A 57671-nucleotide genomic window follows, 5' to 3' on the forward strand; every position below is an offset into this window, starting at 1 on the left:
CTGCATCTTCTCCAGCGTCTCGGTTTCCCCCCTCAGACCGCTGATCTGAGCCAGCCCGGTGATCCCCGGTTTGATCCGGTGTCGGGCCATGTAGGCCATGATCTTGTCCCCGTAATAGTGATTATGGGCGACTGCGTGGGGACGTGGTCCGACCATCGCCATTTCCCCGCGCAACACGTTGATCAATTGCGGCAACTCATCGATAGACGTACGGCGGATGAACGCTCCGACGCGGGTGATGCGTGAGTCATGCTGTGTTGCCTGCCTGACCTCGGTATCGTCATGAAGGCGCATGGAGCGAAACTTCCACACCATGATCACCAGCCCATTACAGCCATGGCGTGGCTGGCGGAAGAACACCGGCCCCGGCGACGACAGCTTCACTGCAAGCGCCACCGCAAGCATCACCGGGAACAGGATGATCAACGCCACCAGCGCCAGGCCCCGATCAAACAACTCCTTGCCCAAGGCTGCCGCCGGATGGGAACTGAGCGGGGTCTCGTTCAGGTAGATCGCGGGGAATTGTTCGATCTGGGAAATGGACTGATTGAGCAGCATCATGCTGCTGAAATCGGGAATCCACACCACGTCGACATTGAGGTCGAGCAGGGCCAGGTAAATGGCCTCGATTTGCGCCGCCTTGCTCAGCGGCATGGCGATGTACACGCGCCTGATGCTGTCGCGTGTCACCAGATCATTCAGGCCGGGCAGGGTGCCGAGCACAGGTAAATCACTGTCGTGTGCAATGTGCTCAATCGCCTCATCGCCGGTCGATACCATCCCGAGTATGGGCACCCGTTCGCGCAACCGTTGCGCCAGGCTATACGCCAACGGGCAGGTACCGACAATCACGGCAGTGCGTTCGTAACGCAGCCAGCGGGCGTGGAGGTTGGTCAGATAGCGCAGGGGCAAATAGCTGCACGCCTGCGCCAGGAAGCCGAAAATGGCCATTCTCACCAACAGATCCTGATCGAGGTCGACGTACTCCAGACAGACCAGAACCACCGCCGACAGCGCCCCCATCAGCAACGACCACGCCGCCAGCAAACGCAGCAGGCCCAGACCATAGCCGTAGCGTTTGTGGTACACATGCAGCGCCGTGTAGATGGGCACCGAGGCGAGGACAGCGAGCAGCAGGAGCACTCTGTATTCGGTAGCGATGTAGCCAAACTGGTCAAATACCAGCAGGCAGATGACAAGAGTCGACAGGACCGTGGCACTTGACCACTGGGCCCAGAACGTCAAGCCCCTTCGATTGACCGAAGGATGTAAGCGTCGAGCAAGCATGGTGATACTCCCAAGCGTTCGTCGCATGGCCTGTAAGACGTTGCCCAGGCTGAGCTGATGATTTCCTTTTAGCGACCTTCGCCGTTCCCGTTACACCTTTGCCTGATAGGCCTCGCCCGGCAGATAGCCGTAATAGCCCTGATGGTCGTAGCGCGCGTTGATCGCCGAGACCTGGTTGAGGATGACGCCGATCACAGGCGCGCCGTTGCGCAGCAGTTGCCCGACCCCACGCTGTACCACCGGTGTGGACGTACTGTCAGATTTGACGACGTAGAGCACCGCATCGGCCAGAGCGCAGAGCAACGCCGCATCGCTGACCGAATGGCTGGCAGGGGAGTCGATGATGATCCTGTCGTAACGCGGCCTGGCCCAATCCAGGAAGCTGGTGAAGCGTGGCGACGCCAGCAACTCCAAGGGGTTGGAGGGCACCGCCCCGGCGGGCAGAACATCCATATCGCCCACCTGTTGAATGCACTCGCCGCTGCGCGCGCTGCCGTCGACCAGATTCGCCAATCCTATCTGGCCATTGCTCAGACCCAGATTCTTGGCCAGTGTCGGTCGCCGAAGATCTGCCTCGATCAGCAACACCCGCTCCAGCCTTCCCAGTGCGCAGGCCAGGTTGACCGCGATAGCGCTTTTGCCTTCTCCAGGAACGGAGGAGGTGATCACCAGGACATGACGGCGGCTTTCGATATCGCTGAGCATGACCCCGGTGCGTGTCGTTCTAATGGCCTCACTAAACGCCGTATCGTCGTTGCGCTCGAATTGCCGTGCGATGCGTGCCCGGTTTTTCTTCTGCACCAACGGCACCACACCAAGAACAGGCAGGTGCATTTTCTTCTCGACGTCTTCCGTGGATTTAACGGTGTTCTTCATCGCATCGCGCAACAGCGACAGCGCGCAAGCGAAGCCAAAAGCCAATGCTGCGGCGATTGAGAAGATCAGCGACTTGCGTGGCGTGTTGGGTTGCAGAGGCGTGATTGCCTCATCGACGATGCGCGCATTACTCGAACCCAGGTCTGCGGTAGCGGTCGTCTCTCTCAGCCGATTGACGAATGTCTCGTACAGAGAGCGGTTGCTGTCGACGTCGCGCTGCAGTTCGCGCAGCTTGAACTCCTTGCGCGAGATGTCCTGAATCTGCGCGCGGCTGGTGTTCACCGACGCCCGCAGCGCATTCTCGTTCGCTTGCGCCAGCTGGTAATTGTTCTGCAGGCCAGCCACCACCTGATTGACCTGAGTCGCCATGCTCGCCTTGGCCGCAGCCAGATCGGAACGCGCGGCGATCATCTTCGGATGACGGTCGCCGTAACGTCGCGACAACTCGTCGACCTTGGCCTGCGCCTTCGCCACATCGGCCTGGAACTGCTGAATCACCGGGTTATTGATAACGGCGGGAATCGTCGAAAGCTGACCGGCACTCTTGCCGCCGATGGACTGAACCTGCTGGTATTGGCTCTGCGCTTCGGCGCGCTCACGGCGCGCATCGATCATACGATCACTGGTCTTGGCCAACTCGTTGGCAGTGATCGTGGTCACGCCACCAACATCCACCAGACCCTGCGCATCGCGATACACCTGAAGCTTGTTCTCCGACTCCTGCAGCTGCGTGCGCAGTTCGATCACTCGCGTATCCATCCAGCGGCTGGCGGTGAGCGAATCATTGACCTGTGCATCGAGTCGGCTGTCCAGATAACCACGAGCCAAGGCGTTGGCGGCAGCGGCGGCGGTCTGCTTGTCCTTGAGTGTCACGCCAATGGTCACCAACTGGCTCTTACCGACCGAGCCCACCGAAGTGTGTTCCATCAATTCCATCACCGCTGCATCGAATATCTGCGTCGGCGTCAACGCTTCACCTTCGCTCCAGCTGGCGGGAAACAATCCCGGGCTCAGGGACGAGACCAGTGATTTCAGACGGGTCATCAGGTATGGCCGCTGGCGCGGATCGAACTCGGGATGCTCAGTCAGGTTCAGCTCTTTCACCGCACGCTCGGCCACTCCACGGCTCTGGATCAGGCTGATCTGGGTCTGCAGATAGTCACTGGTGGGATTGTTCGGATCGGCAAGTGGCTGGAATGAAATGAGCGACGCACCCTTTGGCTCGATTACCAGCGATGCCACGGCGCGATACACCGGGGTGATCGTCTGCATCAGTACGGCCGCCAGAAGGACCGCGACGAGGGTGATGGTCAGAATGCTCCATTTGCTGGCCCATAGCGTCTGTCCGATTTTGCGCGAGTCGATGAAATCCCTGTCCTCATCCGGCATGCCTACGGAGTGACGTGAGATCTCGTTCCGCCTGCTGCTTATGCTGATCTGGCCCATGGTCAAAAGAACCCCTGATCGATGTTGATGGTGTCGCCTGGTTCAACCAGCGTGTTCAGCGATGCCTTGGCAATGCTTCGACTCGGGTCGGCCCCTCGAATGATGCTGATGCGCTTGTCCGACGCCCGCTCGGTGAGGCCGCCGGCGACAGCTATCGCTCGGTCAAGCGTCAGCCCCGGCTGAAACGGGTAGCCACCAGGCAGCTTCACTTCGCCACTGATGTAGAACTGGCGATAGGTGAGCACGCTGACCGACACTCTCGGGTCCACCAGATAACCGTCCTTGAGCTTGCTGGTGATCAGCTTTTCAACCGCTGTCGGTGTCAGCCCTTTGGCATTGATTTCGCCAATGAACGGGTAAGAGAAAGTGCCCGCGTCAGTCAGTCGGATCTCCTTGAAACTCAAGTCCGATTCGCCGAAGACGTTGATGTTGATGACATCGCCTGAACTGAGCTGGTACTGCGCTGCAGCGAACAGAGGCGCGCTGCAGAGCCACAGCATCGTGGCGATCAGGATTTGACGGACAGTCATTGGGACAACCTCCTTTACAGAAATGGAACGGGTCGTGACGGACCCACTGCGGTGCAGCTGAATCTCAAAGGGTCAGGGCGAACGTCAGCATGTACACGTTGCGCGTGTAGGTCTGGTCGTCCAGATCCGAATCGTTTTTCCAGCGCTGGTAACCCAGCGAGATATCCGCCCAGCGCGTGGGCGAGTAGATGACTGAGGCGCCGTAGGTGTTGAGCTTGTCGTCTCGGCCACCAACGCCCAGGTATTCAAGATCGGCGTAGCGGTAGTGAACGTCAGTGGCGATCCAGGGTGACCAGGTGTGCCGCCATCCCAAGCGTGTGCTGGTGTCATGCACGGTGTTCGCGCCATCGTCGCCTTCTTCGAAGGACTTGCGCGCGTTGACGTAGAACGTGGAGTAGGTACGCGGTTTGTACTCAACGTTGGCTTCCCACGTCGGGCTGCTGTAATCGTTGACGTCGCTGTTGTCGAAATTCTTGCGCTCATAGCCGACACGCACGCTGCCGCTGAGCTTGGCGGTGATATCTCGGGTGACTCCCACCAGTGCGGCATCCCCGGTGCTGTTGCGCGGGCTGTTGCTGATCACATAATCGAAATCACTGTGGCGCAGTTCGACAAGACCACGCGTGCTGCCACCGAGCCGGTGATACCAAGTGCCTATGTAAGTGGTGGTGTCATGTTCCTTGTCGTCGTTGAGCGTGCCGCTGTTGCGATAGCGCAGCTCCTGATACTCGGCTGAAACTTCGATCTGGTTCAGGGCGGTCCGGGCGCCGTAGGTGTAACCGACCTTGCCGTTCTTCAGGGTGTACTTGTCGTTCTCGCGAGGCTCGGCGGTCTGCACGGTGTCCTCAGCGCGGCGATAACCAAGTTCGAGATTCAGGCGGTTTCGTGAATCGAACTCCATGACGCTTTTGCCCTTGAGCGCCTGATCGACATGGTCGGCGTCGGCATGATCCTGATAAGTGCGGCTGTCGACCGCGTATTCCAGTTGATAACCACTGGTACGAGTCTGGGTTTGCAGCAGGAACGTCGGGCGCACGGAAGTTATCCAGGAGGATTCCTCGTGGTCCGGCAGCGTTCGAAAGTTGTCGTCGTACTGCTCGCTGACCTTCAGGCTCGGAGTGAAGTCAAAACCACCCAGTTCAACACTCTGCGGCTTGCCTTCCATAGCGGCCAGCGGAAAAGGGACGACCACGAGCAACGTCAGGAGATTTTTCCGGTTGATCATTCACGCATCCTTTTCCGCGCCAGGGCCAAAAAATGGATAGAAAAAATGGCAAAACAAAGCCGCAGACCGTCCGGATGTTCACCGGTGTAGGCCATAGAGATGTCGGGGATTTTTGCCGGGCACTGACCCCAAAGCGTGAAGAGGGCAGGTGGCACCTGCGAGCCAGTGTCTGGCGACAGGGGTACAACAGGCAGGAACAAAAATTTTGGTATAGCTACCGCACCGAGTTGCCTCGGAAGTGGCAAACCAAAAGGGGGGTTCACATCAACCATGCGCAATGCGGGGGCGCGTGGATAAAACGATGACTGCTGATGCCGTCACGACTTCAGTCGCGTCCGGGGGTACTGCGTCGACGACCATTGGTTGCGTCGGGACAGATAACTGTCGCCGTCGGCATCGCTCGACGGTCTGAGTATGCGCAAGGTTTGTGACTTGTGTGAGTCTATCGACCAACGGTCTCCAATTGCGTATCACCCGCGAAACACCCGAACGTACGATTGTGAGTTCCATGAAACAGCATCTCTTGGAAACCGCGTCTGAATCGGCTGTCTATGGAATGGAGCAATTCCTCTGTTAGAGATTTGAAGCTGCCAGGCGTCCATTCAAGATACAGAAGCTTGAAAATAAAAAACCCCGGCCGATGATGAATCGGCCGGGGTTTTGTTTTTCAGCGGTTTTAAACCTTAGAAATCCAGGTTTGAAACTGCCAGCGCGTTAGCTTCAATGAAGTCGCGACGTGGCTCTACAGCGTCACCCATCAACGTGTTGAAGATCTGATCGGCAGCGATCGCGTCTTCGATGGTGACTTTCAGCATGCGACGAACGCTCGGGTCCATAGTGGTTTCCCACAACTGGTCAGGGTTCATTTCGCCCAGACCTTTGTATCGCTGAATGGTATGGCGTTTGGTACTTTCAGCCATCAGCCAGGCGAGGGCTTCCTTGAACTCAGTGACTGGCTTCTTGCGCTCACCACGTTGAACGTACGCGCCTTCTTCAAGCAGGGTGCTGATCTGTGCGCCCAGTGCGGTAACGGTCTTGTAGTCGTTACTGCCGAAGAAATCGCGGTTGAACGTGACGTAGTTGGACAGACCGTGCGAAATCAATTCGACCTCTGGCAGCCAGACATTACGCTCGCGGTCTTCACGCAGGCTGGCTTTGTAAACCAGCCCTGACTTCTCGCCCACGCGCAGACGCTCGTCGAATTTGGCCAGCCAATCCTGCATGGCGGCGTGATCCGAAAGCTGATCCATCGACACTGGCGGCAGGTACACGAAGTGCTCGGTCAGCTCCTGCGGGTACAGGCGCGAAAGACGCTTGAGGGTTTTCATGACCATGCGGAAATCATTGACCAGTTTTTCCAGCGCAGGACCGGAAATACCAGGTGCCGACTCGTTCAGATGCAGGCTGGCGTCTTCCAGAGCCGACTGCGTCATGTACTCTTCCATGGCGTCGTCGTCTTTGATGTACTGCTCTTGCTTGCCTTTCTTCACTTTGTACAACGGCGGCTGAGCGATATAGATGTAGCCACGCTCGACCAACTCAGGCAACTGACGGAAGAAGAAGGTCAGCAGCAGCGTGCGGATGTGCGAACCGTCCACGTCAGCATCGGTCATGATGATGATGTTGTGATAACGCAGCTTGTCGATGTTGTACTCATCGCGGCCAATCCCGCAGCCCAGCGCGGTGATCAAGGTCCCGACTTCCTGAGACGAAATCATCTTGTCGAAGCGGGCTTTTTCAACGTTCAGGATCTTGCCCTTGAGCGGCAGGATGGCCTGGGTCTTGCGGTTACGTCCCTGCTTGGCGGAACCGCCAGCAGAGTCACCTTCCACCAGATACAGTTCGGAAAGGGCAGGGTCTTTCTCCTGGCAGTCAGCCAGTTTGCCCGGAAGGCCGGCAATATCCAGAGCGCCCTTACGACGAGTCATCTCACGCGCTTTACGTGCAGCTTCACGAGCACGCGCGGCGTCGATCATCTTGCCCACAACCGCTTTGGCTTCGTTCGGGTTTTCCAGCAGGAAGTCAGAGAAGTATTTACCCATCTCCTGTTCAACTGCGGTCTTCACTTCGGACGACACCAGCTTGTCTTTGGTCTGCGAGCTGAATTTAGGATCAGGTACTTTAACCGAGATGATCGCGGTCAGGCCTTCGCGCGCATCGTCACCGGTGGTGGCGACTTTGTGCTTCTTCGCCAGACCTTCCTGCTCGATGTAGTTGTTCAGGTTACGCGTCAGTGCGGAACGGAAACCCACCAAGTGAGTACCGCCATCGCGCTGAGGAATGTTGTTGGTGAAGCACAGCAAGTTTTCGTTAAAGCTGTCATTCCACTGCAAAGCAATCTCGACACCCACGCCATCGTCGCGCTGGATGTTGAAGTGGAAGACCTGATTTACCGGCGTCTTGTTAGTGTTCAGGTACTCAACGAATGCGCGCAGACCGCCTTCATATTTGAACAGTTCTTCCTTGCCGCTGCGCTCATCCTTCAGGACGATGCCGACACCGGAGTTCAGGAACGACAGCTCACGAATCCGCTTGGCCAGGATGTCCCAGCTGAAGTGGATATTTTTGAATGTCTCGGCGGAGGGTTTGAAATGGATTTCAGTACCGGTGGAATCGCTGTCACCAACGATTTTCATCGGTTCCTGCGGAACACCGTGGACGTAAGTCTGCTCCCAGATCTTGCCACTGCGGCGAACGGTCAGATTCAGCTCTTCGGAAAGGGCGTTCACCACCGACACACCTACACCGTGCAATCCGCCGGATACCTTATAGGAGTTGTCGTCGAACTTACCGCCGGCGTGCAACACAGTCATGATGACTTCTGCCGCGGAAACGCCTTCTTCTTTATGCACATCCACCGGAATGCCGCGACCGTTATCGCGCACGGTGATGGATTCGTCAGGATGGATGATGATGCTGATGTCGTCGCAATGGCCAGCCAAAGCTTCGTCGATGGAGTTATCCACCACCTCAAACACCATGTGGTGAAGACCACTGCCATCGTCCGTATCGCCGATGTACATACCGGGACGCTTGCGTACGGCATCAAGCCCTTTCAGCACCTTGATGCTGGACGAGTCGTACGTTTGATTTTCGCTCATGCATTCACTCCCGATGGTCGTGGGTCTGGGTGATACTGCCGTGTTCCACGTGGAACAAAGCAACTGGCGTTTCCGTCTGCCAGCCTTCCCTCAACAATTCATGATCTACACAGGTGATAAATACCTGGCAGCGTAATTCTTCCAGCAGGCGACAAAGCGCGCTGCGGTGATGCTCGTCGAGCTCCGATGGCAGATCATCGACGAGATAAATACATTGCCCGCGGCGGGCCTGGCTGACCAAATGTCCTTGAGCAATACGCAGCGCACAGACGACAAGTTTCTGCTGACCGCGCGACAGGATGTCCGCTGCGTTATGACCTCCTAGCCGAAGCCTCAAGTCAGCACGCTGTGGTCCTGCCTGCGTGTGCCCCATTTGCTGATCGCGATGGAGAGAAGAGGCGAGCACGGTGCTCAAGTCTTTTTCTTTGTCCCAACCGCGGTAGTAACTGAGCGTCAAACCTTCAAGCTGTACCAGTTCGCTCAAGGTTTGCTCAAAGACAGGTTTCAAAGCCTTGATATAGGCCCGGCGAAATTCATCGATTTCATCACTGGCCAGGCACAGTTCCCGGTCCCAGGCCGCCTGCGAAGCGCCGTCAAGTGTACCATGCCGAAGCCACGAGTTTCGCTGCCTCAGCGCCTTCTGGAGACGCTGCCAAGTGGCCATGAACCGAGGTTCCACGTGGAACACTCCCCAATCCAGAAACTGCCGACGGATCTTCGGCGCGCCTTCAAGTAAACGAAAGCTGTCTGGATTGATCAGCTGCAATGGAAGGGTTTCGGCTAATTGTGCGGCGCTCTTCGCGTTCTGACCGTCAATGCGAATTTGAAAGTCACCCTGACGATCACGGGAAATACCCAGATTGCTGTGACCACCTTCAGCCAATTGGACTTGCCCAAACACCGTGCAAGCGGGTTGTTCATATTGGATGACAGGCTGCAGACGAGCGCTACGAAATGAGCGGGCGAGGCCAAGCAAGTGGATGGCTTCCAGGACACTGGTTTTGCCACTGCCGTTGGCGCCGTACAGGATATTGATTCGGGGAGAAGGGGAGAAGGTCACCGGGTGCAGATTGCGCACCCCGGTGACCGAGACGCGACTGAGAGACATCTAATGGCTGCTGGTTACAGGCGCATCGGCATGACAACGTAAGCCGAATCGTCGTTGCCAGACTCTTGGACCAACGCGCTGCTGTTGGAGTCGGAAAGGATCAGACGCACTTGTTCGGTGGTCATCACGCCCAGTACGTCCAGCAGATAGCTCACGTTGAAACCGATCTCCAGCGAGCTGCCGTTGTAGTCGACGCTGATTTCCTCCTCAGCCTCTTCCTGCTCAGGGTTGTTGGCCTGAATCTTCAACTGACCGCTCGCGAGTTGCAGACGAATGCCGCGGTACTTCTCGTTGGACAGAATCGCCGTGCGACTGAACGCTTCGCGCAGCGCCTGACGGTCGCCAACGACCAGCTTGTCACCACCCTTGGGCAGGACACGCTCGTAATCCGGAAATTTACCGTCTACCAGCTTGGACGTGAAAGTGAACTCACCAGTGGTGGCGCGAATGTGATGCTGACCAAGAACGATGCTTACCAGACCATCCTGTTCGGTCAGCAACCGAGCCAGCTCAAGGATACCTTTGCGTGGAACGATCACCTGATGACGATCGGCCTGCTCGATGTCCGCAGCCATCGAACACATCGCCAGACGGTGGCCATCGGTGGCGACTGCACGCAATACACCGGACTGGACTTCGATCAACATACCATTCAGGTAGTAGCGAACGTCTTGCTGCGCCATGGCAAAGCTTGTGCGTTCGATTAGGCGGCGCAGTTTGCTTTGCACCAGGTTGAACGTCAGCGAGCCAGGGCCTTCTTCAACGGTCGGGAAATCGTTGGCAGGCAACGTCGACAGCGTAAAGCGACTGCGACCGGCCTTAACGACAAGCTTTTGCTCGTCAACCTTGATATCGATGAGCGCATCGTTCGGCAGGCTTTTACAGATATCCATCAGCTTGCGCGCGGGGACAGTGATTTCCCCGGGCTCCGCAGGCTCTTCCAGCTGCACACGACCAACCAGTTCGACTTCCAGGTCGGTGCCTGTAAGTGACAACTGCTGGCCTTCGACGACCAACAACACGTTCGAGAGAACCGGCAAGGTCTGGCGGCGTTCGACAACGCCCGCGACCAGTTGCAGGGGTTTCAACAGGGCTTCGCGTTGAATGGTGAAATGCATGGTCTAGTCCCTTGCCTTGATAAGCTGCGTCGGCATCACGTAGTCAAAGTACGCAGCAGGTTCTTGTAGTCCTCGCGGATATCCGCGTCGGATTCTTTAAGTTCGTTGATTTTGCGGCAGGCATGCAGCACGGTCGTGTGGTCGCGGCCGCCAAACACATCGCCGATTTCCGGCAAGCTGTGGTTGGTCAGTTCTTTGGACAACGCCATGGCCACTTGCCGTGGCCGCGCGACCGATCGGGAACGACGTTTCGACAAAAGGTCGGAGATTTTGATCTTGTAGTACTCAGCGACCGTCCGCTGAATGTTATCCACACTGACCAGTTTGTCCTGCAGTGCCAGCAAATCCTTGAGCGATTCACGAATCAGCTCGATGGTGATATCACGCCCCATGAAGTGCGAGTGAGCGATGACTCGCTTGAGCGCGCCCTCGAGCTCACGGACGTTGGAGCGGATGCGCTGCGCAATGAAGAACGCAGCGTCATGGGGAAGATCAACCTTCGCCTGATCCGCCTTCTTCATGAGAATGGCGACCCGCGTTTCAAGCTCTGGAGGCTCGACCGCAACAGTCAGACCCCAGCCGAAACGCGACTTGAGGCGCTCCTCAAGACCTTCAATCTCTTTTGGATACCGGTCGCTGGTGAGAATCACCTGCTGACCACCTTCCAACAGGGCGTTGAAGGTGTGGAAAAACTCTTCCTGAGAACGCTCTTTACGGGCGAAGAACTGAATATCGTCGATCAGCAGAGCATCGACCGAGCGGTAGAAGCGTTTGAATTCATTGATCGCATTCAGCTGCAGCGCCTTGACCATGTCCGCAACGAAACGCTCCGAATGCAGATACACAACCTTTGCGTTCGGATTCTTCTTGAGCAGATGGTTACCCACAGCATGCATCAAGTGAGTCTTACCCAGACCAACACCGCCATAAAGGAACAGCGGGTTGTAACCATGCTTTGGGTTGTCCGCCACCTGCCAGGCCGCTGCGCGGGCCAGCTGGTTGGACTTACCTTCAACGAAGTTTTCGAAGGTGAACGTGCGGTTCAGATAACTGGTGTGTTTAAGCGCACCCTCAACCTGTACGTTGCGCTGCTCCGCCCGCGCTGGGGCCTGCTGAGAACTGGCACCTGCCATAGGGTCGAAACTTGCGCGCGAAGGCTCGTCATCGACATCAAGGGATGCCTGCACGACTGAAGGGGGCGCCACCACCGGCTCCGAAACCGACGCAGGCGAACCAGCGCCATTACTAACGACACTTTGAGCAGCCTGGGAAGCTGCGGCGGCAGCGGCCAAAGGGGCATTGGGTGCAGCACGAGGCGCAGAACTTCGTTTGCTGCCTATTAATAAGGACAGGGCAGGTGCGATGCCCTGGCCATGCTCACCCAAAAGCTCGAGCAGACGACCGAGGTACTTTTCGTTTACCCAGTCGAGCACAAATCGGTTAGGCGCATAGACACGCAACTCGTCGCCTTCGGCTTCGACCTGTAGCGGACGGATCCAGGTGTTGAATTGTTGGGCAGGCAGCTCATCGCGCAAAAGCTCCACGCACTGCTGCCAAAGTTCCACTGACACGGATATCCCCTAAGTTTCGAAAGCCGGTGAGGCAAAAACAAGCGGCCATTGTAACCACCCCCAGCAGACTTATCCACATGTAGGTCGCTTAGAGGCGCATCGAAATCAAGCTTTTATCGATCCGAATGCCGACGAACGGCATGTGAATAAGCTCTGTGGATAACTGGGGGTGACCCCATTGCATAACTCTGGCCTGAAATCTGTGGATAACGAGCCTGTGGATAAATCATTATTCCACGCACAGGTTTTCCGAGGGTGCAGCACAGCCGGAGCACCGCTTGTGGACAGACTTTTGATCCGTTGTACACATTGATCTAGAAGCCCTAGCGGTAGTTATCCACAGAAGATGCCTCCCTAAGCTTCTATAAGCTTTACAGAAAAGCTTTAAATACTTTCCTTCTTTATTTTTATGTCTAAGGATCGTCGGCTCTTCCATACAGCCCTCTGAGCCGCTGGCACGCCCTCTCAAGAAGTAAATGCACGAAACGTTGGTTGGAAATTGACCTGCGAGCTTGCTTTCTCTAGAATCCCCGCTCTCTTAAAACGGGGTCATTCCGGCCCGTTGTGGACGAACCAGGTAACACACCATGAAACGTACTTTCCAACCGAGCACCATCAAGCGCGCCCGCACCCACGGTTTCCGTGCTCGTATGGCTACCAAAAACGGCCGTGCAGTTCTGTCGCGTCGTCGCGCCAAAGGCCGTAAGCGTCTGGCAGTTTGATTAATCGGCACAGGTGGTGAGTCAGGACTTCAGTCGGGAAAAGCGTTTGCTGACACCCCGGCATTTCAAGGCAGTCTTTGACTCCCCCGCCGGCAAGGTTCCGGGGAAAAATCTCCTGCTCCTTGTGCGCAACAACGACCTGGATCACGCCCGCTTGGGACTGGTGATCGGTAAGAAGAGCGTAAAGCTCTCCGTTCAGCGCAACCGCTTGAAACGCCTGATGCGCGAATCGTTTCGCCTTCACCAGGACAACCTGGCTGGATGGGATATCGTAGTTGTCGCGCGTAAAGGCTTGGGTGATATTGAGGACCCCGAATTGATTCAGCATTTCGGCAAGCTCTGGAAACGTCTGGCGCGCAGCCGGCCAACTCCAGAAGTCAAAACCGAAACTGCGGGGGTAGACAGTCCTGATGCGTAAACTGGCGCTCGTACCGATCCAGTTTTACCGCTATGCCATTAGTCCCCTGATGGCTAATCACTGTCGTTTCTACCCCAGTTGCTCCTGCTACGCGTACGAAGCCATTGAAAATCATGGCCTGGTACGCGGCGGCTGGCTGACCTTGCGTCGCCTAGGTCGCTGTCATCCGTGGAATCCCGGTGGTTTCGACCCGGTTCCACCAGCTCCCACCTCCCGTTCCTCTTCGATGGCCGAGTAATCATGGATATTAAACGCACGATCCTGATCGTCGCCCTGGCAATCGTGACCTATGTCGGTGTCCTGAAATGGAACCAGGACTATGGTCAGGCTGCCCTGCCGACTCAGAATGTTGCCGCCAACACCAATACATCCGCTCTTCCTGATTCTCCACAAGGTACCGCGCCTGCCAATGCAGACGTTCCGAGTGCTACAGGTGAAGTTGCCGCGCCGACCGAAACGCCGGTTGCCGTCAGCAAAGACCTGATTCAGGTAAAAACCGACGTATTGAGTCTGGAAATCGACCCGGTAGGTGGTGATGTGGTGCAGCTTCGGTTGCCACTGTACCCACGTCGTCAGGATCATCCCGAGATTCCGTTTCAGCTGTTCGACAACGGTGGCGAGCGTACTTTTCTCGCACAGAGCGGCCTGACTGGCGTAAACGGCCCGGATGCTCGTGCCGGTGGTCGTCCTGTCTACGTTGCCACACAGAAAAGTTATCAACTGGCAGACGGACAGAACGATCTAGTGGTCGATCTGAAATTCAGTGATGCGGGCGTCAACTACATCAAGCGCTTCAGTTTCAAGCGCGGCCTGTATGACCTGACCGTCTCTTACATCATCGATAACCAGAGCGCTCAAGCCTGGAACGGCAACCTGTTTGCCCAGTTGAAGCGTGACGCCAGCGCGGACCCGTCGTCGACTACTGCTACAGGGACCGCGACTTATCTGGGTGCAGCGATGTGGACACCTTCGGAGCCTTACAAAAAGGTTTCGATGAAGGACATCGACAAAGCCTCGGTAAAAGAGAGCGTTCAAGGCGGTTGGGTGGCCTGGCTGCAGCACTATTTCGTGACTGCCTGGATCCCGAACAAGGCTGACAGCAATACAGTTACCACCCGTAAAGACAGCGCCGGTAATTACATCATCGGTTTCACAGGTCCCGCACTGACCGTTGCACCGGGCGCCAAGGCTGAAACTACGACCACTCTGTACGCAGGGCCGAAAAGCCAGGCGGTACTCAAAGAGTTGTCCCCAGGGCTGGAACTCACTGTCGACTACGGCATTCTCTGGTTCATCGCTCAGCCGATCTTCTGGCTGCTGCAACATATCCACAGCATTGTGGGTAACTGGGGCTGGTCGATTATCTTCCTGACCATGCTGATCAAGGGTCTGTTCTTCCCGTTGTCGGCTGCAAGCTACAAGTCAATGGCGCGCATGCGTGCTGTAGCACCTCGTCTGGCGGCACTGAAAGAGCAACATGGCGATGACCGTCAGAAGCTTTCGCAGTCGATGATGGAGCTGTACAAGAAAGAGAAGATCAACCCGTTGGGTGGATGCTTGCCAATTCTGGTGCAGATGCCGGTATTCCTGTCGCTGTATTGGGTACTACTGGAAAGCGTCGAAATGCGTCAGGCCCCATGGCTGCTGTGGATAACCGACCTTTCGATCAAGGATCCGTTCTTTATCCTGCCGATCATCATGGGCGCTACCATGTTCATCCAGCAGCGTCTGAACCCTACACCGCCGGATCCGATGCAAGCCAAGGTCATGAAGCTGATGCCAATCATCTTCACCTTCTTCTTCCTGTGGTTCCCGGCAGGTCTGGTGCTGTACTGGGTTGTGAACAACACCCTGTCCATCACTCAACAGTGGTACATCACCCGCAGCATCGAGGCGAAGGCCAAGAAAGCCGCTGCGTGATCTACCCTGTGAATAAGTAATTCAAAACGCCCCCTCGTGGGGCGTTTTGCTATCCGTCAGTTATTCAGGAGCCGGACCATGAACGTCCCTCGTGAAACCATCGTCGCCATTGCCACTGCTCAAGGCCGGGGCGGCGTCGGAATCGTGCGCATTTCCGGGCCTCTGGCCAGTGCAGCTGCGCAAGCGATTATCGGCATAAAGCCAAAGCCACGGTACGCCCATTACGGCCCGTTTCAGGATGAACACGGCCAGGTTATCGATGAAGGGATCGCCCTTTATTTCCCTGGTCCCAACTCATTTACTGGTGAGGACGTGCTTGAGTTACAAGGACACGGCGGCCCGATAGTGCTCGACATGTTGCTGCAGCGCTGCGTACAGCTGGGTAGCAGGCTTGCCCGGCCCGGAGAATTCAGTGAACGCGCATTCCTCAACGACAAGCTCGATCTGGCTCAGGCGGAAGCGATCGCAGATTTGATCGAAGCCAGTTCTGCACAGGCGGCGCGCAATGCGTTGCGTTCGCTGCAGGGCGCCTTTTCCCATCGTGTGGATAACCTCACCGAGAAACTGATCAGCCTGCGGATCTATGTTGAAGCTGCGATCGACTTCCCTGAAGAAGAAATCGACTTCCTCGCCGATGGCCATGTGCTGAGCATGCTCGACGATGTACGCGAGCAGTTATCTACAGTCTTGCGGGAAGCCAATCAGGGTGCGTTGTTGCGCGACGGCATGACAGTCGTGATTGCTGGTCGACCAAATGCCGGTAAATCCAGTCTGCTCAATGCTCTGGCGGGTCGTGAGGCGGCGATCGTGACGGAAATCGCTGGCACCACGCGGGATGTACTTCGCGAACATATCCACATCGATGGTATGCCGCTCCACGTGGTGGATACCGCCGGTCTTCGCGACACAGAGGATCAGGTAGAGCGAATCGGCGTGGAGCGAGCGCTCAAGGCCATAGGTGAAGCTGACCGGATCTTGCTCGTAGTCGATGCCACTGCGCCCGAAGCGAACGACCCGTTCGCCCTCTGGCCGGAGTTTCTCGAACAACGCCCGGATCCCTCGCGCGTCACTTTGATTCGAAACAAGGCGGATCTGAGTGGCGATTCCGTGGCGCTGGAAGTCAGTGAAGACGGGCACGTCACCATTAACCTGAGCGCCAGAGCAGGTGGTGAAGGCCTGGAACTGCTGCGTGATCATCTGAAAGCCTGCATGGGTTATCAACAGACCTCGGAAAGCAGTTTCAGCGCGCGACGTCGTCATCTGGACGCTTTGCACAAGGCCCGTGCTTCACTCGAACATGGGCGTTCACAGCTGACGTTGGCGGGGGCTGGCGAACTTCTGGCTGAAGATCTGCGCCAGGCTCAACAGTCGTTGGGCGAAATTACTGGCGCCTTTAGCTCCGATGACCTGCTTGGCAGGATCTTCTCGAGCTTCTGCATCGGTAAATAACCCCCGTCGTTGCCCACAGGCAGGTCAAATTCCTCCCCCGACCTGCCTGTTTCTTCCTTTCCCACCGCCCATCCACAGATCGAGTTGCTCGCCAGCGGGTCGCTGCGCGTGCGCGTCTGATCACCTTGAACACCAAAGCCATGGAAATGAGCCCTGTGCATAACCACCATTCAGCTCAGTTGATAACCGGGCTACCCGCCTGAGGATAATCGCCTCTGTGGATAACAAACACTTTAGTCCACAGGCTTAACCACGTTATCCAAGCCCCTCATATCCACATGACCACAGACTTTTGAACCTCTGTACACACCGTATATAGAGGCCTGTATGAATCTATCCACAGAAAACATGGCCTACATACATAAACATAAAAACAAAGATTTTATAAATTTCTTTCTTTTTAATTTCTATAACCGCCATTCATCCACAGCTGGTTAAATTTTGCGCAAAAGGTTCCTTTCAGGGGGGGGAAGTCCCTATACTTGCCGCCAATTTCCAATTCTCCCCATTTAACAGGCACGAGGTGCGTGGTGGATTTCCCTTCCCGTTTTGAAGTGATCGTCATCGGCGGCGGTCATGCCGGTACCGAGGCAGCACTTGCGTCTGCACGCATGGGTGCGAAAACCCTGCTGCTTACGCACAACGTGGAAACCCTCGGCCAAATGAGTTGCAACCCGGCCATTGGCGGGATTGGTAAAAGTCATCTGGTCAAAGAGATCGATGCGCTCGGCGGGGCCATGGCCACCGCAACTGATCTGGGTGGCATTCAATTCCGTGTGCTGAACAGCCGCAAAGGGCCTGCAGTACGGGCTACCCGCGCCCAGGCTGACCGGATTTTGTATAAAGCGGCGGTCCGCGAAATCATCGAGAACCAGCCCAACCTGTGGATATTTCAACAGGCCTGTGACGATCTGATCGTCGAGCATGACCAGGTACGTGGAGTCGTCACTCAGATGGGTCTGCGTTTCATGGCAGATTCGGTAGTACTGACAACCGGAACCTTCCTCGGCGGACTTATCCACATCGGTTTGCAGAATTACTCAGGTGGTCGCGCCGGTGATCCGCCTTCGATCGCGCTGGCTCGCCGCTTACGTGAACTGCCCCTGCGTGTAGGTCGCCTGAAAACCGGGACACCGCCACGCATTGACGGGCGCTCTGTGGATTTTTCCCTGATGAGTGAGCAGCCGGGTGATACGCCGATCCCGGTCATGTCCTTCATGGGGTCAAAGGAACAGCATCCGCGTCAGGTCAGTTGCTGGATTACCCACACCAACGCCCGCACTCACGAAATCATCGCTGCGAACCTTGATCGCTCGCCGATGTACTCGGCCGCTGGGGAAATCGAAGGTGTCGGCCCGCGTTACTGCCCGTCGATCGAAGACAAGATCCATCGCTTTGCAGACAAGGAAAGCCATCAGGTCTTCATCGAGCCGGAAGGCCTCACTACACATGAGCTGTACCCGAACGGTATCTCGACCTCGCTGCCATTCGATGTGCAGCTGCAGATCGTTCGTTCGATTCGCGGGATGGAAAACGCACACATCGTCCGTCCTGGTTATGCCATCGAGTACGACTACTTCGATCCTAGAGATCTGAAATACAGCCTGGAAACCAAAGTCATCGGCGGTCTGTTCTTTGCCGGGCAGATCAATGGCACCACCGGTTACGAGGAGGCCGGCGCGCAAGGTCTGCTAGCCGGCGCCAACGCGGCCCTTCGTGCACAGGGCAAGGAAAGCTGGTGCCCGCGTCGTGATGAGGCCTACATCGGTGTGCTGGTGGATGACTTGATTACCCTGGGTACTCAAGAGCCCTATCGCATGTTCACATCCCGCGCCGAATACCGCCTGATCTTGCGCGAGGACAACGCCGATCTGCGCCTGACCGAAAAAGGTCGCGAACTGGGGTTGGTCGACGACGCGCGCTGGGCTGCGTTCTGCGCCAAGCGCGAAGGCATCGAGCAAGAAGAGCAGCGCCTGAAATCGACCTGGATCCGTCCGGGCACCGAGCAGGGCGATGCTGTTTCCGCTCATTTTGGTACGCCGCTGACTCACGAATACAATCTGCTCAACCTGTTGAGCCGCCCGGAAATCGACTATGCCGGGCTGGTTTCGCTCACAGGCCAAGGCTCGATTGATCCCCAGGTTGCCGAACAAGTCGAAATCAAGACCAAGTACGCCGGTTACATCGACCGTCAACAGGACGAAATCGCTCGTCTGCGCGCCAGCGAAAACACCAGACTGCCAGATGACATCGACTACACGACCATTTCCGGTCTGTCGAAGGAAATCCAGAGCAAGCTGGGGATAACTCGTCCGGAGACCCTTGGGCAGGCTTCGCGGATTCCTGGCGTCACCCCGGCGGCCATTTCGCTGCTGATGATTCATTTGAAAAAACGCGGCGCGGGCCGTCAGTTGGAGCAAAGCGCTTGAGTTCTATGGTCACCCCGCAGCATGCAGAAGAACTGACACTTGGCGCCCGCGAACTGGGCGTCGATCTGACTGAAGCCCAGCAGGAAAAATTGCTAGGCTATCTGGCGCTCCTGATCAAGTGGAACAAGGCGTACAACCTGACCGCTGTCCGCGATCCTGACGAAATGGTGTCCCGCCACTTGCTCGACAGTCTGAGCGTGGTGCCGTTCATCGGAGGCGAGCGTCAGCTCGATGTCGGCAGTGGCGGGGGCATGCCTGGCATTCCCCTCGCTATCCTATTTCCAGACATGAAAGTCACTTGCCTGGACAGCAACGGCAAGAAGACCCGCTTTCTGACTCAGGTCAAACTGGAGTTGAAGCTCGATAATCTCGAAGTTATCCACAGCCGTGCAGAGGCGTTCAAGCCGCAAGTGCCGTTCACCGGAATCATTTCCCGGGCGTTCAGCAGTCTTGAAGACTTCACCCAGTGGACTCGCCACATGGGCGACAAAGAAACCCGCTGGCTGGCAATGAAGGGTCTGCATCCTGCCGACGAACTGGTAGCATTGCCCGCAGATTTTCATCTGGAAAGCGCGCAAGCCTTGGCCGTACCCGGTTGCCAAGGTCAACGGCATCTGCTGATACTGCGCCGCACGGCATGACAGGGAACACACGCAAGAATGGCTAAGGTATTCGCGATAGCGAACCAAAAAGGTGGTGTGGGCAAGACCACGACCTGTATCAACCTCGCAGCGTCGCTGGTAGCCACCAAGCGTCGGGTGTTGTTGATCGATCTCGATCCACAGGGCAACGCCACCATGGGTAGCGGTGTGGATAAACACGCCTTGGAACATTCGGTTTACGATCTGCTGATCGGCGAGTGCGATCTGAACCAGGCGATGCACTTCTCCGAGCACGGCGGTTATCAGCTGTTGCCGGCCAACCGGGACCTTACCGCTGCCGAGGTGGTTCTGCTGGAAATGCAGATGAAAGAGTCCCGACTGCGCACCGCGCTGGGCCCGATCCGCGAGAATTACGATTACATTCTCATCGACTGCCCGCCGTCGTTGTCGATGCTGACGCTCAACGCACTGGTGGCCGCCGATGGCGTGATCATTCCGATGCAGTGTGAGTACTTCGCTCTGGAAGGTCTCAGCGACCTTGTGGATAACATCAAGCGCATCGCCGAGCTGCTTAATCCACAGCTAAAGATCGAAGGGCTGCTGCGCACGATGTACGACCCTCGGCTGAGCTTGATCAACGATGTTTCCGCGCAGCTCAAAGAGCACTTCGGCGATCAGCTTTACGACACCGTGATCCCGCGCAACATCCGCCTTGCCGAGGCGCCGAGTTTTGGCATGCCCGCGTTGGCCTACGACAAGACCTCCCGCGGCGCTTTGGCCTATCTGGCTTTGGCGGGCGAGATGGTTCGTCGCCAACGTCGGCCTTCACGCGCCGCCCAGCCCACTTAAGGAAACCCCATGGCCGTCAAGAAACGAGGACTTGGACGTGGGCTGGACGCACTTCTGAGCAGTCCCACCGTCAGTGCACTGGAAGAGCAGGCCGTTCACGCCGATCAGCGCGAGCTGCAACACATCCCGCTGGACCTGATTCAGCGAGGCAAATATCAGCCTCGCCGGGACATGGACCCGCAGGCGCTGGAAGAACTGGCGAATTCGATCAAGGCCCAGGGGGTCATGCAGCCGATCGTGGTCCGTCCGATCGCCGACAACCGGTTCGAGATCATCGCCGGTGAGCGCCGCTGGCGCGCGAGCCAGCAGGCTGGCATCGAGACGATCCCGGCAATGGTGCGCGATGTGCCGGACGAAGCCGCCATCGCCATGGCGCTGATCGAGAACATTCAGCGTGAGGACCTCAATCCGATCGAGGAGGCCATTGCGCTGCAACGTCTGCAGCAGGAATTCCAGCTGACGCAGCAGCAGGTCGCGGAAGCTGTGGGTAAGTCTCGGGTGAGCGTGGCCAACTTGCTGCGCCTGATCGCCCTGCCTGAAGTGATCAAGACCATGCTGTCCCATGGCGACCTTGAAATGGGTCACGCCCGTGCATTGCTTGGCTTGCCCGAAGATCAGCAGGTAGACGGGGCGCGACATGTTGTCGCACGCGGCCTCACGGTGCGTCAGACCGAAGCGCTCGTGCGCCAGTGGTTGAGTGGCAAGCAGGAGCCTGCGGCACCGGTCAAAGCCGATCCGGATATCACTCGGCTCGAACAGCGTCTGGCCGAGCGGCTGGGCTCTGCGGTGCAGATTCGCCACGGTCAGAAGGGAAAAGGCCAGTTGGTGATCCGTTACAACTCGTTGGACGAGTTGCAGGGCGTACTCGCTCACATTCGCTGAAACAAATGGTGCGTACCGTGTAGTCGGAAATCACTACCCGGCAGTTGAATAGGGGCTGAACCGCCCCTATACTCTGCGCGCATTTTGTCGGCACAAATTATGCCAAGTTATTGATTTTGGCGGCTGGCATACGAGGAGCCCATGTGATGGAGACACGCACGCCAAACCGCCTGCCATTCCATCGTCTGGCTGTTTTCCCGGTACTGCTGGCTCAGTTGATTGTCCTGCTACTGGCAGCGGTGACGCTTTGGCAGTGGCATGGAGTCGTAGCTGGATACTCAGGGCTGTGCGGAGGCCTGATAGCTTGGCTGCCCAATTTGTATTTTGCCCATAAGGCTTTCCGGTTCTCCGGCGCCAGGGCAGCGCAAGCCATCGTTCGGTCGTTCTACGCCGGCGAGGCAGGCAAACTGATTTTTACGGCAGTGCTTTTTGCACTGACCTTCGCAGGTGTGAAGCCGCTGGCGCCGCTGGCGGTCTTCGGCGTGTTCATACTGACCCAGTTGGTCAGTTGGTTCGCACCCCTGCTAATGAGAACAAGACTTTTGAGACCTTAGGGCGTTTGAGGCAACCATGGCAGAGCAAACAGCTTCGGGCTATATCCAGCACCACCTGCAGAACTTGACCTTCGGTCATTTGCCTGACGGCACTTGGGGCTTCGCGCATTCCGCAGCAGAAGCAAAAGAAATGGGCTTTTGGGCTTTCCACCTCGATACTCTCGGCTGGTCGGTGGCTCTGGGCCTGATTTTCGTCCTGATTTTCCGTATGGCTGCCAAAAAGGCGACCTCCGGTCAGCCAGGCGCCCTGCAGAACTTCGTAGAAGTGTTGATCGAATTCGTCGATGGCAGCGTGAAAGACAGCTTCCATGGCCGTAGTGCGGTTATCGCTCCACTGGCATTGACCATTTTCGTCTGGGTTTTCCTGATGAACGCGGTCGACCTGGTGCCGGTTGACTGGATTCCACAGTTGGCCGTGATGATTTCCGGTGACCACCACATCCCGTTCCGCGCAGTGTCGACTACCGACCCTAACGCAACGATCGGCATGGCGCTTTCAGTCTTCGCACTGATCATTTTTTACAGCATCAAGGTCAAGGGCATCGGCGGTTTCATCGGCGAATTGACCCTGCACCCGTTCGGCAGCAAGAACGTTCTGGTTCAGGCGCTGTTGATTCCTGTGAACTTCCTGCTTGAATTCGTGACTCTGATCGCTAAACCGGTTTCTCTGGCTCTGCGTCTGTTCGGCAACATGTACGCCGGCGAGCTGGTGTTCATCCTGATCGCGGTCATGTTCGGCAGCGGCCTGCTGTGGCTGAGCGGCCTGGGCGTGGTTCTGCAATGGGCGTGGGCTGTATTCCACATCCTGATCATCACCCTGCAAGCGTTCATCTTCATGATGCTGACCATCGTCTACCTGTCGATGGCTCACGAAGATAACCATTAAGACCCGCCTGGCGAGTCTGATGATCCCCTCATTGCGGTGAGGGGACGCCCGCAAGGGCTTGATGTAAGAAACGATTTTGCTTTACCGCTTTAATCTAAAAAAACCTAACCAATACGACGTAAAAGTCGGGAGGAAAGATGGAAACTGTAGTTGGTCTAACTGCTATCGCTGTTGCACTGCTGATCGGCCTGGGCGCTCTGGGTACCGCAATCGGTTTCGGCCTGCTGGGCGGTAAGTTCCTGGAAGGCGCAGCGCGTCAGCCAGAAATGGTTCCAATGCTGCAAGTTAAAATGTTCATCGTGGCTGGTCTGCTCGACGCCGTAACCATGATCGGCGTTGGTATCGCTCTGTTCTTCACTTTTGCGAACCCCTTCGTTGGTCAACTCGCTGGCTAATCGCTCGAATTTTCGAGTTGATTGGTGTGATGGACAACGAACGAGCGAGGTGTTGGCGTGAACATTAATGCAACCCTGATTGGCCAGTCCGTTGCGTTCTTCATTTTTGTGCTGTTCTGCATGAAGTTCGTGTGGCCTCCGGTCATCGCGGCTTTGCACGAACGTCAGAAGAAGATCGCGGATGGACTGGACGCTGCCACACGAGCAGCTCGCGACCTGGAGCTGGCCCAAGATAAAGCGGGTCAGCAACTGCGCGAAGCGAAAGCTCAGGCAGCTGAAATCATTGAGCAAGCCAAGAAACGCGGTACTCAGATTGTCGACGAAGCCCGTGAACAGGCTCGTGTCGATGCTGACCGCATCAAGGCTCAGGCTCAGGCCGAGATCGAGCAGGAACTGAACGGCGTCAAAGACGCGCTGCGCGCCCAACTGGGCAGCCTGGCAGTCAACGGCGCAGAGAAGATCCTGGGTGCCACAATCGATCAAAACGCGCACGCGGAGCTGGTAAACAAACTGGCTGCAGAAATTTAAGCGAGGGCGATCATGGCAGAACTGACCACGTTGGCCCGACCTTACGCTAAGGCAGCCTTCGAGCATGCACAGGCGCACCAGCAACTGGCCAATTGGTCAGCCATGCTCGGCCTGGCTGCTGCGGTGTCGCAAGATGACACCATGCAGCGCATGCTCAAGGCCCCGCGACTGACGAGCGCAGACAAGGCCGCCACTTTTATTGAAGTGTGCGGCGACAAGTTCGATGCCAAGGCACAGAATTTCATCCACGTCGTTGCTGAAAACGACCGTCTCCAGCTTTTGCCGGAGATCTCCGAACTGTTCGAGCTGTACAAGGCCGAGCAGGAAAAATCGGTAGATGTGGATGTCACCAGTGCTTTTGCATTGAACCAAGAACAGCAAGACAAACTCGCCAAGGTTCTCAGTGCACGGCTCGGCCGGGAAGTGCGCCTGCACGCTGCGGAGGATGCTGCCCTGATAGGTGGTGTCATCATCCGCGCCGGCGACCTGGTTATCGATGGCTCAGTTCGCGGCAAACTCGCGCAACTAGCCGAAGCATTGAAATCTTGAGTTTGAAGGGGCAGCAGAGCAATGCAGCAACTCAATCCTTCCGAAATAAGTGAAATCATCAAGGGCCGCATCGACAAGCTCGATGTAGCCTCCCAAGCCCGCAACGAAGGCACTGTCGTCAGCGTGTCTGACGGTATCGTGCGGATTCACGGTCTGGCCGACGCTATGTACGGCGAAATGATCGAGTTCCCGGGCGGCGTCTACGGTATGGCACTCAACCTGGAGCAAGACTCCGTGGGTGCTGTCGTACTGGGCGCATACACCTCTCTTGCCGAAGGCATGAGCGCCAAGTGCACTGGCCGCATCCTAGAGGTTCCGGTTGGTAAGGAACTGCTGGGTCGCGTTGTCGATGCACTGGGTAACCCTGTGGACGGTAAAGGTCCTCTGAACAACACCGAGACCGACGCGGTCGAGAAAGTTGCTCCAGGCGTTATCTGGCGTAAGTCGGTAGACCAGCCTGTACAGACTGGCTACAAGGCTGTCGATGCCATGATCCCTGTCGGCCGTGGCCAGCGTGAGCTGATCATCGGTGACCGTCAGATCGGTAAAACCGCTCTGGCGATCGACGCGATCATCAACCAGAAAGACAGCGGCATCTTCTGCGTATACGTAGCAATTGGTCAGAAGCAATCGACCATCGCCAACGTTGTTCGCAAGCTGGAAGAAAACGGCGCTCTGGCCAACACGATCATCGTGGCTGCCAGTGCTTCGGAATCTCCTGCGCTGCAATTCCTGGCGCCTTACGCCGGTTGCACCATGGGCGAGTTCTTCCGCGACCGCGGTGAAGACGCGCTGATCGTTTATGACGATCTGTCCAAGCAAGCAGTGGCTTACCGCCAGATTTCCCTGCTGCTGCGCCGTCCACCAGGCCGTGAAGCTTACCCAGGCGACGTGTTCTATCTCCACTCCCGTCTGCTGGAGCGCGCATCCCGCGTTTCTGAAGAGTACGTAGAGAAGTTCACGAACGGCGCAGTGACCGGCAAAACCGGTTCCCTGACCGCACTGCCGATCATCGAAACCCAGGCTGGCGACGTTTCCGCGTTCGTTCCGACCAACGTGATTTCCATCACCGACGGTCAGATCTTTCTGGAATCGGCCATGTTCAACTCCGGCATCCGTCCGGCAGTGAACGCCGGTGTTTCGGTATCCCGTGTGGGCGGTGCCGCTCAGACCAAGATCATCAAGAAGCTCTCCGGTGGTATCCGTACCGCTCTGGCTCAGTACCGTGAACTGGCGGCATTCGCCCAGTTCGCTTCTGACCTGGACGAAGCGACCCGTAAGCAACTTGAGCATGGTCAGCGCGTTACCGAGCTGATGAAGCAGAAGCAATACGCGCCAATGTCGATCGCTGACATGTCGCTGTCGCTGTATGCCGCTGAGCGTGGGTTCCTGACTGACGTCGAAATCGCCAAGGTCGGCAGCTTTGAACAAGCGCTGATTGCTTACTTCAACCGCGATCACGCCGATTTGATGGCGAAGATCAACGTGAAGGGTGACTTCAATGACGAAATCGATTCTGGCCTCAAAGCCGGTATCGAGAAGTTCAAGGCCACCCAAACCTGGTAAGCCGCAGCGGGAGTCGCGAGGCTCCCGCTTGCTAACCTGATAGGTGTTACATGGCAGGCGCAAAAGAGATTCGCAGCAAGATTGCGAGCATCAAAAGCACGCAAAAGATCACCAGCGCCATGGAAAAAGTGGCGGTCAGCAAAATGCGCAAGGCTCAAATGCGCATGGCTGCTAGCCGTCCTTACGCGGAGCGCATCCGCCAGGTGATTGGTCATCTTGCCAACGCAAACCCGGAATACCGCCACCCGTTCATGATCGATCGCGACGTAAAGCGCGTCGGTTATATCGTGGTGAGCAGTGACCGTGGTCTGTGCGGTGGCTTGAATACCAACCTGTTCAAGGCTTTGGTCAAGGACATGGCGAAGAACCGTGAAAACGGCGTAGAGATCGATCTGTGCGTGGTCGGCAGCAAAGGTGCGGCGTTTTTCCGCAACTTCGGCGGTAACGTCGTCGCTGCGATCAGCCACTTGGGCGAAGAGCCATCGATCAACGATTTGATCGGCAGCGTCAAGGTGATGCTGGATGCCTACCTGGAGGGCCGTATTGACCGCCTGTCCGTGGTATCCAACAAGTTCGTCAACACCATGACTCAGCAGCCAACGGTCGAGCAGTTGATTCCGTTGGTCGCCACCCAGGATCAAGAACTCAAGCACCACTGGGATTACCTGTACGAACCCGACGCCAAAGAGCTGCTGGACGGCTTGATGGTCCGTTACGTGGAGTCGCAGGTCTACCAAGCAGTGGTCGAGAACAACGCAGCTGAACAAGCGGCGCGGATGATCGCGATGAAGAACGCAACCGACAACGCCGGTGACCTGATCAGCGATTTGCAGCTGATCTACAACAAGGCGCGTCAGGCAGCGATCACCCAAGAGATCTCGGAAATCGTCGGCGGCGCTGCCGCGGTTTAACGGTTCAAATATTCAGAGGATCCAGCTAATGAGTAGCGGACGTATCGTTCAAATCATCGGCGCCGTGATCGACGTGGAATTTCCACGCGACAGCGTACCGAGCATCTACAACGCGCTGAAAGTACAAGGCGCGGAAACCACTCTGGAAGTTCAGCAGCAGCTGGGCGACGGCGTGGTTCGTACCATTGCGATGGGTTCCACCGAAGGCTTGAAGCGCGGTCTGGACGTTATCGACAGCGGCGCAGCCATCTCCGTACCGGTCGGTAAAGCGACTCTGGGCCGGATCATGGACGTCCTCGGTAACCCGATCGACGAAGCTGGCCCGATCGACACCGAAGAGCGCTGGGGCATTCACCGTCCTGCGCCTTCGTTCGCTGATCAGGCAGGCGGCAACGACCTGCTGGAAACCGGCATCAAGGTCATCGACCTGGTTTGCCCGTTTGCCAAAGGCGGTAAAGTCGGTCTGTTCGGTGGTGCCGGTGTCGGCAAGACCGTAAACATGATGGAACTGATCCGTAACATCGCCATCGAGCACAGCGGTTATTCCGTGTTCGCCGGTGTGGGTGAGCGTACTCGTGAGGGTAACGACTTCTACCACGAGATGAAGGATTCCAACGTTCTGGACAAAGTGGCACTGGTATACGGCCAGATGAACGAGCCGCCGGGAAACCGTCTGCGCGTTGCTCTGACCGGCCTGACCATGGCCGAGAAGTTCCGTGACGAAGGTAACGACGTTCTGCTGTTCGTCGACAACATCTATCGTTACACCCTGGCCGGTACTGAAGTATCCGCACTGCTGGGCCGTATGCCTTCTGCAGTAGGTTACCAGCCGACCCTGGCTGAAGAGATGGGCGTTCTGCAAGAACGTATCACTTCGACCAAGGAAGGTTCGATCACCTCCATCCAGGCGGTATACGTACCGGCGGACGACTTGACCGACCCATCGCCAGCGACCACCTTCGCCCACTTGGACGCTACCGTCGTTCTGTCCCGTGACATCGCCTCCCTGGGTATCTACCCGGCGGTCGACCCACTGGACTCGACTTCGCGCCAGCTGGACCCGAACGTTATCGGCCAGGACCACTACGACACCGCTCGCGGCGTCCAGTACGTTCTGCAGCGCTACAAAGAGCTGAAAGACATCATCGCGATCCTGGGTATGGACGAGCTGTCGGAAACCGACAAGCAGTTGGTATCCCGCGCTCGTAAGATTCAGCGCTTCCTGTCGCAGCCGTTCTTCGTGGCTGAAGTCTTCACCGGTGCTTCGGGTAAATACGTTTCCCTGAAAGACACCATTGCTGGCTTCAAAGGCATCCTCGCCGGTGAGTACGACCACCTGCCAGAACAAGCGTTCTACATGGTCGGCGGCATCGAAGAAGCGATCGAGAAAGCCAAGAAACTGTAATCCAGGCGCCCGGCAACGGGCGCTAATCAGGTTGAGGCAAGCAAATGGCTATGACAGTCCATTGCGATATCGTCAGCGCGGAAGGAGAGATTTTCTCCGGTCTGGTCGAGATGGTGATTGCACACGGTAACCTGGGTGATATCGGTATTGCTCCAGGTCACGCGCCGCTGATCACTGATCTGAAGCCGGGCCCGATCCGTCTGATCAAGCAGGGTGGAGAAGCCGAGGTGTTCTACATCTCCGGTGGTTTCCTTGAGGTTCAACCGAACATGGTCAAAGTGCTTGCCGATACCGTGCAACGCGCTGCCGACCTGGACGAAGCCTCTGCTCTGGAAGCTGTAAAAGCTGCCGAGCGCGCCCTGAACGAAAAAGGCGCAGATTTCGATTACGGATCTGCTGCTGCACGTCTGGCGGAGGCCGCGGCTCAGCTGCGCACCGTTCAGCAAATTCGCAAGAAGTTCGGCGGCTAAGGCCAGCGATCTTCATGCGCGATTGAGTAAAAGGGTAGCCTCGGCTACCCTTTTTCTTTTTTCGGCTCTTTTTCCTGAATCACCGGCCCGGCTCAGACTGCGGCCAGCTCGCCTGGAATCTCTTCATGTCTCTCGATATCGTCATTCTCGCTGCGGGTCAGGGCACTCGCATGCGTTCGGCCTTGCCCAAGGTCCTGCACCCAGTGGCCGGCAATTCAATGCTGGGTCATGTCATCCACAGCGCTCGACAGCTGTCACCTCAAGGCATTCATGTGGTAATCGGCCATGGAGCCGATCTGGTGCGCGAACAGCTTGCGGCCGATGACCTGAATTTCGTCTTGCAGGACAAGCAACTGGGAACCGGTCATGCCGTTGCTCAAGCCGTGCCGGCGTTGACCGCCGACACCGTGCTGATCCTGTACGGCGATGTCCCGTTGATAGAAGTCGAGACCCTGCAGCGCCTGCTGACCCTGGTGAATGATCAACAGCTCGGCCTGCTGACCGTCACACTGGACGATCCGGCTGGTTACGGCCGCATCGTGCGGGACGAGCACGACCGCGTCACCGCGATCGTCGAGCACAAGGACGCAAGCGAAGCGCAGAAAGCGATCAGAGAAGGCAACACCGGCATTCTGGCTGTACCGGGCAAGCGTCTTTCAGACTGGCTGGGGCGTCTGTCCAACAACAACGCTCAGGGCGAGTACTACCTGACTGACGTGATCGCCATGGCTGTGAACGATGGCCTGGCTGTCGCCACCGCCCAGCCGCTGGACGCCATGGAAGTGCAGGGGGCCAATGATCGCAAACAACTCGCTGACCTCGAGCGCCATTACCAGCTTCGCGAAGCCCGCCGCTTGATGGCGCTCGGCGTGACGCTGCGTGATCCTTCGCGCTTCGACGTGCGGGGAGAAGTGACTGTCGGGCGCGACGTCATGATTGATATCAACGTGATCCTCGAAGGCCGCGTAGTTATTGAGGATGACGTTTCAATCGGCCCGAACTGCGTGATCAAGGACAGCACCCTGCGCAAAGGCGCGAGCATCAAGGCCAACAGTCATCTGGAAGGCGCTTTCGTCGGTGAAGCAGCGGACGCTGGCCCATTTGCCCGTCTACGCCCAGGCAGCGTGCTGGGCCCACGCGCTCACGTGGGTAACTTCGTCGAGCTGAAAAACGCAGAGATGGGCGAAGGTGCCAAGGCCGGTCACCTGACCTATCTGGGCGACGCCGTGATTGGTGCCCGCACCAACATCGGTGCGGGCACCATCACCTGTAACTACGATGGCGCCAACAAGCACAAGACGGTGCTGGGCGAGGACGTGTTCATCGGCTCGAACAATTCGTTGGTAGCACCTGTGACTATCGCGACAGGCGCAAGTACTGCGGCCGGTTCGACGATCAATCAGGATGTTGCGGCCGAGCAGCTCGCCGTCGCGCGGGCTCGTCAGCGCAATATCGATGGCTGGAAGCGCCCAGTCAAAATCAAAAAGATCTGAAGTTATCCACATGCCAACGGATCGGCCTGAGCTTGCTCAGGCCTGATTCAACGTTGCTGTGCGAAATTGCGGTTATCCACAGCCCTGCATTCCCTGTCCACGAACGCTTTCAGATCGAAAGCCCGTGGCGACATCAATAAATTCTTGACTGAAATCTTTCGATAGGTTTCTATTTGCTTCGTTAACTTTCGAAACGAAACTTAAGAACGAAAATGTCGAAACGTAATACCCCTCAACGCCGCCACAACATCCTTGCGTTGCTCAATGAGCGAGGCGAGGTCAGTGTTGATGAGCTGGCCAAACGTTTCGAAACCTCCGAAGTTACGGTTCGCAAGGATCTGGCTGCGCTGGAAAGCAACGGCTTGTTGCTGCGCCGCTATGGCGGGGCTGTGCCGATGCCGCAGGAATTGATCGGCGATCCTGGCCAGCCGGTGTCCCGCCACAAACAAGCCATCGCACGCGCCGCCGTAAAGCGGATTCGTGAGCATGCCCGCATCATCATCGACAGTGGCAGCACCACAGCAGCGATGATTCCCGAGCTGGGTCAACAGCCAGGGCTGGTGGTCATGACCAACTCCCTGCATGTGGCCAATGCCCTCGGTGAGCTGGAACATGAGCCAGTGCTGCTGATGACGGGCGGCACTTGGGACCCGCACTCAGAATCTTTTCAGGGACAGGTGGCCGAGCAGGTTCTGCGTTCCTATGACTTCGATCAGTTATTCATTGGCGCCGACGGCATCGATCTGCTGCGCGGTACCACGACCTTCAATGAATTGCTGGGCCTGAGCCGTGTCATGGCTGAGGTGGCCCGGGAAGTGATCGTGATGGTCGAGGCCGACAAGGTCGGTCGCAAGATTCCCAACCTGGAGCTGCCATGGAGCAGTGTCCATACCCTTATCACCGATGATCGCCTGCCCCAGGAGGCACGCGACCAAATTCAGGCTCGCGGCGTGACGTTGATCTGCGCCGCTGTTTCCTAGGAGAAGACCATGTGTGGAATCGTCGGCGCCGTCGCTGAACGTAATGTGACTGCCATCCTGCTAGAGGGCCTCAAGCGCCTCGAATACCGTGGCTACGACAGTGCCGGTGTGGCGCTGTTCAGCAACGCCGGCGTGCTCGAGCGCCGTCGTCGCGTAGGCAAGGTCAACGAGCTGGAACAATCCCTGGCCGGCGAACCCCTTGCAGGTCGATTGGGCATCGCCCACACCCGTTGGGCGACTCATGGCGCTCCGGTTGAGCACAACGCTCACCCGCACTTTTCCAGCGGCGAACTGGCAGTTGTCCACAACGGCATCATCGAAAACCACGAGCCACTGCGCGAACGTCTGAAAGGTTTGGGATACCTGTTCACCTCGGACACCGACACCGAAGTCATCGTCCACCTGCTGCATCACAAATTGCAGGACACCCCCGATCTGGCCACCGCCCTCAAGGCTACGGTCAAAGAGCTGCACGGTGCGTACGGTCTGGCGGTCATCAGCGCCAAACAACCAGATCGTCTGGTGGCGGCGCGCAGCGGCAGCCCATTGGTGGTCGGTCTGGGTCTGGGCGAGAACTTCCTGGCGTCGGACCAATTGGCCCTGCGTCAGGTCACTGACCGCTTCATGTATCTGGAAGAAGGCGATATCGCCGAAATCCGTCGTGACAGTGTGCAGATCTGGACCGCTGCCGGGCAGCCGGTCGAGCGTGAAGTGGTGCAGTACCGCGAAGGTGCCGAAGCCGCTGACAAGGGTGAGTTCCGCCACTTCATGCTCAAGGAAATCCACGAGCAGCCAAAGGTCGTACAGCGCACCCTGGAAAATCGCCTGGGCCCGCAGCAGGTGCTGGTACAGGCTTTCGGGCCTCAAGCCGCCGAGCTGTTCGCCAAGGTACGCAGCGTGCAGATCGTAGCCTGTGGCACCAGCTATCACGCCGGCATGGTCGCGCGGTACTGGCTGGAAGGCCTGGCGGGGATTCCGTGTCAGGTCGAAGTCGCCAGCGAATTCCGCTATCGCAAGGTGGTGGTCCAGCCAGACACGCTTTTTGTCTCGATTTCCCAGTCCGGTGAGACTGCCGATACCTTGGCCGCACTGCGTAATGCCAAGGAGCTGGGCTTCCTTGCCAGCCTGGCGATCTGCAACGTCAGCATCAGTTCGCTGGTGCGTGAATCCGACCTGACCTTGCTGACCCAGGCGGGCCCGGAAATCGGTGTGGCATCGACCAAGGCATTTACCACTCAGCTGGTGGCGCTCATGCTCCTGACCCTGTCACTGGGCCAGGTCCAGGGTACGCTGGCCGAAGGTGTCGAAGCCGAGCTGGTTGAAGAACTGCGCCGCCTGCCGACCCGCCTCGGAGAAGCGCTGGCGATGGACAGCACGGTGGAAAAAGTCGCAGAACTGTTCGCCGAGAAGAACCACACCCTGTTCCTCGGTCGTGGTGCTCAATTCCCGGTGGCGATGGAAGGTGCGCTGAAACTCAAGGAAATCTCTTACATCCACGCCGAAGCCTATCCGGCAGGCGAGCTCAAGCACGGCCCGTTGGCGCTGGTCGATGGCGACATGCCTGTTGTCACCGTGGCGCCGAATAACGAGCTACTGGAAAAGCTCAAATCGAACCTGCAGGAAGTCCGTGCCCGTGGCGGCCAACTCGTGGTCTTCGCTGATGAGCAGGCGGGTCTCAACAACGGCGAGGGTACCCATGTCATCTCGATGCCGCACATCATCGATGCGTTGGCGCCGATTCTCTACACCATCCCGTTGCAGCTGCTGTCGTATTACGTGGCCGTGCTGAAAGGCACTGACGTTGACCAGCCGCGTAATCTCGCGAAGTCGGTGACTGTGGAGTAAGTTGTCCACAGCAGTATTCTTACTCTCACAGTCTTGAAGCTATAAACCACAAACCCACCGCTGAGGTGGGTTTGTCGTTTCTGCCTGTAGATAACTTCTAGTCATGCCGCGTGCATCGTCGTCGCATGTGTGCCCTCTGATTTGCCCGCCTGCATCACCGCCCATTTCATGAACTCGACAATCGCCCATTCCTCACGCCGTTCCTTGGCGCAGTATACGAAGTAATCGAATTTGAGCTCGGACGTGGCGTTGGTCACTTGTACCAAACGCTTGGATTGCAGGGCTTCCGAGGCGAACACGCTGTTGACCAAAGCAATACCTTGACCGGCGCAGGCGGCACTTATCAACAGGGATTCGTCGCCATAGCTGGAGCCCTGGATCATCTTGCGGTTGCCCATGCCGAAGGCGTTCATCCACACCTTCCAGTAATTGCGTTCGGTGTCCTGCAGCAGTGGATAAGTCAGACAGTCCTGCGGGCTTTCGATAGTGCGTTGTTTGGCAAGCAGGTTGGGGCTGCATACTGGAATCAGATACGAGGACCAAAGGCGGGTGGCGTGGTTGTCCGGGCTGCTGGCTGCCTCCCGTTGGATCGAGATATCCACATGGCCGTGTTTCAGGTCTGACAGGCCATTGCAGATCTGGATCGAAATTTCGATGTTCGGGCAGCGCTCCTTGAAATCGCCCAGTGCGGGGATCAGCCAGGAACTGGCAATGGTCGAGGTGGTGCTGATGACCAGGCGGGTTTGCCGAGGTTGTTTGAGGGCGGCGCCCGACCAGGCCTTTTCGATGACGTCGAAGGTGTCGGCCAATTCGTCGAACAGGCCTCGGCCGCTGGCGGTCAGCTGTATACCCTTGGCGTCACGCTCGAAGAGGCGCTTGCCAATCTGATCTTCAAGGCCCTTGATCTGCTGACTGATGGCCGCCGGAGAGACACAAAGATGGTCTGCGGCGCGCTTCATACTGCCCACCTTGCACACCTCGACAAAGGTACGAAGCGCAATCAACGGGATCGCTCTGCTCATCGTGCATACTCCGCCGAGGTGTCGCCGTTGATTGACCATGAAGTCATTGAGCCGTTTTGTATTGCCATATCGGTACTTCCAAAAAGCCTGTCTATGTCATATCGCGCGGTGGTTCGAGAAAATCCGGGCGCAAGAGCGCCCCGTCTGGTCAACGCCACCAGACAACCGCGTTTCATGTTTCAGTTGTGGATAACTGAGGTTCAGGTGGTCGCAGGGGTGTCCTGCGTTGCTGCCGCTGGTTTGGGCTTGCTCTTGCTCAGCACGAACCACACCGCCAGGCAAATCAAGCCGCCGCCATAGAGATGGCCCGCTGACAGACTTTCATCGAGGAACATCACACCCCAGAGCACGCCGAATGGCGGAATCAGGAAGGTGACGGTCAGCGAGCGGACCGGGCCGATGTCGGCGATCAGCCGGAAGTACAGAATGTAGGCGCATGCCGTGCAGATGAAACCGACCGCCGCGAGCGAAAGCCACACGGTGGAATCGCCCCAGCTTGCGGGCGGATTGACTGTTGTCGAGATGGCGAAGAAAGGAGCAAGGAACAGCGTGGCGCCGATCTGGCTACCGAATGCCACAAGCTTGGCATCAAGCCCGCCCTGGTCGGCGATCCATTGACGAGTCAGGAAACCGGCTGCGCCGTAGCAACTGGTTGCGACCAGACAGGCCAGCGCACCCATGACGACCGTGCTGGTAAACGTCATCGGCCCAGTGGTGGTCAACAAAGTTATCCCCAGCAGGCCGATGAATACGCCGGCGGCTTTTTTCGGGGTCAGTGAGTCGCTGAAAAACATCGAGCCGATCAACACGCCCATCAAAGGGGTAGTGGCATTGAGAATCGCTGAATATCCAGCGGGCAGCAACATCGCTGCCATGCTGTACATCAAGAACGGAATACCGGAATTGATGACGCCCAATATCATCGTCGCTTTGAGTTTGCCTTGAAAATCGTGTTGGGTTCTGAGGATCGCCAGAATCACCAATAAGCCGATGGCTCCCAGTAGTACTCGGAAGAATGCCGTGGGTAATGCCCCTAATACCGGCGCAGCCACCCGCATGAAGAGGAAACTTGCCCCCCAAATCGCGGCGAGAAGAAGTAGTCGAACAAAATCAGAGGGTCTCATGACACTTCCTTCCTGAATCCAGAGCACCCAACAAAACAACTCGAAACTTGTTGATTGACGCTCGCCGAGTCGGGGTGTGATGATTTGAGCAGTGTCGGAAGCCGTGCTCAAGCGAGCTTTTCTTAAGCACATTAGATTTTCTTAACTGAGGACCGGCATGAAATTCCCGCCCCTGTACGCCTTGCTGTGTTTCGAAGCGACGGGGCGTCATGCCAGCATGAAAAGCGCGGCGGGCGAGCTTTTCGTGACGCCGGCGGCGATCAGCCAGCAGATCGCCAAGCTGGAAAAGGCCGTGGGTGTCACGCTGTTCATCCGCAACACCAAGCGTCTGGAACTGACCCCTGAAGGCAAGATTTACCTGCGGGCCATCCGCCCGGCACTCGGGCAGATATCGGATGCCACTCAACGACTGATGAGTGATAACGGCCCCAACACCATTACCGTCAGCTGTACCAGTGGCTTCGCCATGCAATGGCTGCTGCCACGGCTTCCCGATTTTCAGGCAATTTGTCCGGGTATCGAAGTCCTGATCAGCACCACTAACCGCCTGGTCGATCTGCTGGGCGACGGGGTGGATTTCGCGGTGCGCCATGGCCTTGGGCGCTATCCCGGCCTTGAGGTCGAGATGCTGATCAACGACCGTCTGCAGCCGGTTTGCAGCCCGAGCCTTTTGCCTGACTCTCGCTACCTGTCATCGCCCATTGACCTCAAGAGTTACAACCTGCTCCACGATGAACATCGTGAGGACTGGGCTTTGTGGCTCAGAGCAGTGGGTATCGAGGATGCCGAAGCGGCTGTGCATCGAGGATCGGTATTCGTGGATTCCAACGGTGTGATCGAGGCTGCGTTGGCCGGCATGGGCATTGCGCTGGTTCGCCGTTCGCTGATTCGCGAAGAGCTGGCTTCTGGACGTCTGGTCGTGCCGTTTCGGGCGACGATCGATACGCCGATTGCGTATTACCTTGTCTACGACGAGACCGCCATTCTGCCCAAATCCAGTCGGCAGTTCCGGGACTGGCTGGTGTCCCAGGCCATTGCCAGCCAGCGCGAGTTCACCACGCGTTGATTGCCGCTGAGCATAAACGGCAACATCTGTATGTTTTTATTTGCTGTTTATCGTGACAGTTAAGTCCTACTTCAGTGTCCACCCACGTGCCACGCATGCCTGGAATTGCTTATAACGTGTTGATAAATTAAATGATTAAGCAAAGTTGAGTTAAGTCAAACTTAACCGTTGATTGCGTATTTCTTGTTTGCTCCCTTCTTCGATTTTCTTCAGCTTATCCCTCAACTCGACGGCGTTAATCAGTAATGGCTGGCGCCGCTAAAACAATGAGCAGGGATGCTCAGGGCTGAGGGAGAACTTCATGACTGACTTTCAAATTTTTCGCCCCATGGCGTGGGACAAACTGGTTCATGAATATGATCTGGACGGTTCCCGGCTTTTACCCTGGGCTGGATATCCAACGCCTATCGGCGGCGGTTGGTGTGTGGTTCGCCCGCACACCAAGTCGTTGTCGCACACCCAGATCGATCAGGAATTCTTCATCGGTATCAGAGGCACCGCCAAACTGGTGGTGGGTGAGCAAACGTACCCTTTCACCATGGGTGATATCGCGGCCATTCCGAAACATACCGACCATTACGTGCTGAACGATTCCGACGAAGACTTTCACTTTTATGTGGTCTGGTGGGATCGCGATTCAGCCAACCGTTTCCTCGATGAAGACGCCCAGCAAGCCGTTGAACTGAATGAGTTCGCCCTGCAAAAGGCGACGATCCATGACGTGTCCGATCAGAGGGCTTCGTGATGGGCAAGTTACTGGTCACCATTACTCCGCCAACCCCGAATGGCGATCTGCACATCGGCCATATGGCCGGGCCGTTTCTGGCTGCCGATATCTACACTCGAGCGCAGCGCCAGCGCGGTCACGACGCCACGCTGGTTTCTTATTCCGACGACTATCAGTCGTACATGCTGCGTCGCGGCATCGAGCTGGATCGCGCACCTCAGGAACTGGCGCTGGAGAACACCGACAAGATTAACGACACCTTGAAGAAGATGGGGATTGAGGTCGATTTCTGGATGCGGCCCTATCGCAACAACTACTTCAAGAAAGCCGTGGAAGAGATGTACGAGTTCGCTGTAAAGGCGGGCGCCATTTACAAGAAAGTCAGCCAGGAACCTTACTGCGAGCACTGCGACAAATGGGGCTATGAGGCCTTTGGTCGCGGCGATTGCGATCACTGCGGTTCGGACTCCGACGCCAGCCAGTGCGAAGAATGCGCACATACCCCCAACGCGTCGAAGATGAGCAACTTCCGCTGCAAGCTGTGCTCAGCGCAGATGATCTGGCGCCCGGTCGAGCGTGAGTTTTTGGCGCTGTCCAACTTCCGCAGTCATTTGAAGGCCAGTTTCGAGCACACCCCGTTGCGGCCTTTCATTCGCCGCTTCCTCAACGAGGAATTCGAGCTGGGCCCAGTGGACTGGGGCATTACCCGACCCCATGACGGCGGTCTGGACCTCAAGCCCGATGGCAGCCGCCGTATTCATACTTGGGTAATGGGGCTTTCCGGTTACCTTGGCGCGTTTCGCGAGTACCTCAACGAGCACAAACACGCGCCTTGGGAGTACGACGAATACTGCCGTTCCGGCAAAGGCCGGCTGGTGCATTTCCTCGGTTACGACTGCGCCTTTAGCCACATGATGGTCTATCCGGCGCTGCTGCAGACCATGCACGGCTACCGCATGCGTCAGACCTTCTACACCAATCAGTTCCTGACCCTGAACGGCAAGAACCTCTCGACCAGCCGCAACTATGCGATCTGGGCGCGGGATCTGGTGGCCGATGCCTGCACCGACAGCGCGCGGTTCTATCTGGCGTTGATTGCGCCCGAGCAGGATACCGACGATTTCGACGTCGAGAAATTCGCGGCCTGGCGTAAGGAGACCTTCAGCGAAGTGCTGGTCAAGCTGGCCGCCCAGGCCGAGCGCGAGCGCGTCGATGGCGACAGCCTGAAGCTGACGTCGGCCGATGCTGCGGCGATCAAGATTCTGGTGGCGCGCTGGTTCGAAGTGACCTCGGTGGATCACTTCACCATGAAGGGGCTGGCGGTATTGCTGTCTGACGTGATCAACGCCGCTCGGGATCGCCAATTACTCGGCAAGCGCATCCTGCCGTATGTGGCGCTGATTGGAGCCATGGGCGCTCCGGTGTTTCCTGACCTCGCCAGGCAGATCCTGCGCTATTGCCGCTTCACCGAAAACGAAGTGTTCCATCAGCTGGTGTACGTCAGCGCCGTCGAGTACGAGATCTGACCCGGGAGTGACGCTGATGAAAACCTCATTCGATGTGATCGTGATCGGCGCCGGTGTCATGGGCGCATCGATTGCTGCCGCCCTGGTCGAGAGTGGCCTGGACGTTGCCCTGATGGAAAAGGGCATCGCTGGCGGCCAAGGTGCGACTCGCGACACCGGCGGCATCGTTCGGGGTCTGGAGCTGGATCCGGCATTGCGGCCGTTGACCAGCCGCGGCGCGCATCATGGCAGCACCGGCATCGTTCATGCGTTGTTCGAGCAGGCGCTCAAGCGCACCGGTGTCGCCTATATCGCCAGCTCCGAGGTGTGCGGCAAGTACCTCGAAGCGGTAGGCACCGAAGGCACGGAGAACATCGAACTGCACGCCTCGGTGGGTGCGCTGGATAACGGGCGTTTCTCCTCGTTCTGCGATGGTGAATGCCTGTTGATCGAGCGCAACGGCGGCATGGTCGACGCTCGTGTCGCGGTCTCGAACCTGTGCCGTTACGTCGCAGAGAAAGCCACGTTCCTGGATCATCTGGCGGTCGATCGCTGTGTCGAACTCGATGGCAAAGTGCAGGTGCATGCGGGCAAGTTGTGCCTTGAGGCGACATGGGTGGTGGATGCCTGTGGCGCCAGCGGCCCGCTGCCCCGGCCATACGGCGCCGTCCACGCGCGGACCATTCCGTTTACCCGTTTGAGCTGCGATCAGGCGCCGAGCATGCCGGTCATCGCTCACAGTCTGAACACCTACCTGCTGCCGTTAGGACGCAATCTGATGCAAGTCGGCGGGCAGCGTCGTCAACGCGCCGAGCATGCTTACCAGTTGAATCTGTCGCCGATGGACAACGAGCAGGACGTGATGGAGCGCGTCGCCCGGCTCGGCTACGACAGAGACCACACCTTGCCCGTCGTGACCCAGGTTGCCTGGGATGCCTACACCGACGACGGACGTCCGCTGATTGGTCGTTCCACGAACAAAAGCCACCTCTACCTGGCCACCGGGTTCTGCGGCATCGGCTTCAAGATGGCGCCCAATGTCGCCGAGTTGCTGGCGTTCGAGCTGGGTGGCCGGATGGCGGGCATGCAGATGGAGGCCGATCACCGCTCGATCATGGAGGCGTTCTGCCCCTCACGATTCACCGAGGTGGCATTGTCATGATGCGTCTGGGTATCTGCGCCGCACTGGACGTCGACACCACATTACACGCGCGCAGTTTTTTGCGGGGCGTGTACCTCTCAAGCCACTTGTTCAGCAATGTGCGCCGTGCACGGCATTTCTATTTCGATGACGGTGCAAACGCCGATGGCGGGCGCGCGGCGGCTAAGCGCTTCATCGAGGCTCGCGTTGATGCGGTGATCGGTCACTTTGCTTCCGAATCCGCCGCAGCCGTGGTGGAAACTTATGCACAGGCCGGCATTCCGCTGATTCTGCCTGCGTCGACCTGTGCCGCGCTGACTGAAGACGGCAGCACCACCTTTCGCGTGTGTGCATCTGATCGAGTCCTCGCCAAGCGTCTGCTCACTTTTGCCGAAGGGCAGGGCCTGCTCAGGCTGGCGCTGTTCGCCGATCCGAGCCTGCACGGCCAGCAGCAACTGCACGAACTTCAACAGGCTGCGAAGTTATCCACAGCGAAAGTCGTGACGGATGTGAACCAGGCCGATGCTCTGGTGTTTTGTGGACGGCTTAAGGCCAGCCGCCAGTTCCTTGTGGAAAACCGCGCGGCGGGCTGTGGATTACCGCTCTTCTTTACTGACGACGCTGCGTCGCCCGCACTGGTCAGCGGGCTTGAGCAAACCGGCACCGTCTATGTCGTGAGCTTTCCCGTCGCCAGCGATCTGCCAGAAGCACAGTCGGTTGATCTGGCCTACCAGCGCATCTACGGCGAACAGGCGCCGGTCTACGCCATCGAGACCCTGGCGGCATTTTCGCTGGTGGATCTGGCCGCTGGTCAACGTCGCGGGCTGCTGGATGCGCTGCGTTTCGAACAGTTTTCTACACCTGCCGGCCCCATCAGCTTCAGCAATGGGGAAAACGATCACGCCCGGGTTTCGCTGTGGGTCTACGCCGACCAGCGCGCCCACGAACGGCGTTTGCTGTGTTGAATCGGGCCACTTCGGGCTCGCCAAGTCTTTAAACCTTTCAGGAAGGACCACCATGAATCAGTTTGAAATCGAGGGTTTGCGCCAGGAGCTGGACGTCGTGTCGGTCGGCTTCGGTCCCGCCGGTATCGCGCTGGCCTGTGCGCTGGAAGACGAAGCCGAAGACAACGGCAAAAAGCCGTTTTCGCGCGTGCGTTTCTTTGAGAAGGGCCGTGATTCGACCTGGCACGGCGCCTTCCTGCTGGCGGGCACCGATATCAATCATCACGTGTTTCGTGACTTGGTGACCCCGCGCAACCCCCGCAGTCGTTTCTCCTTCGCCATGTACCTGAAAGAGAAAGGACGCCTGTACAAATTCGGCCTGCTCGGCCGTCCGGCGAGCCGTGTGGAATGGTCCGACTACATCGGTTGGGTGGCTGCTCAGTTGAAGGACTATGTGGCCTACGACGAAGGCGTGCTCGATGTGCTCCCGGTGGCGGAGAAAGGCATCCTCAAGGCGGTCGATGTCGTCACTGCCCAAGCCACCTATCGCACCAAACGGCTTGTGCTTTCCCACGGCAGCCTGCCGAGAATCCCCGAAGCGTTCAGCCCTCATCTGGGCGGTCGCGTCTTTCACACCTCGCAGTACCTGAAGAATATCCATCTGGGTGGCGGGCCTATCGCCCAGCGTTGGCTGGTGTTGGGCTCCGGTCAGAGCGCTGGAGAGGCTGTCGCCCATTTATTGGGTGCTGCGCCGACCACCCAAGTGCATTCGGTTCATCGGGGCGTGGGTTTCCGCGTTGGCCAACTGGGGCAGTTTCCCAACTTGGCTTTCCTGCCCGAGCAGGTGGATTACTTTCATCAGTTGGAGCCTGCACGCCGCAGCAAGGTCTTCGATGAGATCCGTTCGACTAACTACGCGGGCATCGACGCCGATGAAAGTCAGGCCCTGTACTCGTTCATGTACGAAGGCGAAGTCAGCGGCCATCAGCGTCTGAACCTGCACACCTGGTCCAACGTTGTGTCTGTGGAAAAGGTCGGCGACGCCTATTCGGTGGTTCTGCGCGACAGCAACACGGGCCTTGAGAGCACGCTGTACGTGGACGGAATCGTCCTTGGCACCGGTTATGAACAGCTCGCGGTGCCGCCGTTGCTGACGTTGCTGCAACCCTGGCTGTTGCGCGAAGAAGACGGCAGCCTGGCGGTGGATAGGCACTATCGCGTTGGCCTGCAACACAGCGAGGGCCTACAGATCCTCGCCAATGGCACCTCGGAGAAAACCCACGGCATCAGCGATGCGCAGTCCTTCTCCATGGTGGCGCTGCGCGCTCAGCAACTGACGGACGCGCTGCTGGCGACGCAGCCTCGACAGCTGGCGCCAGTGGTGGCCCATCCGGCCTTGTCCAAACCCGCACGCGCCGAGGCACGGCCATGAACTTCATTTCTCATATCGTCGGCGATTCCAATTTCGTCCGCCTCAAGGGCCTGGGCTTCGAAAACCTGCATCTGAAACTGGAATCCTGCAACCCGGCGGGATCGATCAAGATGAAGACCGCCATCGGCCTGATCGACTCCTATGCCGAACGCCGACTTATTCACAAGGACACCGTGCTGATCGAGTCGTCCTCGGGCAACCTCGGCGTGGCCCTGGCGATGATCTGCGCGGAACGGGGCTACAAGTTCTGCTGTGTGGTCGACCCGAATACCAACCTGCACAACATCAAGATGATGGAAGCGTTTGGCGCGCAGATCGTGATCGTCACCGAGCGCGACGACAACGACGGTTATCTGGGGACTCGGATTCGGTATATCCGCGACACCGTGGCCCGCGATCCTCGCTATTTGTGGCTCAATCAGTACAGCAACCCCGCCAACGCCCGCACCCACGAACAAACCACCGCACGCTCGATTCATATCGCGTTTCCGGCGCTGGATTATCTGGTGGTCGGCGCTGGAACCACCGGCACGCTGATGGGCTGCGTGCAGTATTTTCGCAAGCATTCACCGCGTACCAAAATCATCGCAGTGGACAGCGCAGGCTCCGTGACTTTCGGCCAGGCGCCGGGCAAACGCTTCATTCCGGGCCTTGGATCCAGCCAGATACCGCCGATCTTCCGCGCCAATCATCTGCACAAACAGCAGGTGGTGGATGAACGCGCCACCGTTGCGATGTGTCGCTGGCTGGCCAAATCCAACGGCGTACTGTCGGGCGGGTCTACAGGCACGGTGCTTGCCGGCCTTGCAGCCCCGTCGCTGGGCATTCCGAAGGACGCCGTGGTGGTCGCCATCTCTCCCGATGCTGGCGAACGCTATCTGGAAACCATCTACAACGATGAATGGGTGATGCAGAAGTTTGGCCGTGCCGAACTGGCGGCATTGAGCTCGCAGCCCCTCAGTCGTTACCTGCGCGATTACGTCCATACCTTCGAAGGGGAGGAGGTTCATGTCTGATTTTCACGTCATCCCCGGCGCGGTGATCAAGGAGCTGCTCGACAGCCAGGCGCACACCATGGTCGCCCGCGTCGAGCAGGTTTACCTGCAGCATCACGATGGGCAGACCCTTAATCCGGACAGCTATTTTCTGCGTTTTCCAACGCAACCCGCCAACCGCATCATCGCATTGCCGGCATCGCTGGAAGGCGAGGACGCCGTGGCCGGCATCAAATGGATTTCCAGTTTCCCGGGCAACGTTGCGCAGCAGAAACCCCGGGCCTCGGCGGTCGTCATTCTCAACGATCGCGAGACCGGTTATCCCTACGCCTGTCTTGAGGGTGCGCAGATCAGTGCGGTGAGAACGGCCGCTTCGGCTGTGTCAGGGGCTTATTGGCTCAACGGTCAGTCGCACAAGGCAGCATCCGTGGGCTTTATCGGCGCAGGCGTCATTGCTCGGAACATCGCCCGAATGCTGGCTGTGGAAAACTGGGAGATCGAGCAGGCTGTTGTGCATGACTTCGATGATGCATCGGCCGAGGCTCTGACCGGTTACGTACAGCAGATCGACTTATGCACAGCCCGCACCGGAACGCTCGAGCAAGCACTGGCGGCCGATCTGGTGATCTTCGCGACCACGGCTGGCGAGCCGTACGTTAAGCCGCCGATGGGTTTTCGGCCCGGCCAGGTGGTGTTGAACATCTCGCTGCGGGACATCGCACCGCAGTTATTGCTGGCAGCCAACAACTTCTGCGACGACGTCGAACATTGCATGAAGGCCAACACCTCGCCGCATCTGGCCGAGCAGCTCACTGGAAACAGAGCATTCATGAACGGCACGCTGGCGGGCTTGATTCGTGGCGAGGTCGAGCCGGATCCGACCAAGGCTTCGATCTTCTCGCCCTTCGGTTTGGGAGTGCTGGATCTGGCGCTGAGCAAATTCATCGTCGACACCGCGCTCGCTGAATCGCGCGCTGTCGCTATCGATTCGTTCTTCGGAGAAACGCTGAGATGGAACTGAGCACTGCACTGCCCAAGGAAAGATTCGTTGCCACTGGCCCCGAAAAGCCCGTGATCAGAATCGGCATTGTCGGCTGCGGCTCCCGTGGCCTGGCCGTGCTGGAGCGGCTGTGTGCATTGGCTGGCGCGGGCGAACGGCGTGTCGAGATCAGTGTCTTCGACCCGCATCGACCAGGCCCGGGCCTGCATTCGGTGGAGCAACCGCAATACCTGATGCTCAACACCGTGGCGTCGCAGATCTCGATGTTTCCCGATCAGGCCGCGTTGGGTGGGTTTAGCGGTCGCCAAGGGCCGAATTTTTATGAGTGGTGCCTGCGATTCAAGCCCGAGCGCGCAGTGCGCCCCAACGAGTTTCTTCCCAGGCCGTGGCTCGGAGAATATCTGGCCTGGACCTACGACGAAGTCATTCGCACGCTGCCCGAGTCTGTAAAGCTGGTCCATCACGCCCAGGTTGTGGATAACATAGAGCACACGGATCTGGGCGGATTCGTATTGTCCACAGGCGAAGGGCAACGCCATCAGGTCGACTGGTTGTTGATCACCGTGGGCCATGCACAAGCACCTGAACTCTGCGATAACCAGGACGGTGCAACCAGGCGCTTCAATGCTTATCCACAGCCCCGCTCGCTGAAGGCGATTTCATCCACAGATGTTGTGGGCGTGGAAGGACTCGGGCTCTCAGCGATGGATGTCGTCGCTGGCCTGACCGTGGGCAGAGGGGGGCGCTTTGTACAAGCTCCGGAGGGTTTGAGTTATGAGCCATCCGGCCATGAGCCCCGCGTTTTAATGTATTCACGAAGCGGTCTGCCGTATCGCACCCGGCCTGACATCTCGCCCCACCGCACGGGTACATCCGCGCTTATCTTTACCTTGTCAGCCGTCGCCGATCTTCGCGCCCGCCAACCTCGAGGGCTGGATTTCGAGGCCCAGGTGCTGCCGCTGCTCAAGGCGGAAATGTACGTGGAGTACTTCGGCATGATCGCGGCGCTGCACGGCGAATCCTCGGCGCGGGTGAAATCAGAGGTGGCGACCGCGTTCCTGTTGGGCGAGCTTGAAGAAAAGGCTCAGGAACTGGCTGAACGCCATGGCGTGCCGATGCTGGACGAAAGCGCCTTCAATCCCCGACATCTGAAAGCTCCTGTGGATAATTATGCGCAGTGGGTGCGGGAGTTTATTGAAGCGGACTTACAGGAGAGCATCGCCGATCTTGATCACAGTCCTTTCAAGGCTGCGGTGGAGGTCTGGAGAAGCTGCCGTGAACAACTACGCCGAGTTGTGGATAACCAAGGCCTGACGCCAGAGTCGCACAAGGTTTTTTTCAGAGAATACGCGCCGTTGGTGAACCGCATGGTGGCGGGGCCACAAAAGGAGCGGCATCAGGAACTGCTGGCGCTGGCGGATGCCGGTGTTCTGCAATGGGTTCATGGATCGAAAGTCATGCACAGCGAGACGTCAGGCGCAGTGTCGGTCTATCTTTCAGGCAGTCAGCTTCTTCCACTGGATGCAGTGGTTTGCGCCCACGTCAGCGACAACCTGGGCGCGGTTACCCAGCCAAAAGTCATCCAGCAGCTACGTGCGAGCGGAATTATCCACAGCCTGAATTCTGATGATGAGGTCGTGTACGTAGACAGCCATGGCAAGGCCCAGCCGAATCTGTGGATAACCGGGCCGATCGTGGAAGGTGCCACTTACTACAATCACTACGTACCCTCGTCAGGAAGTTATTCTCGGGCGTTTGTAGATGCGGACCGGATTGCGCGGGAGATGTTGGGCATTTCCATGCTGCTTAGGGTTTGAGATCAGCTTGGGGCTGAGTGCCATCGAACATGTGGCAAGGCATTGTTTGAAGAGAACGCGTCACCTGGATTTAGAACGGCCTTTGTTCCAAGGTTGCGATAACTTGCTGCTGGGCATGCATCCACTGCGCGCAGACAGAGCAGCGAGCTTTGACCAAGTGCTGAATGACTCGAAAATCATCGAGAAGGTTGCGAGCAAAAATCGGTTCGTGATGCGCGATTCGATTTCTCAATAACCTGATCTTATTCAGATCTTCGAAAATGTCTTTGCGATGTTCGGCTGTCGTTCGGGTCACGTCCAAGTTGGGTAGTACCCGTTTAAGGTGTCGATTCCAGAGGCGGTGATCGTGTCGGGTGGTAAACATTATTTCCCAAAACACGAACTTGAGCTCGGCGATGACCTGTCCGGTAGTTGTCATTTTTTTGCGCACAGCCTGCAGATCGCCAAGGGCGTTATAGCCCGGACCTGCCTGCCGTGGCAGGCTTCGCTCGAAGCCTGAATTCCAAGGCCATAAAGGGGCCATGTGTAGACTCGAGGGCCTCGGCAACAGCATTACGTACAACCACCTCGCAGATATGCAGAGGTGTGAGCAGGGCGCCGCAAATACGAGCATTCCACGCATACAGGGCTAACGCCGCAGCTGGGTCACGACCTGTGGAGACCGCTCGGGCTTCATAAGTGGACATTCGAGCAGGTGAGAGTGCTGTCTTGACTGCGCAAGGTATCGGCATTGACCTGTGGAGCCTATATCCATATAGTTTTCGCACTAGCCACGGGACACGCGGGTGCATGCACCTCCCCCCGAGGACAGACGAAGCAAAAAAGAACCCCGCCTCATGGCGGGGTTCTTCGTTTATGAAGCGCATTATACGTTTGCGTACCTACCCAGGTGCGCTACGGAAATACTGACTGGTGCTGTCAGAAAAATCCCGATGTTCGCCGTCAACACACCTCACTACTCAGCAACTATTTCGTCGGCAAATAGTGCCGCCTGATGCTGTCCAGCTCGCCGCTGCTGCGCAGCTTTTCGATGGCGCGGTTGATTTGTGGCAGCCATGAGGCGTACTGAGGCTGGAGCTTGAACACCAGGGGCGCTTCGCTGAGTTTGGCGCCCTGATGGAACTGGGCAGGGTTCAGGTGGTTGCTGGCCACCAGCGCATCGAAGATGTCGTCGACCATGGCGATTGCATCGACTCGACGGCTCTGCAGCAATTTGATCAACGCATCGTCCTGTGAAGTTTCCAGCCGGCTCAGTCGGTGGTTCGCGATGGCTGGATCCAGCGCCCAGTAGGTATAGCCGCGGACCATGCCAATGGTCAGGTTGTTCAGTTGCTGTATGGATTGCCCGCGTGCGGGGTGGTCGATGAGGAAATACAGGTGCTCGTTGACGATGGAGTAGGGTCTGGAAAACACGTAATGCTGCTGTTCTTCAGGGCTGTTCCAGATCCGCGCATCGGCATAATTCATGTCGATCTCGCCCTTTTGCAGCATCGACTGCAGGCGGTTGACCGGGTAGGTGACGAAGGTAACGTCCAGGTTGGCGAGTTGCATGACGCGTCGTGCGATGTCGACAGAAACGCCCAACAAGTGGCCGTTGTCGTCTTCGTAGGCGTAAGGCTTCCACTGCGCGCCACCGGCCACATAGGGGCCTGCCGCAACGGGCAAGGCAAACAGCCAGAGCAAGCACACGCTGATCAGTCGGCGTCGAACCGCCATCATTCCCTCGGGCCGGGTCCTGTAAAGACGACTAGCGTATCAGTGCTAAATGTCGCTGATATGTCGCAATGCCACTATTTGCAGGCGGCTTCACGAAAATCCCATAAAAAAGCCCGCGCTGACGGGGGCAGGCGGGCGTTTGAGTTTAAAAAGCTCAAGATCCGGGGCTCAGGCGGATGATCTTGGGGAATTCGGTGAGCGTGACGGGCGCGGAACACTGCTCGCCGTTGCAGACCCATTTTTGCAGGCTGTCGATCATTCCCTTGGCAGCTGCTGCTGTGTCGAGGATACGCACCGGCGCGTTTTTCATTGCCGTCGCAGTGACGTGCTCATCGCGCGGACGGCCTGTCGCCCACGCCACCATCACCCGTTCGCGTCCGTCGCTGAACGCCAGCTTGTAGACGTTATCGGCCTGCAAACTGTTGCTGGGGTCATAGCTGAAGTCGCGAAGGTAAGGGCTGATCGCTTCAAGAATCGGATAGGCAGGCTTGGGACTCAGGTCGATATTGAGCAGGCCGAAATTGTGCTCCTGATCGTCTCGCGCGGTGCCGTCATTGATCAGGTCGTACCACCACATGCCCTTGATGTTGGGCACGGTGCGGGCCAGAAAATAGGCGCGTGCCAGATAAGCCGACTGCCGCACTGCGCTGATGCCGCAGTTGCCTTCGTGGCTTGGCCAGGCCATTTCGGTGAGGTACAACGGCACCGGCTTGCCGGCCTTGCTGCTGAATCGGCGGTCCAGATCGCGCAGCCAGTTGATCCAGCTTTCCGGCGTGTTGTGATCGCGACCTTCGCAATGCACATACGGGTGTAGCGAGATGCCGTCGGCGTACTTGAGCACGCCAGCGGCAAGTATTCGATCAACGAAACCACCTTTTATGCCTGCCGAAGTGACAGCCCCGGCAAGGATCTTCGCCTGTGGGTTGTTCTTGCGAATGATCGGAGCGGCGTCTTTCACCAGTGCCACGTAATCGCTGCTCAAGCGGGCATCGCTCGGGCCTTCGATGTCCCACTCGTTCCAGACCTCGTAGTACTGCACCGGATTGCCCAACTGGCGAGTGGTGTAGTCGACGTAGTTCAGATACGGGATTTTGATGTCCGGTTTGCGTGGCTTGGCGTTGCCGTTGAAGGAGGTGCCGTAGCCCAGAATCACCATGGGGCTGAGATTCAGCGCGCTGGCGGTGTTAAGCCAGGCGCGCCACTGCGGGATGATCCGCAGTTCTTTGGGCGTCGGTTCGGCAGTGGACCAGAATGCATCGTCACGCACCGAGGTGATTCCCGCTGCGGTCGCCAGTTCAAGGCTGCGCAGAGGCTGCGACAGGTTGTTCATTGAGTGGGTAGCGACGCCGACTATGAACGGGTCGGCAGTGGCAAAACGCGTGACGATCAGGCAGATCAGTAACAGCAGGCTTCTGCGGCCAATACTCAATACATTCATTTCAGCTCAGGCCCGGCAGGCCGCTCCATTGGGGCAGCTCCCGGGGCTTTGGGACGGCGGTTCTTACCTGCGACCTCGCATTGAGCGCATGCCCGATGGCCATGCCAAGAAACAGGTTCGCCAGCGTCACCTCAAGCGTGTCAGTGGTCCAGCTGACGATACAGATGCAGAAACCGGTCGCGAGCATGGCGCGGCCGTAGCGCGTGACGCTGTCCGCCAGGATGAAGAACAGCGGGATATGCAGCGTGTACAGAAACAACCCCGCGAGGCCAAAGGTTGCCCACAGATAGACCACGGTGCTGTCGGAGACCATGAAAATGTCGGCGCCGACCACAGGAAACGCCGCGACGGCGCTGCCCACCAGCCCGAAACCCGCGCCGGTGTATTCACGGTTTTCGCTCATCAGCTCGCGGATTACGTTCGGCCAGGTGTTGACCAGGCGGTCGTAGATCGAGGACAGGGAAGTGGCGGCCGATACCTTGTTCGGATCGAAGTCGAACGCCATGGCTATGAACGGCAGCGACATGCCCAACAAGACCGCAGCAACGATGGCGCCGCGCGTGGTCCAGCGGAACTGGGTGATCATCAAAAGCCCCGCCCCGCCAATAAACGCCAGAGCCGGCGCCTTGCTGGTGGTCAGTACCACGCCAGCGAAACCGATGGCGCAGACCCCCAGCACCAGCAGTCTTGAGCGCAGGGTCGCCATCAGATACAGGCTGAAGATCGAGATGATGATCGCCAGGGCGCTGGAAATCCGTGCGAATCCGGCGGGCCGGTCCGCCTCCTCCGATGCCCACGTGGTGTTGGCGCTCAGCTCGGTGCCGCCGATGCTGTAGCTGTAGCCCTTCCAGGGCAGGTTGGTGTACTTGTCCAGGGCGATACCTGCCAACGACGCCAGCAGCGCGAAGGCGATAGCCCACATGAACAGGCGTTTATGCCGAGTGATCTGATCGCCGCAGGCCAGGCCGAACAGCAATGGGCTGATGCCATACAAGGCGAAGGCGAAGTTGCCCGCGCCCGCACCGTTGAGCGCGGCCCAGCCTGCTGAAAGCAGCAGTACCAGGAAGCTCAGCCAGATGCCGGGGCCGGCCTTGAAACTACGCAGCTCCAGCGCAAAGAACAGCAGGCAGGCGACTTTCGGGCCGTAGAGCAGGACCGAAATCCCGGCTTTGTCCAGATAGAAGCGCAAAGCACCGGAAAAAGTCTCGACCAGAATCAGGCTGATCGCGACCAGCACGATGGCGGTGGATTTGTCGAATGACAGCATCGACGGTTTTTCAACGTAAACGGGGGAAGTCGACATCATGGGTACAGCCCCTCGGGAGCGCTGGAATTGGAAGACAACAGCAGGCGTTGAGGAAGGAAGGGAAAACGTTGCCTGCAAGGCAAAGCTACCGCCCATCGAAGTCGGCGCGGGCCGTCGATTGAGCTGAAGAGTTGGTGTGTGTCGCGCAGAGGGGATGCCTAAAAGGGCCCTCTCGAGCGGCGTGACAGGGGATATATCAGCGTCAGATGCAGGGGCTGTCAATCAATTAGTCAAAATTTCGGACAGGTTAGACGCTTATAAAAAATCTGAATTTGTAAGTCGTTGATTTAATTAAAAGATGTAAATTTGACGCTGGTAAGTGGAACGGAAAATGAGCCTTAGAGGGCAGTGCCTATGACTCATTTTCGTTACAGCGCGGGAATAAACAGCTGTGCGCGGTCTGATCTGTAGCAGCTTGGCTTGCCAGCGGTAGCGATTTCAACATCGCCACCGCCGGCAAGCCGTACTGGTACAGATCGCATGTGATCAAATCAGGTGTACTTGCGCTTATCTGGCGCAGGCGGGAAGTACTGATACAACCAGGTCTCGCTCAAGGTGCGGTCGCCGGTCTTGATGAACATGCGCATTTCTACCGGGTCCATCGAATCGCTGGTCGGGTACCAGTCGAATGTCACACGGAAGCCCTTGATGTCGGGTAACACCAGCACGTTGAAATCCTGCACTTTGCCGTTCGATACCGTAACCACAGGCTCGATTCCCGAACCCTCCGGCAAACGGTCGATACCGCCACCGTTGAAATCCACTGCAAAGCGACGTGCCCAGACCTCCGGGTAATGCTCGCCCGGCGCCCAGCCCTCAATGAAGCCGCCCATACCGGAACGGGTCGCATGGACCTGCGCCAGTGGCGTGCTAACCGGCGGCAGCGGGCTCCAATAGAGTTTGTAGCCGTAGTTCATCGACATACCGGCCTTGATCGGCACTTTCGGGTTCCAGAACGCGACGATGTTATCCAGTGTTTCGCCGGTGGTTGGCAGCTCCAGCAGATCGATCGAGCCTTCGCCCCACGAGGTGGTCGGCTCGACCCACAGACTTGGTCGGCGGTGATACCAGTCGACGGTGTCCTGATAGGTCTTGAAGTCGTGGTCGGTCTGCACCAGGCCGAAGCCTTTTGGGTCTTTGTCGGCGAAAGCGTTGAACTGCAACTTGGCCGGGTTGTTCAGCGGACGGCAGATCCACTCGCCATTGCCGCGCCACATCGCCAGGCGATCCGAGTCGTGGATTTCCGGGTGAATGGTGTCGCACATGCGGCGCTCATGAGTTCCGCAGCTGAACATGCTGGTCATGGTCGCGATGCCCATCTGCTCGATGTCGGCGCGAGCGTTGATGTGGGCGTCTATGTCCATCACCACTCGGTCGGCCTGGCAGTCGATGTCGAAGCGGTAGGCGCCGGTCGCGCTTGGCGAATCCAGCAGGGCGTAGACCACGAAACGCGTTGCGTCCTTGGTCGGTTTCTCGAACCAGAACTTGGTGAAGTCAGGGAATTCTTCGGGCTTGTGGGCGTAGGTGTCGATTGCCAAGCCCCGCGCGGACAGGCCGTACTGCTTGTTGCTGTCGATCGCGCGGAAGTAGCTGGCACCGAGGAACGACAGAATGTCGTTGATCGCGATTTCAGGCGCCTTGAACAGCTTGAAGCCAGCAAAACCCAGGTCGCCCTTGAGCTGCGTCTTGTCGATGCGGCTGGCTTCGTAGTTGAACAGCTCGGGACGGAAATGCACCTCACGCGCCTCCTGGCTCGCAGGGTCGACGCTGTACATGCGCACGGGCGTCTTGAAACCTGCACCGACGTGGAAGAAATGCACGTCCAGTTGGCCTTTGACGTCGTTCCACAGGGAATGGCCGGCGTCGTATTTGATCGCGTTGAACTGCTGAGGCGTCATGTTCGCAAGGGTCGGTGGCAGGTTCTGCTTGGTGCTGACGTAGGCTTTGCCAGCCATCTGCTTGGCGAGGTCTTGCAAGGTCTTGAAGTCGAAATGCTCGATTTCGCCATCTGCTGCGGCCGCCAGAGCACGTGCCGCATAAAGACCAGACGCTGGCAGCGCGCTATACGCTGCCAGCGCCATGGATGCTTTCAGGAGATTCCTGCGATTCATAAGGTGAAGCCTCTGAAGAAATGCTGTGCTTTCCTGCACAAAAAAGTGCGCTTTCCCAATCCTTGCCGAACGCAAATTACCAACAAACAGATAACAATCTCGGCATCTTGTTCGCAAAAAAGATAAAAAATCGTTTCAGGGCGCTACTTTGACGTCTTCAGAGTGTTACGGGGATGTGGTCAAGCCTGCTGGATGAAGGCCAGGCGTACCGCGAAGCCAATCAGCAGGGTGCCAAATAGCCATTGCTGGACCCGTTGCGCAGTTGCACTGCGCGCCAGCCAGCGTCCTATCCAGCCGCCCGCCATGGCGTAGACGCTGTCGAACGACAGGCCGATCAGCACCAGGATCACCCCCAGCTCGGCAAATTGCCCGGCCACCGGCCCTGCGCCAGGATTGATGAACTGCGGCAGCAAGATCGAACAGAACAGCAACGCCTTGGGGTTGAGCAGGTTGGTCAGCAAACCGCGCAGAATCGCCGTGCTCCAGGAGATCGCCCCATCGCCTGCATTGCCCGACTGGGGAGCGCTCATGGCGCCAGGCTTGAACATTTTCAGACCCAACCACAGCAGATACGCTGCGCCGATTATCCGCACTGCGTCGAAGGTCCACGGCGAGACCTTGAACAGCGTCGCCAGCCCCAACGCCGCCAGTGCTACGTGGCAGCCGCGCGCGACAGCCAGGCCCAGCGCGGTAGCCAACGCCTTGCCACGACCGTGTCGGGCGCCAGTCTGCAATAGCAGGATCATGTCCGGCCCCGGCACCAGCAGGATCATCGACAGGGCAACGATAAACAACGTCAGGTTTTCCATTTCTTCAGCGCTCCGGCAGGGGGTAACGGAAGAAAATTCTAGAGCTGAAAGGCAGGGCAGGTGCTTGCGAGTTTCACCCGTTAGGCGCTTAGTATTGGCATCTTCTGCTCCTGAGAGGCGACTAAAGGTGTCTGATATGCCAAATCCTACAAATGTAAAGCTGGATGCCTACGACCGACGAATTCTCAGCGCCCTGCAGCGAGACGGTCGTTTGACCAATGTGCAACTGGCAGATGAAATCGGCCTGTCGGCGTCACCTTGTCTGCGTCGGGTTCGTCATCTGGAGGAGGCCGGGGTGATTCGAGGTTATCAGGCGACGTTGAACGCCGACGCGCTGGGGTTGGGGCTGACGGTATTTATCGGGGTGAAGGTCGACCGCCATCACGAAGATGAAGCGCAGAAATTTCATCAGATGGTGTCGGCGTTGCCTGAGGTTATCTCAGCTTATCTGGTGTCCGGCGAGTCGGATTTTCTCCTGCACGTCGTGGTGCCTGACCTACGCGCGTATGACCAGTTTCTCTCCGACACCCTGCTGAAAATGCCCAGCGTGCGGGACATCCGCAGCAACTTCGCAATCCGCACCCTCAAGCCCCAAGGGCCTTTGCCATTGGGGCATTTGCCGGTTTGAGCGTGATCTACGCCTGCGTGGTGTGCCCGCCAACGGCCATTGCCGCTTGGCGCAACGCCTCGGAGCGAGTCGGATGGGGATGGCAGGTCAAAGCGACGTCTTCTGCTGACGCTGCAAACTCCATGGCCACGCAGTACTCTGCGATCATCTCGCTGACGCTTGGCCCCACCAGGTGCACACCGAGAATCTCGTCGGTTTTCTCATCGGCCAGTACCTTGGCGAAACCGTCGGCCTCGTGGTTGACCTTGGCGCGGCTGTTGGCGCTGAACGGGAATTTTCCGACCTTGTATGCGCGGCCTTCTTCCTTCAACTGCTCCTCGGTTTTACCGACGCTTGCCAGTTCCGGCCAGGTGTAAATCACGTTGGGGATCAGGTTGTAGTTGAGCTCGCCCTTCTTGCCGACGATACGCTCCACGCACACCGCAGCCTCGTCTTCGGCCTTATGCGCCAGCATCGGCCCTGAAGTCACGTCGCCGATTACCCAGATTCCGTCCACTGCCGTGCGATGGCCCTTGTTGGCCAGAGCGCCGCGTTTGTCGACTTCCAGGCCCACTGTTTCAAGGCCTAGATCTTTTGTCACAGGCCGCCGGCCGATGGACACCAGCACGTAGTCCGCTTCGATCACCTCCGCTTCACCGCCTGCTGCGGGTTCAACGCTGAGGCTGACGCCGTTTTCGCTGGCAATCGCTGAAGTCACCTTGGAGCTGAGCTTGAAGTTCATGCCCTGGCGAGACAGCGAACGGTGCAAGGTCTTGCCGGTTTCCAGATCCGAACCGTGGGCGACATGGTCGAGGAATTCAACCACGGTAACTTTCGCCCCCAGACGTCGCCATACAGAACCCAGCTCCAGGCCGATCACGCCCGCGCCAATCACCACCAGGTGCTTGGGCACTTCGCTCAGGGACAGCGCTCCGGTGGAGTCAAGGATGCGTTTGTTGTCGATGGTCACGCCCGGCAGCGGAGTCGGTTCGGACCCGGTGGCGATGATGATGTCCTTGGCGGTCAGTTCGGTTTCCGCGCCGCTGGCGTCCTTGACGACGACCTTGCCTGGGCCTGCTATGCGTCCCCAGCCCTTGATCCATTCGGCCTTGTACTTGCGAAACAGAAACTCGATGCCCTTGGTCAGGCCCGTTACGCTTTCGGCCTTCTGCGCCATCATCTGCGCCAGATTCAACGTCGGGGTGACCTCAATCCCCAGCTTCTTGAACTCCTCACCTGCCGCCGCTTCGAACAGCTCGGACGCATGCAGCAGTGATTTGGACGGGATACAGCCGACGTTCAAACAAGTGCCACCCAGCGTATCTCTACCCTCTACACAGGCGACTTTCAGACCTCTCTGGCCGGCATGAATGGCGGCGTTGTAGCCGCCGGGCCCGCCTCCGATGATGACAACGTCGTAATGACTCATGAGCGCACTCCTTAAGGAAAAATCGACAGTGGAGGGAAGCGTAGACCTCTCTCCGAAAATGTCCCGAAAGACATCCGGGGATTGAAATTATGATCGTAATATCTTCTCGGGAAGGATTTGAGGTCAAGCGCTATGCTTTTCAAGGGGGGCAAAAACCAGGAAGCAGGATGTGGATAACGTGTTGGCAGGTTGTGCGTAAAGCTGTTGAAACAGTCGAATTCACTCCTGTGCATAAACCTTGGCTGGGGGAATTGGGGCAGGCTTGGTGACCTCCAACACAGCCTTGCGAATACGCGTGATGATGGTCAGTAGCAGCAAAACCGTGATCACAGCCAAGGCGATGTTGATCGGTGCAGTGAGCACGTACCCTGAGCCGATTCCTGCGCCGAATATCCCAAAACACAAGAGGCGAAGGTTACTGGTCATTGGGCCGTCACGGCGTCGTGAAGCCTTGATCAGCGGGCCGAGCAGCCCCGCGAATTCGCTGAAAATCGCCAACAGAGTCACGGTCAGAACCAGCAGCATGCTGACTTTTGGAATGACCGCAAAAGGCAGGAACAGGGCGGTCTCGGCCACCACGCGGCTCAGTTCATGAGCGCATGTGCCCAGCCGTGAATGCTGACCGAACTCGCTGATGAGCACGGCTACTACGGCATTGAACAGCATGCGGAAGATCATCCAGATCGGAACCAGTACAAAGACCCAGGGATGAAACGCAAACGCGGCAACCAGTACTCCAACAGCCACCGAAATGAGTCCTGCACACGACGTCACATGAATGGCACGTACGCCATCATCGAACAAAAGCCTGGCCAGCGGACGCATGAGTTTTTGCAGCCAGGTCTTGAACAGGGTCGGCATCATCGCAGGGTGGCTCCCTGTGGATAACTTTCTGGGAGCATAGTGCAAGAAGGTTGGCCCTGCCCGACAGTAAAACCGGCGCGGACCACTTGTAGTCACCCGAGCTTGCCGACCTGCGCCTGCCGTGAGGCGCTAACCTGTCTGCGGGCTGTCTGAGTGAATAATTCGTCATGTCCGCCTGCAATTAGCGGACGAAAATTTCACCACTTCTGTTATATCGTAACGCCCCGTAAAACAGTGGATTGGCGTGTTGAAAAGCATGCCTCATGAAGCGGACAGGATGGGTGATGACTACAGCGTTCAACAGTTTCTGGAGTGTCGATGCGGGTTGATCTGGATGTTGAAGGGGCAGCACCTGCCAGCCTTCCAAGGTTTCAGCGCGCGAATTTACAGGCCCGTCGCCTGTCGCGGTTGACCTACGTGCTGGGCTCCATGGGTGTGCTTGGCCTTGTGGTGTCGCTTTTTGTCGACCTGTTCTCTCCCAATTCACTCTGGACGGCCGTGCTGACCAACAGCGCGGCCAGTTTGCTGGTGCTCGCATCGGCGTTGCAGTCGGCTCAAGTCGTAGCGCTTTGGCGCGCGCGGGTGATCGCTCCCGACGACGCGTTGGCCGCGAACGCGGACGAGACTGTCGAAGCCGACGAGCAAGGGTGGTACGACCGTTTGCTGGGGCGTATCGGCGGGGCCGGAACCTCAATGGTCGGCCAGATCGGCGCGCCGGTCTTCTGGCTGGCAGGCTGGGTATTGCTGGCGCTGATCAGCATCTCGATGATCTGGAACATGGGCCTGATCGGCAGCGACGTCGGCCTGGTCGGCAGTATTGTCGGCGGCCTGTTGTTGTTGATCGGCTTCGGTCTGCTGGTCCTGGAGCGCCAGTTCAGTAATGAATCCGAAGCCAGCTGGCCCGAAGCCGAACAGCTGGCGCAGATCACTCGCGTGGCCATAGGCACCTTGGTGATCGCGGCGTTCTGCCTGTTCTTCTCATCCGTGGATCGGGTCTGGCCAGCTCGATTGGCAGTGTTGATCGGCCTGTTGCCAGGGCTCGTTGCGCTCGAGCTTTTCATTCGGGCGCTGCTGTCGATCTTCAGCCCGCGCAATGAACGGCTTGAACCGCGCATGGTGGCCAGCAGCTTCGTTGCCGGTTTGCTGCGCTGGCCGCCGCGCCCGCTGATGGCGCTGCAAAACGAATTGCACAATCGTTTCGGCATCGACCTGCGGCAAATCTGGGCGTTTACCTACATGCGCCGGGCGTTCCTGCCGGTGCTGGCGGTGATCGTCGCGTTGGGCTGGGCGCTCAGCGGCGTGCATGAGATTCCAATGCAGGGGCGCGGTATCTATGAGCGTTTCGGCAAGCCGGTGGAAGTCATGGGGCCTGGTTTGCATGCCGGTTTGCCATGGCCGTTCGGGACCATGCTGGCGGTCGAGAATGGCGTGGTGCATGAACTGGCCACCAGCGTGTCCGAAGGTGCCACCAGCGAGCAGGCTCTCGATCCCGCCGAAGGGCCG

At 57.8% G+C, this 57671-nt stretch carries 48 protein-coding genes and 1 pseudogene (2 of these 49 only partly in view); 31 read left to right on the forward strand and 18 right to left on the reverse strand.

Going from position 1 to position 57671, the window contains the following annotated elements; all coding sequences use genetic code 11:
* The 8 genes from BWR59_RS05315 to dnaA form a co-directional block, all read right to left on the reverse strand.
* Positions 1-1287, reverse strand: the 5' portion of a protein-coding gene (locus tag BWR59_RS05315) for an undecaprenyl-phosphate glucose phosphotransferase (protein WP_081564608.1). Its footprint begins 108 nt before the window's first position; the window shows 1287 of its 1395 coding nt (coding positions 1-1287); it begins with the start codon at positions 1285-1287; its stop codon lies beyond the left edge, outside the window.
* A gap of 90 nt (positions 1288-1377) precedes the next feature.
* Positions 1378-3552: a polysaccharide biosynthesis tyrosine autokinase gene (locus BWR59_RS05320; protein WP_230981965.1), complete on the reverse strand. Its 2175-nt coding sequence runs from the start codon at positions 3550-3552 to the stop codon at positions 1378-1380.
* 59 nt (positions 3553-3611) lie between these two features.
* Positions 3612-4109, reverse strand: coding sequence for a polysaccharide biosynthesis/export family protein (locus BWR59_RS05325; RefSeq protein WP_230981971.1), 498 nt, complete (start codon positions 4107-4109; stop codon positions 3612-3614).
* 94 nt (positions 4110-4203) lie between these two features.
* Positions 4204-5364 carry an outer membrane beta-barrel protein gene (locus BWR59_RS05330; RefSeq protein WP_230981966.1) on the reverse strand — a complete coding sequence of 387 codons (1161 nt, stop codon included), beginning with the start codon at positions 5362-5364 and terminating at the stop codon, positions 4204-4206.
* A gap of 683 nt (positions 5365-6047) precedes the next feature.
* Positions 6048-8465 carry a DNA topoisomerase (ATP-hydrolyzing) subunit B gene (gyrB, locus tag BWR59_RS05335; protein WP_081564611.1) on the reverse strand — a complete coding sequence of 806 codons (2418 nt, stop codon included), beginning with the start codon at positions 8463-8465 and terminating at the stop codon, positions 6048-6050.
* 4 nt (positions 8466-8469) lie between these two features.
* Positions 8470-9573 carry a DNA replication/repair protein RecF gene (gene recF / locus BWR59_RS05340; RefSeq protein ID WP_081564612.1) on the reverse strand — a complete coding sequence of 368 codons (1104 nt, stop codon included), beginning with the start codon at positions 9571-9573 and terminating at the stop codon, positions 8470-8472.
* A gap of 14 nt (positions 9574-9587) precedes the next feature.
* Entirely contained in the window at positions 9588-10691 is a 1104-nt protein-coding gene (dnaN, locus tag BWR59_RS05345) for a DNA polymerase III subunit beta (protein ID WP_081564613.1), read from the reverse strand.
* A 35-nt stretch (positions 10692-10726) separates the two neighbouring features.
* Positions 10727-12262, reverse strand: a complete 1536-nt coding sequence (gene dnaA / locus BWR59_RS05350; protein ID WP_081564614.1) for a chromosomal replication initiator protein DnaA — start codon at positions 12260-12262, stop codon at positions 10727-10729.
* A 587-nt stretch (positions 12263-12849) separates the two neighbouring features.
* Between dnaA and rpmH the strand changes: the two genes are divergently transcribed.
* The 21 genes from rpmH to glmS all read left to right on the forward strand — a co-directional run bounded on the left by rpmH (position 12850) and on the right by glmS (position 33115).
* Positions 12850-12984, forward strand: coding sequence for a 50S ribosomal protein L34 (gene rpmH, locus BWR59_RS05355; protein WP_002551315.1), 135 nt, complete (start codon positions 12850-12852; stop codon positions 12982-12984).
* 16 nt (positions 12985-13000) lie between these two features.
* Complete coding sequence (gene rnpA, locus BWR59_RS05360) at positions 13001-13402, forward strand: ribonuclease P protein component (protein ID WP_081564615.1); 402 nt, start codon at positions 13001-13003, stop codon at positions 13400-13402.
* The gene (gene yidD, locus BWR59_RS05365; RefSeq protein ID WP_081564616.1) at positions 13395-13640 is read left to right on the forward strand and encodes a membrane protein insertion efficiency factor YidD; all 246 of its coding nucleotides are present in this window, start codon (positions 13395-13397) and stop codon (positions 13638-13640) included. Before rnpA ends, yidD begins: the two co-directional genes overlap by 8 nt.
* A 2-nt stretch (positions 13641-13642) precedes the next feature.
* Complete coding sequence (gene yidC / locus BWR59_RS05370) at positions 13643-15322, forward strand: membrane protein insertase YidC (protein ID WP_081564617.1); 1680 nt, start codon at positions 13643-13645, stop codon at positions 15320-15322.
* Positions 15323-15400: 78 nt separating this feature from the next.
* Entirely contained in the window at positions 15401-16771 is a 1371-nt protein-coding gene (gene mnmE / locus BWR59_RS05375) for a tRNA uridine-5-carboxymethylaminomethyl(34) synthesis GTPase MnmE (protein WP_081564618.1), read from the forward strand.
* A gap of 530 nt (positions 16772-17301) precedes the next feature.
* Positions 17302-19200, forward strand: a complete 1899-nt coding sequence (gene mnmG, locus BWR59_RS05380; protein WP_081564619.1) for a tRNA uridine-5-carboxymethylaminomethyl(34) synthesis enzyme MnmG — start codon at positions 17302-17304, stop codon at positions 19198-19200.
* 5 nt (positions 19201-19205) lie between these two features.
* The gene (gene rsmG / locus BWR59_RS05385) at positions 19206-19841 is read left to right on the forward strand and encodes a 16S rRNA (guanine(527)-N(7))-methyltransferase RsmG (RefSeq protein WP_178111214.1); all 636 of its coding nucleotides are present in this window, start codon (positions 19206-19208) and stop codon (positions 19839-19841) included.
* Between the two features lie 18 nt (positions 19842-19859).
* Positions 19860-20651, forward strand: coding sequence for a ParA family protein (locus BWR59_RS05390; protein WP_081564621.1), 792 nt, complete (start codon positions 19860-19862; stop codon positions 20649-20651).
* 9 nt (positions 20652-20660) lie between these two features.
* Positions 20661-21533 carry a ParB/RepB/Spo0J family partition protein gene (locus tag BWR59_RS05395; RefSeq protein WP_081564622.1) on the forward strand — a complete coding sequence of 291 codons (873 nt, stop codon included), beginning with the start codon at positions 20661-20663 and terminating at the stop codon, positions 21531-21533.
* A gap of 146 nt (positions 21534-21679) precedes the next feature.
* A complete protein-coding gene (locus tag BWR59_RS05400; RefSeq protein WP_081564623.1) occupies positions 21680-22087 on the forward strand; it encodes a F0F1 ATP synthase subunit I in 408 nt (135 codons plus the stop codon).
* A 16-nt stretch (positions 22088-22103) separates the two neighbouring features.
* Positions 22104-22973 (forward strand): F0F1 ATP synthase subunit A, encoded by an 870-nt coding sequence (atpB, locus tag BWR59_RS05405; RefSeq protein WP_081564624.1) that lies wholly within the window; start codon positions 22104-22106, stop codon positions 22971-22973.
* A 137-nt stretch (positions 22974-23110) separates the two neighbouring features.
* Positions 23111-23368 carry a F0F1 ATP synthase subunit C gene (atpE, locus tag BWR59_RS05410; protein ID WP_002555987.1) on the forward strand — a complete coding sequence of 86 codons (258 nt, stop codon included), beginning with the start codon at positions 23111-23113 and terminating at the stop codon, positions 23366-23368.
* Between the two features lie 57 nt (positions 23369-23425).
* On the forward strand, positions 23426-23896 hold the full coding sequence (locus BWR59_RS05415; RefSeq protein WP_062386210.1) for a F0F1 ATP synthase subunit B: 471 nt from the start codon (positions 23426-23428) through the stop codon (positions 23894-23896).
* A 12-nt stretch (positions 23897-23908) separates the two neighbouring features.
* Positions 23909-24445, forward strand: coding sequence for a F0F1 ATP synthase subunit delta (locus BWR59_RS05420; RefSeq protein ID WP_037016920.1), 537 nt, complete (start codon positions 23909-23911; stop codon positions 24443-24445).
* Between the two features lie 21 nt (positions 24446-24466).
* Complete coding sequence (gene atpA / locus BWR59_RS05425) at positions 24467-26011, forward strand: F0F1 ATP synthase subunit alpha (RefSeq protein WP_081564625.1); 1545 nt, start codon at positions 24467-24469, stop codon at positions 26009-26011.
* 50 nt (positions 26012-26061) lie between these two features.
* Positions 26062-26922 (forward strand): F0F1 ATP synthase subunit gamma, encoded by an 861-nt coding sequence (atpG, locus tag BWR59_RS05430; protein WP_081564626.1) that lies wholly within the window; start codon positions 26062-26064, stop codon positions 26920-26922.
* A 28-nt stretch (positions 26923-26950) separates the two neighbouring features.
* The gene (gene atpD / locus BWR59_RS05435; RefSeq protein WP_062386203.1) at positions 26951-28327 is read left to right on the forward strand and encodes a F0F1 ATP synthase subunit beta; all 1377 of its coding nucleotides are present in this window, start codon (positions 26951-26953) and stop codon (positions 28325-28327) included.
* A 44-nt stretch (positions 28328-28371) separates the two neighbouring features.
* On the forward strand, positions 28372-28797 hold the full coding sequence (locus BWR59_RS05440) for a F0F1 ATP synthase subunit epsilon (protein WP_081564627.1): 426 nt from the start codon (positions 28372-28374) through the stop codon (positions 28795-28797).
* A 125-nt stretch (positions 28798-28922) separates the two neighbouring features.
* Positions 28923-30290 (forward strand): bifunctional UDP-N-acetylglucosamine diphosphorylase/glucosamine-1-phosphate N-acetyltransferase GlmU, encoded by a 1368-nt coding sequence (gene glmU, locus BWR59_RS05445; RefSeq protein ID WP_081564628.1) that lies wholly within the window; start codon positions 28923-28925, stop codon positions 30288-30290.
* A gap of 212 nt (positions 30291-30502) precedes the next feature.
* Entirely contained in the window at positions 30503-31270 is a 768-nt protein-coding gene (locus BWR59_RS05450; RefSeq protein ID WP_081564629.1) for a DeoR family transcriptional regulator, read from the forward strand.
* A gap of 9 nt (positions 31271-31279) precedes the next feature.
* Complete coding sequence (glmS, locus tag BWR59_RS05455) at positions 31280-33115, forward strand: glutamine--fructose-6-phosphate transaminase (isomerizing) (RefSeq protein WP_081564630.1); 1836 nt, start codon at positions 31280-31282, stop codon at positions 33113-33115.
* 101 nt (positions 33116-33216) lie between these two features.
* Here the strand turns inward: glmS and BWR59_RS05460 are convergent, their stop codons facing one another.
* On the reverse strand, positions 33217-34137 hold the full coding sequence (locus BWR59_RS05460; protein ID WP_168184454.1) for a LysR substrate-binding domain-containing protein: 921 nt from the start codon (positions 34135-34137) through the stop codon (positions 33217-33219).
* Between the two features lie 200 nt (positions 34138-34337).
* Positions 34338-35261, reverse strand: coding sequence for a DMT family transporter (locus BWR59_RS05465; protein ID WP_081564632.1), 924 nt, complete (start codon positions 35259-35261; stop codon positions 34338-34340).
* Positions 35262-35418: 157 nt separating this feature from the next.
* On the opposite strand from BWR59_RS05465, the gene gcvA reads away from it, so the two are divergent.
* From gcvA to BWR59_RS05510, 8 genes and pseudogenes are all read left to right on the forward strand, one after another.
* Positions 35419-36327, forward strand: a complete 909-nt coding sequence (gene gcvA, locus BWR59_RS05470; RefSeq protein WP_081564633.1) for a transcriptional regulator GcvA — start codon at positions 35419-35421, stop codon at positions 36325-36327.
* Between the two features lie 301 nt (positions 36328-36628).
* A complete protein-coding gene (locus BWR59_RS05475) occupies positions 36629-37072 on the forward strand; it encodes a cupin domain-containing protein (protein WP_081564634.1) in 444 nt (147 codons plus the stop codon).
* Positions 37072-38580: a methionine--tRNA ligase gene (locus BWR59_RS05480; protein ID WP_081564635.1), complete on the forward strand. Its 1509-nt coding sequence runs from the start codon at positions 37072-37074 to the stop codon at positions 38578-38580. Before BWR59_RS05475 ends, BWR59_RS05480 begins: the two co-directional genes overlap by 1 nt.
* Before the next feature lie 16 nt (positions 38581-38596).
* A complete protein-coding gene (locus BWR59_RS05485; protein WP_081564636.1) occupies positions 38597-39721 on the forward strand; it encodes an FAD-dependent oxidoreductase in 1125 nt (374 codons plus the stop codon).
* On the forward strand, positions 39718-40665 hold the full coding sequence (locus BWR59_RS05490; protein WP_081564637.1) for an ABC transporter substrate-binding protein: 948 nt from the start codon (positions 39718-39720) through the stop codon (positions 40663-40665). Before BWR59_RS05485 ends, BWR59_RS05490 begins: the two co-directional genes overlap by 4 nt.
* Positions 40666-40717: 52 nt before the next feature.
* Complete coding sequence (locus tag BWR59_RS05495; RefSeq protein ID WP_081564638.1) at positions 40718-42076, forward strand: SidA/IucD/PvdA family monooxygenase; 1359 nt, start codon at positions 40718-40720, stop codon at positions 42074-42076.
* Positions 42073-44092 (forward strand): annotated as a pseudogene (gene sbnA / locus BWR59_RS32605) (2,3-diaminopropionate biosynthesis protein SbnA). The gene BWR59_RS05495 and the pseudogene sbnA overlap by 4 nt, the downstream one beginning before the upstream one ends.
* A complete protein-coding gene (locus BWR59_RS05510) occupies positions 44083-45888 on the forward strand; it encodes an FAD/NAD(P)-binding protein (protein ID WP_081564641.1) in 1806 nt (601 codons plus the stop codon). Before sbnA ends, BWR59_RS05510 begins: the two are co-directional and overlap by 10 nt.
* Positions 45889-45958: 70 nt before the next feature.
* On the opposite strand, the gene BWR59_RS05515 is transcribed toward BWR59_RS05510, so the two are convergent.
* The 6 genes from BWR59_RS05515 to BWR59_RS05540 all read right to left on the reverse strand — a co-directional run bounded on the left by BWR59_RS05515 (position 45959) and on the right by BWR59_RS05540 (position 53268).
* Entirely contained in the window at positions 45959-46411 is a 453-nt protein-coding gene (locus BWR59_RS05515) for a hypothetical protein (protein ID WP_343286967.1), read from the reverse strand.
* Positions 46412-46854: 443 nt separating this feature from the next.
* Positions 46855-47604 (reverse strand): transporter substrate-binding domain-containing protein, encoded by a 750-nt coding sequence (locus BWR59_RS05520; RefSeq protein WP_168184455.1) that lies wholly within the window; start codon positions 47602-47604, stop codon positions 46855-46857.
* Between the two features lie 154 nt (positions 47605-47758).
* On the reverse strand, positions 47759-49042 hold the full coding sequence (locus BWR59_RS05525) for a hypothetical protein (RefSeq protein ID WP_081564643.1): 1284 nt from the start codon (positions 49040-49042) through the stop codon (positions 47759-47761).
* A 1-nt stretch (position 49043) separates the two neighbouring features.
* Complete coding sequence (locus tag BWR59_RS05530; RefSeq protein ID WP_081564884.1) at positions 49044-50345, reverse strand: hypothetical protein; 1302 nt, start codon at positions 50343-50345, stop codon at positions 49044-49046.
* 494 nt (positions 50346-50839) lie between these two features.
* Entirely contained in the window at positions 50840-52459 is a 1620-nt protein-coding gene (locus tag BWR59_RS05535) for a glucan biosynthesis protein D (RefSeq protein ID WP_081564644.1), read from the reverse strand.
* Between the two features lie 179 nt (positions 52460-52638).
* Complete coding sequence (locus BWR59_RS05540) at positions 52639-53268, reverse strand: LysE family translocator (protein WP_081564645.1); 630 nt, start codon at positions 53266-53268, stop codon at positions 52639-52641.
* A 136-nt stretch (positions 53269-53404) separates the two neighbouring features.
* Here BWR59_RS05540 and BWR59_RS05545 point away from each other — a divergent pair, with 136 nt between their 5' ends.
* On the forward strand, positions 53405-53896 hold the full coding sequence (locus BWR59_RS05545) for an Lrp/AsnC family transcriptional regulator (RefSeq protein WP_081564646.1): 492 nt from the start codon (positions 53405-53407) through the stop codon (positions 53894-53896).
* 7 nt (positions 53897-53903) lie between these two features.
* Here the strand turns inward: BWR59_RS05545 and lpdA are convergent, their stop codons facing one another.
* Both lpdA and BWR59_RS05555 read right to left on the reverse strand, forming a co-directional pair.
* Entirely contained in the window at positions 53904-55304 is a 1401-nt protein-coding gene (lpdA, locus tag BWR59_RS05550) for a dihydrolipoyl dehydrogenase (protein WP_081564647.1), read from the reverse strand.
* 219 nt (positions 55305-55523) lie between these two features.
* Positions 55524-56129, reverse strand: coding sequence for a CDP-alcohol phosphatidyltransferase family protein (locus BWR59_RS05555; protein ID WP_230981967.1), 606 nt, complete (start codon positions 56127-56129; stop codon positions 55524-55526).
* Positions 56130-56486: 357 nt separating this feature from the next.
* Between BWR59_RS05555 and BWR59_RS05560 the strand changes: the two genes are divergently transcribed.
* Positions 56487-57671: the 5' portion of a protease modulator HflK gene (locus tag BWR59_RS05560; RefSeq protein WP_081564648.1), read on the forward strand. 783 nt of this gene lie beyond the right edge of the window; the window shows 1185 of its 1968 coding nt (coding positions 1-1185); the start codon lies at positions 56487-56489; the stop codon falls past the right edge of the window.

Source organism: Pseudomonas sp. Bc-h (genome assembly GCF_002080045.1).
Classification (GTDB): domain Bacteria; phylum Pseudomonadota; class Gammaproteobacteria; order Pseudomonadales; family Pseudomonadaceae; genus Aquipseudomonas.

What these genes read in the sequence shown, in the direction of transcription:
- BWR59_RS05320 (WP_230981965.1), bottom strand. Translation starts at nt 3,552, where the DNA reads ATGCCGGATGAGGACAGGGATTTCATCGACTCGCGCAAAATCGGACAG.
- BWR59_RS05325 (WP_230981971.1), bottom strand. Translation starts at nt 4,109, where the DNA reads ATGCTGTGGCTCTGCAGCGCGCCTCTGTTCGCTGCAGCGCAGTACCAG.
- BWR59_RS05330 (WP_230981966.1), bottom strand. Translation starts at nt 5,364, where the DNA reads ATGATCAACCGGAAAAATCTCCTGACGTTGCTCGTGGTCGTCCCTTTT.
- gyrB (WP_081564611.1), bottom strand. Translation starts at nt 8,465, where the DNA reads ATGAGCGAAAATCAAACGTACGACTCGTCCAGCATCAAGGTGCTGAAA.
- recF (WP_081564612.1), bottom strand. Translation starts at nt 9,573, where the DNA reads ATGTCTCTCAGTCGCGTCTCGGTCACCGGGGTGCGCAATCTGCACCCG.
- dnaN (WP_081564613.1), bottom strand. Translation starts at nt 10,691, where the DNA reads ATGCATTTCACCATTCAACGCGAAGCCCTGTTGAAACCCCTGCAACTG.
- rpmH (WP_002551315.1), top strand. Translation starts at nt 12,850, where the DNA reads ATGAAACGTACTTTCCAACCGAGCACCATCAAGCGCGCCCGCACCCAC.
- yidD (WP_081564616.1), top strand. Translation starts at nt 13,395, where the DNA reads ATGCGTAAACTGGCGCTCGTACCGATCCAGTTTTACCGCTATGCCATT.
- yidC (WP_081564617.1), top strand. Translation starts at nt 13,643, where the DNA reads ATGGATATTAAACGCACGATCCTGATCGTCGCCCTGGCAATCGTGACC.
- mnmE (WP_081564618.1), top strand. Translation starts at nt 15,401, where the DNA reads ATGAACGTCCCTCGTGAAACCATCGTCGCCATTGCCACTGCTCAAGGC.
- rsmG (WP_178111214.1), top strand. Translation starts at nt 19,206, where the DNA reads ATGGTCACCCCGCAGCATGCAGAAGAACTGACACTTGGCGCCCGCGAA.
- BWR59_RS05390 (WP_081564621.1), top strand. Translation starts at nt 19,860, where the DNA reads ATGGCTAAGGTATTCGCGATAGCGAACCAAAAAGGTGGTGTGGGCAAG.
- BWR59_RS05395 (WP_081564622.1), top strand. Translation starts at nt 20,661, where the DNA reads ATGGCCGTCAAGAAACGAGGACTTGGACGTGGGCTGGACGCACTTCTG.
- BWR59_RS05400 (WP_081564623.1), top strand. Translation starts at nt 21,680, where the DNA reads ATGGAGACACGCACGCCAAACCGCCTGCCATTCCATCGTCTGGCTGTT.
- atpB (WP_081564624.1), top strand. Translation starts at nt 22,104, where the DNA reads ATGGCAGAGCAAACAGCTTCGGGCTATATCCAGCACCACCTGCAGAAC.
- atpE (WP_002555987.1), top strand. Translation starts at nt 23,111, where the DNA reads ATGGAAACTGTAGTTGGTCTAACTGCTATCGCTGTTGCACTGCTGATC.
- BWR59_RS05420 (WP_037016920.1), top strand. Translation starts at nt 23,909, where the DNA reads ATGGCAGAACTGACCACGTTGGCCCGACCTTACGCTAAGGCAGCCTTC.
- atpA (WP_081564625.1), top strand. Translation starts at nt 24,467, where the DNA reads ATGCAGCAACTCAATCCTTCCGAAATAAGTGAAATCATCAAGGGCCGC.
- atpG (WP_081564626.1), top strand. Translation starts at nt 26,062, where the DNA reads ATGGCAGGCGCAAAAGAGATTCGCAGCAAGATTGCGAGCATCAAAAGC.
- atpD (WP_062386203.1), top strand. Translation starts at nt 26,951, where the DNA reads ATGAGTAGCGGACGTATCGTTCAAATCATCGGCGCCGTGATCGACGTG.
- BWR59_RS05440 (WP_081564627.1), top strand. Translation starts at nt 28,372, where the DNA reads ATGGCTATGACAGTCCATTGCGATATCGTCAGCGCGGAAGGAGAGATT.
- glmU (WP_081564628.1), top strand. Translation starts at nt 28,923, where the DNA reads ATGTCTCTCGATATCGTCATTCTCGCTGCGGGTCAGGGCACTCGCATG.
- BWR59_RS05450 (WP_081564629.1), top strand. Translation starts at nt 30,503, where the DNA reads ATGTCGAAACGTAATACCCCTCAACGCCGCCACAACATCCTTGCGTTG.
- glmS (WP_081564630.1), top strand. Translation starts at nt 31,280, where the DNA reads ATGTGTGGAATCGTCGGCGCCGTCGCTGAACGTAATGTGACTGCCATC.
- BWR59_RS05460 (WP_168184454.1), bottom strand. Translation starts at nt 34,137, where the DNA reads ATGAGCAGAGCGATCCCGTTGATTGCGCTTCGTACCTTTGTCGAGGTG.
- BWR59_RS05465 (WP_081564632.1), bottom strand. Translation starts at nt 35,261, where the DNA reads ATGAGACCCTCTGATTTTGTTCGACTACTTCTTCTCGCCGCGATTTGG.
- gcvA (WP_081564633.1), top strand. Translation starts at nt 35,419, where the DNA reads ATGAAATTCCCGCCCCTGTACGCCTTGCTGTGTTTCGAAGCGACGGGG.
- BWR59_RS05475 (WP_081564634.1), top strand. Translation starts at nt 36,629, where the DNA reads ATGACTGACTTTCAAATTTTTCGCCCCATGGCGTGGGACAAACTGGTT.
- BWR59_RS05480 (WP_081564635.1), top strand. Translation starts at nt 37,072, where the DNA reads ATGGGCAAGTTACTGGTCACCATTACTCCGCCAACCCCGAATGGCGAT.
- BWR59_RS05485 (WP_081564636.1), top strand. Translation starts at nt 38,597, where the DNA reads ATGAAAACCTCATTCGATGTGATCGTGATCGGCGCCGGTGTCATGGGC.
- BWR59_RS05490 (WP_081564637.1), top strand. Translation starts at nt 39,718, where the DNA reads ATGATGCGTCTGGGTATCTGCGCCGCACTGGACGTCGACACCACATTA.
- BWR59_RS05495 (WP_081564638.1), top strand. Translation starts at nt 40,718, where the DNA reads ATGAATCAGTTTGAAATCGAGGGTTTGCGCCAGGAGCTGGACGTCGTG.
- BWR59_RS05510 (WP_081564641.1), top strand. Translation starts at nt 44,083, where the DNA reads ATGGAACTGAGCACTGCACTGCCCAAGGAAAGATTCGTTGCCACTGGC.
- BWR59_RS05515 (WP_343286967.1), bottom strand. Translation starts at nt 46,411, where the DNA reads ATGGCCCCTTTATGGCCTTGGAATTCAGGCTTCGAGCGAAGCCTGCCA.
- BWR59_RS05520 (WP_168184455.1), bottom strand. Translation starts at nt 47,604, where the DNA reads ATGGCGGTTCGACGCCGACTGATCAGCGTGTGCTTGCTCTGGCTGTTT.
- BWR59_RS05525 (WP_081564643.1), bottom strand. Translation starts at nt 49,042, where the DNA reads ATGAATGTATTGAGTATTGGCCGCAGAAGCCTGCTGTTACTGATCTGC.
- BWR59_RS05530 (WP_081564884.1), bottom strand. Translation starts at nt 50,345, where the DNA reads ATGTCGACTTCCCCCGTTTACGTTGAAAAACCGTCGATGCTGTCATTC.
- BWR59_RS05535 (WP_081564644.1), bottom strand. Translation starts at nt 52,459, where the DNA reads ATGAATCGCAGGAATCTCCTGAAAGCATCCATGGCGCTGGCAGCGTAT.
- BWR59_RS05540 (WP_081564645.1), bottom strand. Translation starts at nt 53,268, where the DNA reads ATGGAAAACCTGACGTTGTTTATCGTTGCCCTGTCGATGATCCTGCTG.
- BWR59_RS05545 (WP_081564646.1), top strand. Translation starts at nt 53,405, where the DNA reads ATGCCAAATCCTACAAATGTAAAGCTGGATGCCTACGACCGACGAATT.
- lpdA (WP_081564647.1), bottom strand. Translation starts at nt 55,304, where the DNA reads ATGAGTCATTACGACGTTGTCATCATCGGAGGCGGGCCCGGCGGCTAC.
- BWR59_RS05555 (WP_230981967.1), bottom strand. Translation starts at nt 56,129, where the DNA reads ATGCGTCCGCTGGCCAGGCTTTTGTTCGATGATGGCGTACGTGCCATT.